The organism is Alteromonas sp. MTD1 (assembly GCF_042848195.1).
Taxonomy (GTDB): domain Bacteria; phylum Pseudomonadota; class Gammaproteobacteria; order Enterobacterales; family Alteromonadaceae; genus Alteromonas.
On the sequence record NZ_BTGG01000008.1, the window covers coordinates 230686 to 277495 of the forward strand.

A 46810-nucleotide genomic window follows, 5' to 3' on the forward strand; every position below is an offset into this window, starting at 1 on the left:
TAACTTCTTGATCAATGCACGTATCGCAGTAGATGAACACTCACCACCCGACTCGGTTGCTACGTGGCTCGAGAAGAAATACTTCAATTCGAATATACCGCGTGGCGTATGCATATACTTTTGCGTGGTGACGCGTGAAATAGTGGATTCGTGCATATCTACCATTTCTGCGACATCATTGAGAACCATTGGTTTCATCATTTCTGGGCCATGCTCAAAAAAGCCCATCTGTTGCTGCACAATACAATTAGCAACCTTCATTAAGGTGTCGTTACGCGACTCTAGGCTTTTGATAAACCATTTGGCTTCTTGCATGTGTGAGCGAATAAACTGCGAGTCGCTACTGTTTTTTGCACGACGACTCATTGCAGCATATTGTTGATTAACGCTAAGTTTTGGCAGGCTATCAGGGTTTAGCTCTACCACCCAGCGCCCGTTCTTTTTAGTAACCGATACGTCTGGAATAACGTACTCGGGTTCTTTAGTAACTAAAGCACTACCAGGGCGAGGATTCAAGGTTTGCAGCAAGCGCATTGCTTCGCGAAGCTGATCTTCTTTCAAACGGCTTTTACGCATGAGCGTACGGTAGTCTTTACTGCTAAGAAGGTCTGAATATTCTTCAATAAGCTGCTTGGCTTCAGCAAGCCACGGTGTGTCCTCAGAGAACTGACGTAGCTGCACCATAAGGCACTCTTGTGGAGAACGTGAGCCAGAACCAATGGGGTCGAACATTTGAATACGTTTTAACACGCACTCTACTTCATCCATTTCAATTAGCTCATCGCTGTCTTCGTCTAACACTTCCTCAGCGTTTACTGCTTCTAGAATATCTTCAAGTGACACGGTTAGATAACCCGACTCATCAATAGAGTCGATAATTGCCATGGCAATGGCTCTGTCTGTATCAGAGAAAGGGGTTAAACGCATCTGCCATAGTAGGTGTTCTTGGATATCTTCGGTAGTTTCGCCCTGAAAAATTTGTTCGTCATCACTGGCTGGGCCAGGCGCTGGCGCAGAAGAGGCCGAGTAGTATTCATCCCACGTGCTGTCTATAGGAAGTTCGTCTGGTAAATCGTTCTTTTCAAGCGCATCTCCGGCTTCTAACGTATCGCTTGAAGCCGTCGGTTGAACATCGCCACTGTCGTCGTTGTCGATGTTATTCTTTTCAACTTGAGGTTCGTCGTTGCCTTCTTCAACTTCTAAAAGCGGATTAGAGTCCAGCGCTTCTTGAATTTCCTGTTGAAGGTCAAGCGTAGAAAGCTGCAGCAGTTTGATAGCCTGCTGAAGCTGAGGTGTCATGGTAAGTTGTTGGCTAAATTTTAGCTGTAAAGATGGTTTCATCTACTTCTTATTTAAATGCTTTAAATTGAATACACCAAGAGCGAAACTGAAAAAATGACAATCCGGTTACATTAACTATAGCCTGAATTGTTCGCCTAGGTATACATCCCTAACTTTTTGATTACTTAAAACCTGTTCTGCGGTTCCCTGCGCAATTAATTCGCCATGACTCACAATGTACGCTTTCTCACAAACATCCAATGTTTCTCGTACGTTATGATCGGTGATAAGAATGCCTATGCCTCTATCACGAAGATGTTGGATGATCTTCTTTATATCATTAACTGATATAGGATCAACACCAGCAAATGGTTCGTCTAGCAAAATAAACTGTGGTTTTGCCGCCAGCGCTCGCGCTATTTCAACACGACGCCTTTCACCGCCCGACAAACTCATCCCCGCACTATTACGTATATGGTTAATATTAAATTCATCAAGTAGTGCGTCGGCTTCTTCTTCTTGTTGTTGTGAATTTAAATCTTTACGCGTTTGTAAAATAGCCATGATATTTTCATGCACAGTAAGCTTTCTAAAAATAGACGCTTCCTGCGGGAGGTAGCCAATTCCGCGGCGTGCACGTTCATGCATAGGTTGGTGAGTAAGCTCATTGTCGTCAATTTCAATTTTGCCTTTGTCTAGCGGAACAAGGCCGACAATCATATAAAATGTAGTGGTCTTACCAGCGCCATTCGGACCCAATAGCCCAACAATTTGCCCTGTTGATACCGATAAGCTAACGTCGCGCACGACTTGTCTTGCTTTATAGGCTTTTGCAAGGTTCTTTGCACTTAACGTCGCCATAACTATTCGTTACCTTCGTTGTCTTTTTTGTCGTCTTGAGACTTTGCTTTTCGAATGGTTTCAGGTGTAAATACGGTGGTTACTCTGCCATCACCATCGGTATCGTCACCGCCAGTTGCAAGCAATTGCTCTGTAATCATGTCGAAGGTAATGTTATCGCCTTGCACCATGCTGGTATCTTGCTTAAGTTCGGCTTTACCCGTTAGCGCAATAGTGCGGTTGACTACCTCATAACGAATTTCATTCGCCTTTGCCGAAACCGGCGTACCGTCTTCAAGCTGCTGAGAGTAGCTTGCAGGGTTTCCTCTCGCTACGAAAACTTCTCTTCCTTCGCCGTCAGTGGCGATAACTTCTACTTCGTCAGCATTAATCACTAACGAGCCCTGAGAGATTCGAACATCATCCTTAAATAATGATGTTTTATTTTTCCCATCGACAAACTGCGACTTTGAGTCCACCTTAATGGGCTTGTTAAAGTCGGCTTCGCTTGCAACAACACCGCTGCTTGCCAAGGCTAAAAGTAGGCTAGTTGCTAGGGGAATAAGTGGTTTGTACATGATCGATAAGCTCGTATTCTTGGGTGCGTAAGTTCGCGTTAAACCCATTGCTTTGAATAACATACTGTGACCCTAGTATTTCAACTGTTTGGTCTGATGTCATCTGCTTGTTGTCTAAATTTATTTGTATGTATTGCGTTGTGATGGTTTTTACAAAGTCATCACCGGTTTGATTTTCAATAACGACATTGTTTTCTAATTGAATAAGTTCGTTATTGTACAGGGTTCCTTCTACTGCCGAGACCACCCAAGGCGACGAATTGCTCTCGGTATATAGGGTGTACTTAGGCTGCTGAAATAGTACGAAACCAAGTTGGTCATAGTGCTCCATCGACGTGGCGAATACCTTATGGTTTAGCCGACCTTCTTGATTGTATAGGGTAGTAGTTAAGTTTTTAGCCTTGTAGGCAGGTTTTAGCGCGTCTGACTGTTGGCTGCCAGTGACTTCAGGCTCGTCTTCCATCCATGTCGGTAGGTACATCAACATGGCCAATATAAATAGCGCAGAAATACTTACGCCTAAACGGTTAAAGCCAAACAGGCTCATACGCTGGCTCCGAATATACCGTCAGTAACGCCTTTAGCCTGTAAAATGGTGTCAGAAATTTCTCTTACAGCACCAAAACCGCCTGGCAGGGTGGTTATCCAGTTTGCTTGTTTAGTTACAAAGGGGTGTGCATCAGCAACGGCAATCTTTATTGCTGCGTGAGTAAACATGCCGGTATCTGGCATATCATCACCTACCGTCGCTACCTCATCAGCGCTTAGTCCTAATGATTTCATTAACGATGCTAGCGCATCAGACTTATTCTCTTCGCCTTGAATAATATGCGCCACATTTAACGCCTTCATTCTGTTTTCAACAATGGAAGAGCGTCGGCCGGTGATAACGGCAACTGTTACACCGTGGCTAACCAATGCTTTTACACCGTAACCATCGCGAGTGTGAAACGCCTTAAGCTCTTCACCGTCGTTGCCTAGATAGATACGGCCATCTGAAAATACGCCGTCCACATCACAAACCAACAGCTTAATGTTTGCTAAACGTTCAAAAAAGTCGTTATCCAATTCTGCGTATAACGTGGCTACCACTTACAAAACTCCTGCTTTAAGCAACATGTGCATGTTAAACGCACCAATGGGTTTTCTATTCTCATCGACAACCATAAGCGCGCTTATTTTATGCGCTTCCATTAAGTTTAACGCCTCAACAGCTAACTGGTCGGCACGCGTGGTTTTTCCGCCTTTTGTCATTACATCGTTTACCACAGCATCGTGAAGGTCAACGCGCGCATCCAAAATACGGCGAAGGTCTCCATCGGTGAATACGCCCAATAACGTGCCGTCGTCTGCAACAATGCCCGTCATGCCTAAGCCTTTTTTCGATATTTCAAGCAACGCATCAGCCACTTTGTCGTTAGCACTGCTAAGTGGAATATCACGGCCGCTAAGCATAATGTCGTTAACTTTCAGAAGCAGCTTTTTACCGAGGCTACCGCCTGGGTGTGAAAGGGCGAAATCATCAGACGTAAACCCCTTGTGATCGAGCAGAGCAACGGCCAGTGCGTCACCCATTACCAGTGTTGCAGTGGTACTAGAGGTTGGTGCTAATCCCAAGGAGCACGCTTCTTTTTCTACGCTAATGTCTAATACTACGTCGGCGTGCTGGCCTAATGAGCTTTGCTCACTGTTTGTCATTGCTACAACTTTAATACCCAGCCGCTTTACTACTGGAAGCAAGTTCACAAGTTCGCTAGTTTCACCTGAGTTCGATATGGCTAGCAGCACATCGCCTTTGGTTAACATACCTAGGTCGCCGTGATTTGCTTCGCCAGGGTGCATGAAAAACGCGGGCGTACCCGTACTTGCGAGCGTGGCCGCAATTTTGTTGCCGATATGCCCTGATTTTCCCATACCGCACACAACCACTTTTCCTTCACAGGCAAGCAAAATGTTGCACGCTGTAACAAACTTTTCATCAAGTCTTGCGCTCAAGTTTTGTATTGCTTGAGCCTCAATATCAATGACACGTTGCGCCGATAAAATAAATTCAGCCTGTAGGTTTTTATTTGTCATTATCCAAACAGCCAAAATTGGTAGCCAATAAAGCAGGCTAAAAGTAAAAATCCGTTCGCTCGAGAAATGATGCGTTTACCAACAAGATCGAAGCTAAACAAAAACAATAACAGCGTTAATCCTAACATGACATACATGTCGCGGTTGTATACATCTGGGTCTAATAGCCCTGGCGCAATTAATCCTGGCATACCCAGTACCGCCAGCAGGTTAAAGATATTCGAGCCAATAATGTTGCCCAAGGCTAAGTCATCTTCACCTTTTAAGACACCCGCAATACTTGCTGCAAGTTCAGGTAAGCTGGTACCAAAAGCGATAATGGTTAACCCTATTATCAGGTCTGATACGCCCATATATCGTGCTATTTCTACCGCAGAGTTCACTAAGAAATGTGCACTCAAAGGCAAAATTACAAGGCCAATGCCAATCCAAACTAGCGCTGCGGTATTCGACACATTTTTAGGAATTTCTTCCGCGGTCTCAGCAGCGAGCGGGTCTCCTTTTTCGACTTGTAGCGATAACCACGCCATCATGGCTAATACAAAAATGAAGAGCCCTAGCAGAATTACACCTTCATACGACTTTAATTCGCCGTCAAACATAAAGGCAATGGCAATAAGTGAGATAATTAATAGCGCAGGAAGTTCACGCTTTAACGTGGTTGAAGATACAAGCAGGGGTTTTACCAGCGCAGTTATACCCAGTACCAAAGCAATATTGGTGATGTTCGAGCCAAGTGCATTGCCTACTGCGGTATTCATGTTTCCGTTTAAAGAAGCAATGGCTGACACCATTATCTCAGGTGCTGATGAACCCATGGCCACAATGGTTAACCCAATCATCATGGGTGATATGCCAATGTTCTTAGCAAGCGCCGAAGCACCATAGACAAATCTGTCTGCACTCCAGCTAAGCACCACTAGGCCGACGATGAAAATGACAATGTTTAAAAGCACAACAACCTGTAATAAAAAGTATTTCGTGAGATTGTCGCAAAATCGGTGCCATTTTCCTACGGCCTCAGTACTTTATTTTAGTAATCTATTAAATTAATCCCGTTAGATGCTTGCTTAGTAAAACCTTAATAAACTCGTCAACACGCTAAAAAATAAACAAAAAGTAGGGTTTGTTCAGTTTCAGTTAATGATTTTCAGCCTACGATTTAAACCGTTCGTCTACATCGAACATAAGTTGTAACTTTTTGACTTTGGCTGGGGTCTTGAAAAAGCGTACAATGAGCCTAATTTACAATGCCCCGCGACGTTTTTATATGTTACGGGGATATGGCAGCGGTTTTGCCATAGAGACATTACTTATTTTTGTGGCTGCAAGTTTGTAACAGCAGCGTTAAAAGCTGTGATTAGAAATTGTCAGCATTACTAGGTCAAGGGTCGACAACAAAGCGCTATGGAACATTTAGTTGAAATAGATAATCTTACCTTTAAGCGTGGTGAACGTACTATCTACGATGGTATTTCATTGAAAGTACCAAAAGGTAAGATAACGGCCGTAATGGGGCCAAGTGGGATAGGGAAGACCACATTGCTGCGCTTGATGGGCGGACAGCTATTACCTGATGAAGGCGATGTGAGGTTTGACGGCAAATCGATTGTATCGATGTCGCGTAAATCGCTGTATGAAACTCGCCGCCGAATGAGCATGCTGTTTCAAAGCGGTGCGTTATTCACCGACATGAGCGTTTTTGACAACGTTGCGTTTCCCTTGCGTGAACACACGTCACTTTCTGAAGATATTATTGCCACTATTGTTGCGCTAAAACTTCAGGCTGTTGGGCTTCGAGGCGCCGCTAAACTTATGCCGAGCGAGTTATCAGGCGGCATGGCGCGACGAGCGGCACTGGCGCGTGCCATTGCGTTAGACCCAGACCTCATTATGTTTGACGAGCCCTTTGCAGGCCAAGACCCTATTTCAATGGGCGTACTGGTTAAACTGATTCGCGAACTTAATGATGCCCTAAACTTAACCAGCGTGGTGGTCACCCACGATGTAACTGAAGTACTGACTATTGCAGACTACATTTATATTTTGGCCGACAAACGCATTATTGGCGAAGGCACTGCGCAGCAAATCAAGGACAGCGATTCTGAGCTTGTGCAGCAATTCTTAAAAGGGAAAGCCGATGGCCCAGTGCCATTCCACTATCCCGCTTCCGATTTGAAGGAGAGTTTTTTGGGAGCAGATAAGTAATGAAGTTCTTTCAATCGCTAGGTGCAAAAACCATAGGTAAGGTAACCGCCATCGGGCGCGCCGCGATTATGTTGTTTGGTGCACTAGTGGCTGTGCCGCGTCTTAAAAATATACCGCTTATTATTAAGCAACTTTATGTTGTGGGTGTGCAGTCGCTGCTTATCATTATGGTGTCGGGGCTGTTTATCGGCATGGTTATGGCGCTGCAAGGCTATACAATACTCGTAGACTACGGTGCAGAGGGAAGCCTTGGGCCAATGGTGGCGCTGTCGTTACTCCGTGAGTTGGGGCCAGTGGTAACTGCACTGCTGTTTGCAGGTCGTGCTGGCTCTGCACTTACTGCTGAAATTGGTTTAATGAAAGCTACAGAACAGCTAAGCAGTTTAGAAATGATGGCTGTTGACCCGTTGCGTCGTATTGTAGCGCCTCGTTTCTGGGCTGGCATGTTAGCCATGCCAATGTTAGCCATTATCTTCAGCGCTATTGGCATTTTAGGTGGCCATTTAGTGGGCGTTGACTGGCTAGGTGTTGATGCAGGTAGCTATTGGTCAATTATGCAGTCGACAGTAGATTGGAACCAAGATGTGATAAACGGTGTGATAAAAAGCCTTGTTTTCGCCTTGGTTGTGACCTGGATTGCCATATTTAAAGGTTATGATTCTATTCCTACGTCGGAAGGGATCAGCAAAGCAACAACTGAAACAGTTGTGTATTCTTCATTAGCAGTATTAGGGCTGGATTTCGTGCTAACCGCCCTTATGTTTGGTATCGAGTAGGGGACAAATATGAACAAGTATAAAACGGAAGTAATGGTTGGCGTGTTTGTCATGCTTACAATTGGGGCGCTACTCCTATTGGCGCTCAAAGTGGCTAATCAAACAGTAGCGACTGAAGGAGATACCTACACCCTGTATGCGAAATTCGACAACATCGGCGGGCTTAAACCACGCTCGGCGGTGAAAGTAGGCGGTGTAACGGTAGGCCGTGTGTCTTCTATCTCGTTAGACCAAGAGGACTACACGCCAGTAGTTACGCTATCTATATTAAACGATTACAAAGGTTTTCCAGAAACCAGCTCGGTATCTATTTTAACGTCTGGACTTCTTGGTGAGCAGTACGTTGGTTTTCAACCCGGTTTTTCGTTCGACGGTGTTGCAGACTTAAAAGATGGCGACTATCTGCAAGACACCAAGTCGGCGCTAGTACTTGAAGATCTTATAGGCCAATTTTTATTTAACCGAGGTAGCGAAGACGAATAAGTCGTCGCACTTAGACACGATTAAACGCAGATTAGATGAAACTTTTCAGTGGTTTATCTGGTCTGCTCTAAAGAATGATTTGTTAGGAGAGATACTTTGAAAAAGTTTATAGCGGCGATGGGCATTTTTATGATGTCAGTTGTGGGGATGGCGAATGCACAGGACGTGAATGAGCAAAACCCGTACGCATTGGTTCAGGATGTGGCGAATCGCACGTTTGAGCGTATTAAAGCAAACCAAGAGTCGATTAAGGCCGACCCAGAAATGCTGCGCACCATTATGGAAGAAGAGCTTGTGCCGCACATCGATTATAAATTCGCTGCTTTCATGGTGTTAGGTAAACATTTTAAGTCTGTTCCTCAAGAGAAAATGGGCGAATACATTAGCGTATTCCGCCAATACCTTATTACCACTTACGCGGTTGCAATGGGATATTACGACAACCAAACCGTTGTGTTCGAGCCAGAATCTAGCTTTGATGACAAAAAGTCAGTAACTGTACGCGCTGTGGTTCAAGACCCTAACCGTCCAGAAATTAAAATTGCATTTAAGGTTCGTAAAGACAGTAAAACCAACGAGTGGAAAGCTTATGACATGGTGGCTGAAGGTATAAGCTTACTAAACAGTAAGCGCAGCGAGTTCGAATCTATTTTGCGTCAAGACGGCATCGACTCAGTTATTGCCCTGATGCGTGAAAAAATTGGCAAGCCAGTAGAACTTAAAACTGGCGAGCCTATTGAAGTTGAGGGAGAGGCTGAGTGAGCCTGTTCGAGGTAAACAATAAAGGTAATATCATTGTTCACGGTCACCTAGACCGTGACACCCTATCTACCAATTTCTGGCAAGGCTTAAGTAGCAGTGAGCGAAGCGCTTTAATAAATGCCGAGCAAAGTGCTATTGATTTAAGCGATGTTGAGCGAGCAGATAGTGCTGGTTTAGCATGGTTAATAAATGCGGTTAGGGATGCAAAGCAAAATGGTGTTAGCATTACGCTATTAAACATGCCTGAAAAACTCCACAAGCTAGCAAAACTCAGCAGTGCCGATAGTTTTTTACCGGTAAAAAGTGACCAATCAGCAAATTAAGAAGTAAGTTATGGAACTGTCAGAAATCGAAAAAATCTTGAAAGACGCGTTAGATCTTCACGATGTTGTTGTGAAAGGCGAAGGCTCTCATTACAACATTGTCGCGGTAAGCGATGCTTTCAGCGAGATGAGCCGTGTAAAGCGCCAACAGGCAGTGTATGCACCTTTGGCCGATAAAATTGCTGATGGAAGCATGCATGCTATCACTATCAAGACTTTTTCAGTGAAAGACTGGGAGCGCGAGCGCCAGTTTCATATTCCTCAGTAATAGGCGACTTTCGTGGATAAACTTGTAATAAAGAAGAGCCCAGCCCTTCAGGGTGAAGTGCGTATTTCTGGCGCGAAAAACGCAGCACTTCCGCTGTTAATGACAAGCCTGTTAACAGATGCTCCTTGCCGCTACACCAATGTGCCGCGTCTTCGTGACATTAACACCACTACCGCATTGCTGCGTGAGCTAGGTGTTGAAGTAGCGCAACCTGCGCCAAACGATGTGCTAATTGATGCAAGCACTCTTAAAAGTGTGACGGCGTCGTATGAACTTGTGCGAACCATGCGTGCATCAATTTTAGTGCTCGGCCCGCTGCTTGCCAAACAGGGAAAAGCTAACGTGTCGTTGCCAGGTGGCTGTGCCATTGGTGCAAGACCTGTAAACCTTCATTTGTCTGGCCTCGAAAAAATGGGTGCGCAAATAGAAGTAGACGAAGGCTATATTCGCGCAAAAGTCGACGGCCGCCTAAAAGGCGCTCGTATCTTTATGGATATGGTAAGCGTAGGGGCTACTGAAAACCTATTAATGGCGGCTGCACTAGCAGACGGTACAACGGTACTTGAAAATGCCGCGCGTGAACCTGAAATTGTTGACCTTGCCAACTGCCTAATTCAAATGGGCGCGAAAATTACTGGTGCAGGTACCGATAAAATTACTGTAGATGGCGTTGAAAGTCTGAACGGCTGCGATTACTCAGTGTTACCAGACCGCATCGAAACAGGAACATTCCTCGTTGCTGCTGCGGTAACTGGCGGTAAAATTCGCTGTACCCATGCTGCACCTGACACGCTTGACGCGGTACTTGATAAGCTTGAACAAGCGGGTGCCAACATCACCACTGGTGACGACTGGATAGAGCTTGATATGCAAGGGCGGAAGCCAAAAGCGGTACGCGTTAAAACAGCGCCACACCCAGCATTTCCTACCGATATGCAAGCGCAGTTCGTTACCCTTAACTGCGTTGCCGAAGGTACGGGCGTAATTACTGAAACCATTTTTGAAAACCGTTTTATGCACGTCCCAGAGCTACAGCGCATGGGCGCTGAAATTGCACTAGAAGCAAACTCTGCAGTGTCGAAGGGCAGTTCAGTGTTAAAAGGCGCACCAGTAATGGCGACCGACCTTCGCGCATCGGCAAGCTTAGTGATTGCTGGCCTATTGGCAGAGGGTGAAACTCATGTAAACCGCATATATCATCTAGATCGTGGTTACGAGGCCATTGAAGAGAAGCTAGGCGGTTTAGGTGCAATTATCGAGCGCGTAAAAGACGTATAGCGCGCTTAGTGATAGAAACACGCATTAAAAACAGCTAATAAAAAAGCGCGTTGTGCAATACATACGCGCTTTTTTTATCCCTGCTTATAACCTAGGGATTAGTTCGAAGCTCGGCGACGGTGGCTTTAATTGTTAGGGGCTGTCCGTCGCGACTAAGCTCAATGGTTAACGTTGTGCCAGGCTCGGTTTCAGCAATCATATCGAGGGTTTTCGATGCACTCTCAAGGCGCACACCATCAATAGCGACAATAATGTCGCCAGGCTGAAGGCCGGCGATGGCGGCAGGACTACCTTTCGCTACCGCCGTTACGTCTATACCAGGACGATTGCGAATTTCACTGCCAATAAAGCCCAGCTGACCGCGTATAACGCGCCCGTTACTGATTATTTCGTCCATTACCCGTTTGGCTAGCGCATAGGGTACGGCAAAATTAATGCCGTCTACGTTTCTTACGCGGTTACGTGAATCTCGTACTTGGAAGTTGGCATTAGTAATACCTACTAAAATACCGTTACTATCAACCAATGCACCGCCAGAATTACCTTGGTTAAGCACCGCGTCGGTTTGAATAAAGTCGACATAGTTAGATAATCCGTTACGACCAGCACGACTGACAATACCTTGCGTGATGGTTTGGCCTAAATCAAATGGATTACCAATTGCCATAACAACGTCGCCAACATGGGTATCTGGGTCGGCAACCTGAGGGATAATGCTAAGGTTATCTGCTGTTACTTTTAAAACTGCAAGGTCGGTAAGCGGATCGGTGCCGGCAATTTGGGCTTCTAGTATGCGACCATCCTGTACCGCAACATAAATACTGTCTGCATTTTCAACCACGTGGTGGCACGTAAGAATATAGCCGTTTTCGGTCATAATAACGCCCGAACCTAAGCTTGCGCGCTCTCGTGGTTGATTTCTAAATAGGCCGCTGTCATTTTCTATACTTACACTGTAAATATTTACCACTGCTGGGGCCGAGCGACTTAAGGCGTTAAAGTAGCTTTCGCGATTTGCTCTTACCGAAGGCTCAGAAAACCAGCTTTGCGTAAAGCCGTTTCCCTGACGTAAATCAGGTAAAAACAGCAACAGCAATACCGCTACGGTAGTGCCAAGTAAAACAGACTTAATAACAAAGCTTAAAATTGAACGGCCAATCACGGTTTACACTTATTTGTTGAGTATGTTGTTGTGCATGCTGTAAGACGTTGTCACTGAAATATTCTTCGTTAGGCAAATTAGATATCCCAAGAAGCGTAGCCAACATCTACACCATTACGCAGCGTATTTGTACGAATAATGAATAAAGGATATCACTTTATTCATTAAACTACCGTAACGAAACAAAAATTTTGCATGTGTGCTAATCCGAGTTGAGGCAACATATGGCGTATAAAAAGAAAGGGCGCTAAAGAGCGCCCTTAACCATACAGTTTGTAAAGCGTAAAAGTATTACTGGCGGATAACCAAGTATAAAGTAGAGTTACCGCGTTTAACATTTAACGCAATCACGCCTTTTGCTTCATCTAATGCGTTTCTGAATTCAGCCACGCTTGATGTGCGCACGCGGTTTACGCCAATAATAACGTCTTCAGCTTGTAAGCCAATGCGTGCAGCTGGTGCGCCGCGTTCAATCTCAGATACCATTACACCTGCATTGCCGTCGGCATCTTCACCGTTGGCAAGTGTAGCGCCTTCCAATGCTGGATGAATTTGCGCAGCAGTAACCGTTGTATCGGTTGCGTCATCAAGCACTACATCCACATTCATTGTTTTGCCTTTACGCATAACCGTTAGCTCAACTTCAGCACCTGCGCCCATGCTAGCAATTTTGGCGCGCAGCTCTTGGAAGCTACTTAACTGACGACCGTTAATGGCAGTAATAATATCACCCGCTTGTAGGCCGCCTTTATCAGCTGCTGAGTCTGGCTGAACTTCGCTAACAAAAGCGCCAATGTTAACTTCGGCATTCATTGCTTCGGCAAGACCCGCGTCGATGTCGCTACCCAATATGCCTAGTAAGCCACGGCGTACTTCGCCGTATTCAGCAATTTGGTCTACAAGGTTTTTCATCATGTTTGCAGGAATAGCGAAGCCGATACCCACATTGCCACCATTAGGACCGAATATGGCGGTATTGATACCAACAAGCTCACCGTGGAGGTTAACCAGTGCGCCACCTGAGTTCCCTCGGTTAATGGCAGCATCGGTTTGAATGAAGTCTTCGTAGCCGCCGATATTAAGGCCTGAGCGGCCTAGTGCACTAACAATACCCGAGGTTACGGTTTGAGACAGGCCAAATGGGTTACCAATAGCCACGACAAAATCGCCAACGCGCAATGCGTCAGAGTCGGCAAGCGGTAGTGCTTTTAAATCGTCGGGTTCAATTTTAAGTAGTGCAATATCGCTTTGCTCATCAGAACCTAGCTTTTTAGCCTTGAATTCACGGCCATCGGTGAGTTTTACTGTAATTTCGTCTGCATTATCAACCACGTGGTTGTTGGTAACCACATAGCCGTTTTCCGCGTCAATAATTACGCCCGAGCCTAAACCGCGAAATGGGCGCTCTTGCACTTGTTCTTGTGGGGCGCCAAAGAAGTAGCGGAACATCTCTGGTACGCGCTGGCGGGAGGTTTGTGTTCCCTCTACCGCAATACTCACTACCGCAGGGGTAGCTTCTTCAAGCATAGGGGCTAAAGAGGGAACTTCATCTTTCTTATCTGAAAAAAACGGTAACGCCGCCTGTGTGCTAGCAGTAAAGCCCAATGAACTTACAACAACGGCAGACGCCAATAAACAATGGCGGAAAGACATTTTCATGTTCGCTTACACTCCTTCATGTTAAATGCGACATAGCATGATTTAAATAAAAGAGCCTGAGGGCAGTGAAAAGTTCCCGATGTTACTGTTTTTCTGCGTTATTCTGCTCGGTTCTGCCGACGAATAACCCAGAGCCAGCGTTAGCAAAGTCTTTTGGTTGCGTATCAGAAACGCGCTTCACTCGTGCCTTATCAGACTGTTTAAGATTATTGCGTAAATAAGTTGTGGCTTGTTCGCCGTAAAAAGGTACTTTGTTGCCTTCTTCTTCGCTGCCTTGTTCAAGCAACAATTCATATTCTTCAATTTGCTGTTTTAGCACTTCGCATTGGTTTTCAATGCTTTCTAGGCTTTGACGGGTTTGATGAATATGGTGCTGTGCCTGCTGCGCAAGAATTTCTTTAACTTGCTTTTCAGTTTGCGCTGCATTGCCTACACCTTGTTTTTGCTGGAAAAAACGGCCTACAAAAAAACCAATAACCAAGCCAACAATTAACAAAGCAAGAGATACTAACAATTCCATTAAATTCTCCGAATCAATCTACATCTTGCAGCGCGTTAAATTATTACGGCAATCGCACTGCTTTCGACCATACTTTGAATATAGCAAGGTCGAACCCGAAAAGCGCATACAACATGACGTTTTTTCAATGTTCATGATATAGCACAATTAACTGAGTGCGATTCTACCGTGATTTCCAGTAAAATTAAGGTCATAATTGAGAAATTCAAGCAGGTCGGTGCAGCATGCGCCGCTATTGACTTTTGTACGGAGTGGTTTAGGCGATGACGCCATGGGAAAAATATCAGCTAGATCTTCAGTCGTCTGATTTTCATTATGACGCGGCACAAGAAAACGCAGTAAAAGAGCTTCAGCGTTTATACGACGAACTCACTCAGCCAAAGAAAAAAGTAACATGGCGAGTAAAGTTGAAAGCCGCGTTTGGAAAAGGTTATTCGAAACCGGGTATTCAAGGCATCTACTTTTATGGCGGCGTCGGGCGAGGAAAAACCTATTTAGTTGATACCTTTTATGACTGCTTGCCGTTTGAGAAAAAAATGCGCGTGCACTTTCACCGTTTTATGTACCGCGTACACGATGAATTAAAGCTGCTTAAAAGTGCCCAAGACCCTCTTAAAATAGTCGCGGCTAAGCTAGCTAAAGAAGCTCGCGTAATATGCTTTGACGAGTTTTTTGTGTCTGATATTACCGATGCCATGATTCTAGGAACATTAATGGAAGAGTTGTTCGGACACGGTATTGTGCTGGTGGCCACATCGAACATTGTGCCAGACGACTTGTACAAGAATGGACTGCAGCGCGCACGTTTCCGGCCTGCTATCGATTTGTTAAACCAAAATACCCGTGTTGTGAATGTAGACAGCGGCATTGACTACAGGTTACGCACGTTAGAGCAGGCTGAAATTTATCATTATCCGCTTGATGAACAAGCCACAGATAACCTGCATAGCTACTTTACACAGCTTGCTCCAGAAGAAGGTACGAGCGGCGAGGATATTGATGTAAATAACCGCAAAATTACCACACTTCGAAATGCAGATGGCGTGTTAATGATTGATTTTAAAGACCTGTGTGGCGGCCCGCGCAGTCAAAGCGATTACATTGAGCTAAGCCGTTGTTATCACTCGGTGTTGCTGGCAAATGTAAAACAAATGGGACAGCACAACGATGATGTTGCACGACGTTTTATTGCCATGGTAGATGAGTTTTATGAGCGCAACGTAAAGCTTATTATTTCTGCAGAGGTGGCCCTCGAAGATTTGTATACAGAAGGCTTGCTAAACTTTGAATTTAGGCGCTGCCTTAGTCGATTAAAGGAAATGCAATCGCACGATTATCTGGCAACGGAGCATTTACCTTAAACCTACTGAAATCTAGCGTTTGCTATAAAGCGAGTGCTGTAGCCAACTAAAACGCCATTAAGGCTGTATTGTTGGGTATAAAATAGGGTAGAATTTTGCCACTTTTTTCTGTGTGTTTGCTACAACGTCGCTAATCTTGCGATACATGAGTATTGCATAGCCAAGTATCAAAGCTTAGGTAGCAGAGTTTAGCCAGTAAAGCTTAACTAGCCACACAGCAGTCTATATAACCGCAACGCAGCGTTCCAATTGCGAGAAAGAGAATTTTAAGATGGGAAGAGCATTCGAAGTACGTAAAAACGCCATGGCAAAAACTGCCGGCCAAAAAACGAAAGTATATTCTAAGTACGGTAAAGAAATTTACGTGTGTGCGAAAAACGGTGGTGCCGATCCAGACACTAACCTATCGCTTCGTCGTTTGATGGAAAAAGCAAAGAAAGACCAGGTGCCAAGCCACGTAATTGAAAAAGCGATCGATAAAGCAGCTGGTGGTGCAGGTGAAGACTTCCAGCCTATGCGCTACGAAGGCTTTGGCCCAGGTAACTGCATGGTAATTGTTGATTGCCTATCTGATAACGCTAACCGTACTATTACAGAAGTACGTAACTGCTTTACAAAGACAAACGCAAAACTGGGTGCACAAGGTGCGGTATCGCACATGTTCGATCATCAAGCGGTATTCCAGTTTGAAGGCGACGATGAAGACGCTATTCTTGAAGTACTAATGGAAGCGGACGTAGACGTAACTGACGTTGAAGTAGAAGACGGCAAGGTAACGGTTTACGCTCCTCACACAGAGTTCTATCAAGTGAAGACTGCGCTTACAGAAGCCTATCCAGACATTAATTTCATTGCAGAAGAAATGAGTTGGATGCCGCAAACTGAAACAGAGATTAGTGAAGACGATATGCCGATGTTCGAAAAATTCATGGATATGCTAAACGACTGTGACGACGTACAAGACGTTTACCACAATGCGGTCACACCTAACTAAACACCGAATTAAAAATAGGTAATCGCAAAACCAAAAATATAAAAAAGCCCTCAAAATGAGGGCTTTTTTGCCTCTGTAATGCAAAAGTGCTTCGAACTACGTTCTGTTGCGGATGCTACATCGATTATCGTGATAGTTTTTTGTGCTTTAGGAAACTATGTCATCTTTATTGCTCCTCAAATGTAACATTTTCTTGTCATTACGACTCGAAAGTATAATGTTAAAACACTAACTTCGTATGCTACTTTTATTTAAATAGTGTTTTCTGCTATTTGGGATTTGCTCTGACCGACTGAACCGTCTAGACAAATATTATTTCACCTAAATGGATTTGATTTTTGAGAACAATTCAATCGGACATTGCAGTAAATACATCAGCATCCCTTGCTGTTGTTTGCGCATTGATAATCACTCTTTCCATTTATGTCTACGAAGACTTGTATGTTGACTTTTTGTCCGAAGAATTGGACGCAATAGCAGGGAATCTCACCGTTGGTTTAATGCGCAGTGACTTTCAAAATAGCTCTTTCAAACAAACTGAAGTTCTGCTCGGACTAGATGAATATGACTATATTGAAAGGGCGTTAGTATTTGATAACGAAGGTTCTTTGCTTACACGTTATGAAGGACAATTGCAGTACCCAGGGGGCAGTGATAAGAAACGTATATTGCACTCCGACAATCTCGCGGGCTTAAAGGAAGGAATACATCACTTCGAAACTTCACTGATCGTTGTGAAATACATCGGAGATGAAGAATACAGGTTGGGAAAGCTAGCTATTGAACTCGACATGAAAAATGAACTAAGGGCGAGTCGATGGCAATTTATTGTATCAACCGTACCTGTTGTAATGATTTTGATACTGGCGTGCGTGTCGATTACAACATTACTACAGAAGCGTTCCTTAAGGCCTTTGTCACTTCTTATTGAAACGATGGACAGTGTCGTAAAAGAAAGAAATTTTAATGTTGAGGTCAAAATTTTTAGGAGAAAAGAAACAGCGGCACTGTCGAACGCGTTTAATAATATGATGTCAACGATACGTGAACAAGCTACTCGTGACAGAGAAAAAAATGAGCAGTTGGAGTTAAATCAAATTGATATGGAGCGACTCGTTAACATAGATTTACTAACGCAGCTCCCGAATAGACAAAGTTTGATGAGTAAGCTAAGTAACTTACTCTCTGAGGCACAACGAAAAAACAGCGACGTAGGGCTGTTGTTTCTCGATATGGACCGTTTCAAATCTATCAATGACTCATTCGGACACAGAGTTGGAGATAAGTTTTTACAGGAAGTGAGTAATCTTATCGTTAGGTCATTACCTCAAGATACGGTTTTCGGTAGATTTGGTGGTGATGAGTTTTTGATATTAGTCGAAAATATTAATTCAGTTGAAACGTTATCGTCGCTTGCAAAAGAGTTGAAGAACGCAATATCAGAGCCGCTAATCATAGAAGGGATTAGGCTCCATATTTTGCTAAGCATTGGAATGGCAAACGCTAGAGATGCAAACTACGATAGTTCTAGACTTATTAGTAATGCCGATGCGGCTATGTATAAAGCCAAAGAGAGTGGAAAAGGGGAGTGCGTATTGTTCACCCCTGCAATGTTTGCTGAAATGCAGCGCCAAAATAATATTTCGTCAAAGATAGCGGAAGGTCTGTTAACTGGCGCATTCTATGTACTGTATCAAGCTAAGATAGATAAAAGAAAATGTGTTGTAGGTTTTGAAGCATTACTGCGTTGGGAAGACGAGGAATTGGGGTTTATATCACCCGCTGAGTTTATTCCCATAGCCGAAAAAAATGATAAAGTTTCTGCATTAACGCGCTTCGTAATTGAAAAAGTTTGCGATGACCTCCCAACAATAAAAAGAGACTTTGGTGATGATATCGTTGTGTCCGTCAATCTGAGTCCTCAAGACCTCAATCATGTTGAAATAACAGAGTTTATTATAAACGATATGGAGTCTGGCCGTATCCCCTCAAAAAACATAGAATTTGAAATTACTGAAACTGCGTTAATGGACAATTTTAAAACTGCAAATGATTTTTTTGACGCATTAAAATTGCAAGGGGCTCGTATTGCACTCGACGATTTTGGTACTGGCTATTCCTCATTAGGTTATTTAAGCAAACTGAGTATCGATACGTTGAAAATTGATCGTCAATTTGTCAGTCAAATAGGCTGTTCAAGCGTGTCTGAAACAATAACAAAAACGATAATTGAAATGGCAAAAGCGCTAAATTGTGAGGTATGCGCGGAGGGAATAGAAACATTAGTACAGGCCAGCTTCTTGCTAGAGCACGATTGTAACATGTTACAAGGCTTTCTTTTTAGCAAGCCGACTGCTGTTGCTGGATTAAAGGGTGATCTTTACCATTTGATTGAGTCGCCACTACTAACCTAGATTCGTCCCATGTCGATGGACATGGCGTTTTCAAATTCTACTGTATACATTTCTTTGAGCCTTTCTCGCCTCAGAAACGACAAGAAGCTTTATGCAACTGCCTTATTATGAAAGAAATTACGACTGCTCATATTACCCTTTAGATCACTCGCTTTCAGGAATGCCTGCAGGCTGTGGCTGGTATATTAGCTTCCTTGATCTAAGTATACCGCCACCTTTTGCTTTGGATTCCGACGCTATACCTTCATCAACAGCGCGTTGAGAACAGTACCCTCAGATAAATCATTGTGTTTCTTGGCATCAGCTGCAAACTTCCGAATGCAAGCATTTGAGTTGTCGTTTGTTTTGCAGCATCAGCTACAAACTGGCCGCGACCAACGAAGTGTTTGACCGCTTCAATTTTGAATTCTTTAGGGTAGCGTTTTCCGCCAATACGCCCCTCTGTTATTTTATTTGATAGAGGGGCGTTTAGGAAAACGTTGGCGACTCAGCTAGTTTAAAAGGGGGGATGCACCCTCACCAACCCACTAGGAATTGGGATAGTGGTAGGTAGGTAACCAATTGTACCTTTGGTGTTCTTAAGTCTTTCTATCATTGTGGATACATCATCTACTTCCATCGGCGGTTGATATCGGCCGCTAAATTGCATTTGAGCCCAGTAAGATTGAATCCTGGATTCTGGCAATCCAATTACATGTGTATTAAAAACAACTCTAGATTTGTTACCCGGTGCAAGAGCAATTGGTTTAAGGGTCATATCAGCTGCTATTGAAGCTGAGCTCCCTGTCATAAATATTTCTCTTATTTGAGACTTCGACAGTGAGATTTGATTTAAGTTATCGTTTAGAGCGATGTTAGCAACAACAATGATTTTTTGTTCGGCAAAGCAATGAAAACTAAATAGTAAACCACCTACTATAGACAATACTGTACGCATTAGAACACCCACTCTAGCGAAACTTGTGATAGCGTAGCATTGCGGCCATCAGAGTTAGAGTTTGGATTAGTTGTCAAAAATGATGAACTACCAGATTCTCCCAGAAGCAATGAAACCTCGGCCTTTAATGCCATTTTAGTTTTGAAGTCCCAGCGCACGCCCAGCGTAAAGGAATCCAATGTGTTTTTCGGAACAAAGTCATTTAAACGTAGAACTTGCATGTAAAGCGCGTCAGATTGTTCTGATTCACCAAGTGGAATACTATTATTTATTAGTGGCGCTGATTGTTTTGATGATGCGAATGTTGCGTGAAATAAAAGAGCATCCACATACACGCCTGCGGAAAAATAGTAGCCCTCTACCGTATCGAGAAAACCGATGTCACTCGAAATTCTCATCCATTCTGAACTGGCATACCACGAAATGGTGTTATAGCTAATTCCCCAAAGAAGCGCATGTGCCGATGAACCACTGTCAAATTGGGTTGCAACTTCTCCAAATCCAGCATCCTGCAGCGCAACTATCAGAGAATCCAGTGATTCCGATCGTGCTTTTATTCTATTTCCTCTTATTAAAGCGCTTCTAAATTGAAATTCACGCTTATTTATTTGAAATACAAATCCATGTAAATCATCTACTCTTAAACTGTAATTTCCCAATGAAGAAGTTATTTCATCGTCATAGCTACCATAATACGCTTCCAACATTACTGTTGATTCGTTAAATTTTTTTCTGTAGCGAGCACTAACACCGTCATATTGAGTGAACAAATAACTGCTGTAAAGTTGGCTTGGGGGGGTGATCCACGGATACGCAAATCCAACGTCGATGACGTCTGAATATTTTAAAAATGGTGTACGGAGGCGGCCTGCATTAATTTGTAAGCCATGACTTGAATTATACGTGAGATAGCCCCACTCTAACCCCGAGTTACGATCTGCTCCACTATGCATAAGCAGCTGCAATGATGTAGAAAAATAATTATTCAAGCGGTAATCAAGCTGAACACCAAGTAGTGAATCTTCTTGAAAACTCAGTTCGTCGACATACCCTTGATATTCTGATTGTTTTGAACTGAAATATCCACCTACTGCCCTCGCAAATCCTGAAATATTTAGGTCATTCTGTTCACTCGCTAATGCTGTCGCATTAGATTGTAATACAAGTATAGCGTAGATAATGTAGCGCATTTAGGTTTCAGCCTTGATAAGGTTAAGCGTTAGACGGTAGTAGTTCATAGTTATAAGTTAAATAATTCTTTAGTTGCTATTTAACATGCTTTCATTTTTTGCAATGTGTTGCCTTAGATATTGGCAAGACAATACAGAGGCATAATTTCGTCCACTGTCTTGTGTAAATGAAGCTATTTCGAGCTCGCGGTCTTCTTTTTCATGGCTAATGCAGTCTTTGCTTTTTTTTTGCATGGGCACGTAGTCGACGATATCGAGAAGTTTGTTTACAAGACAACCAAAAAGGCCATTACAATCTTGTAGTAGTAAGATGGTTGTAAAGCTGCATCTTGAAGTGTGGCTATCAGTCCCCGGGTCAGTGTTTTCAAGGTCGACGTTTTTCTTGAGCAGGGTCCTGACATCATAAATTGGAACAGCTTGTTCATCGACACCGATGACTCCCTTAAATATCCCATTATCAGAAAAACGTATCATTGGATAATCTGAATTCAATATCTGACGCACTGCTGAAAACTCAATCAACACGGTAATACCTATATCCATATACAGACCTTTTTTCTTATTTGAATGTTTGCATACCTGTCCTTGCATGGGGATAGCGTCGTCTCGATATAGGTTTAACATTCCTTTTATTCCCTCAAGACTGTTCTTTGAGTAGGTCAGCAACGTCATAAATTGTTGATTACATGTAACGAGTCTCATATCACGGTCAAATAATGCACGGGCTGTAACGCCAAAATCATTTTCAAAACTTTTGCAGTTTTGATGGACACTGGTCTCGAATGTTTTACAAGTTTCTTTGATAAGTTCTGTTTGCTGAGGCATCTATTCAAATCCTTCTAAAAACAACGTTGCTGTTGCAACCAACGTAAATTCTAGGTAGTCAAGCGTTAGGTGTTTTTAAGCCCAACCGATAAAGTTATTGTCAGTGTTCAGAGTTCTTTCTATTCTATTTTTGTACTTTTAAGGCGCTGACGTACATCTGATATGTGAGTTTTGATGTCACCTGAACTAAGGGTTAGTACCAGCAAATCATAAGGAGAAAGGTGAAGTACGTTTGAAAGAAATGAGCGAAGCGCGTAGTGGCATCTTTCCATAAGGGCTTTTTCGAATGAAAGCATTTGTTCTGCAGTCTTCTGACCATATAGTAGTAAGCCTTTTGCTTTTAAGTTTTCAATGAATTTTGTTGATAAAATATGTTTCAGTAGTCGCTGAAACTTTTTGTCCAAATCAACGAGCTGTTCATTTGATAGAGTGTCTCGAAGAGGATGTGAAAATAATGCAAAGAAGTCTGCATAACAGAAAAGGTCATAAGCACTACGAAACAGAGCATCGATAATGGGATCTGAACTAACAGCTGCGAAATTTTCGTCACCGTAGCAATATGCGTTAAATCCGCGAGAGAGTCGTGACAAGATATCACTGCTTAATGGCGTGCCGGACCGCACAATAGCGTGGCTCATTATATTAGCTAGAAATATAGCAGCGCTTCTATTCGATCTTAATTTGTCTGAGTCGTAGTAAACGTGTAGGTGCAACAGCATTTTAGATTCAACGAATTTTATGAAAGAGACGCATGTTTCAACGTCTCCAAATACAGCATTACTGAGTGGGTCGATTTGTTCTATCCACGGAATGTTTATCTTAGGAACGTCGATTGCATTATCATTGCATTCAATTATCTCGGTTCGTTTTGTATTGCTGTTAAAATTGTTATTGTTTTCCATAACCACTACCTACTTCGCTCTGTGTTGAGAAACGTTATTCGTCTTGCTTGACTACGTTTGCAAATGCGAAGCAATGCCCTTAAATGATTAAGAGTGATGCTCTGATGCAACACGCAGACATACGACTAGCTTTGTAATGTGAAACTGTTGAGCAAACGTTGGCACGCCAAGTAAAACTTATCCGCGTAACTTTTGATGCGACTAAAAAATAAAGCTTGCGCTCCAGCAAACCTATTTTTTCCTATTGGAATGCCAAAATTTTCTATGTGGTAGGGTTTTTAGTGTCGTTATACTACCTTGTACTCTCCACCAATTGATGTTGGTTTTGCTATCGGAGAAACTCCGGTTGCAGGAATTTCGTCCAATTTCGTTACGTCGTCTAATAATTTATAAGAATATAAATATGCAATAAAGTAATATTTATATTATTCTTAATTGATTAAGTTTCTTATCTTTTTGTTTTAATAAATTTAATGATTTTTAATAAAAATTAATCTTAAATGGTATCTAGACTAAAGTAGTAGTTAAAAATCGAGAATTAATTGATTCAATATCTGTAGAGGATAAAGATAAATGTTCGTGAGCAAGTCTATTTTGTTGTGATGAGCTACTTCTTAATTGGTATTTGACACCTTACATGAACGGGTAAAATACATTATGAATTGTGAATTGTGAATTGTGAATTGTGAATCGTGAGTGAGAGAACTTTGATTTGAATTCGCGACGTGACAATTATGATTACCAATGTGCGATAAAAATATAATTCGCTGCAGACTAGGCAAGTATGATTATGAACAATTCTTTTTTTAAAATTTGAGAGAGATGTGAATAAAGCATTTACTTCTCCACTGCGCCTTTTGTTTGTAATACATCATCTGCTTGTCGCTATTAATCACGACATCATGTAACATACGCCGCGGAGTTGGCCAGGCAATCGCCGCTTTCGTAAGAAAGGGGAGGAAAGTCCGGGCTCCAAAGGGCAGGGTGCCAGATAACGTCTGGGCGGCGCGAGCCGACGACAAGTGCAGCAGAGAGAATACCGCCTAAGCATGTTTACATGCCGGTAAGGGTGAAAGGGTGCGGTAAGAGCGCACCGCACCTCTGGTAACAGAGTGTGGCAAGGTAAACTCCACCCGGAGCAAGACCAAATAGGATCCCTCAACGTGTGGCCCGCATGGGGATCGGGTAGGTTGCTTGAATCAGTGAGCGATTGCTGATCTAGAGGAATGGTTGCCCACGACAGAACCCGGCTTATCGGCCAACTCCATCCTTCCTATTATTTTTAAATAAAATACTCGCTTAAAAACTAACTCCATATACTCAGACCACACAAAATGGATGGTAATGAAGCGTTAGAAAGTAGCTTCATTACCGCTGCTATAATGTCATCGATAATGCAAATCACCGCTAAAAGCATCGAATTTTTCCGTAAAGCTATATCCCAAATAAATACTGACAAAAGACTGGCAGACAATATTAAATGTCTTTCCATTTTGGTAAAAAATTAACTTTTTGTCACAAATGTCACCAAAGTGCTTAATGTATTCAAAAGTATAATTGTCGGAGTTGAGAATTAGACCATACTCAAGTTGTTTGTTAATCGGGCGTTAATACGATGGCGTCAAATAAGGTGGTCTTGTGTCAATACCAACAGCGAAAGGCTTTTATAATTTTCTGTTCAGCAAGAGTAGTGCATTCGTTGTTTCGTTCTTTATTATGCTGGTGAGTTGGAGCTTATCTTTCACGTCAACGGCTCAGATCAGTGTTTCTGTCAGTTCGATTTGTGTGCTGTTTTTGCTGTTTGCTTTATCAAAAGCGTCGACTGAAAACGCTGTTGATAATAACGTTAACGAACATAGCGTTGAAAACCACCCATCTTCAAATTGGGCTTTGAAAGGTCAAGGCTCGTTAGTGTCTGCAGTATCTGAAGCAAATAATATTTTATCGGTTACTTCATCAAATATTATGGATGTTTTTTCTACGCAAAACGATGCGGTTTCTACACTGAGCGAGTCCTTCATATCACTGCAAGGCTTGTTAGGTCAGCAAGAGACAAGCATTAATAATTTGCTGAAAGATGACGACAGTAGCGACGGTGCTTATGCCGACAAAATGCGTTCATTTGCTTCTGACACTGATGCTACGCTTACGCAGTTTATTGATTCAACAAAAGAAATGACCAAGTCTACGCAAGCGTTGGAAAACCAAGTGCAAACCATTCAAGAGGCAATGCCTACTGTTATCGAAGCTTTAAGCGGGATTGATGATATTTCTTCTCAAACTAACCTTTTGGCACTGAACGCTGCCATCGAGGCTGCTCGCGCTGGAGAGGCAGGTCGAGGATTCGCAGTTGTTGCTGATGAAGTGCGTGCGCTATCAACCCGCTCTACGCAGTTTAGCGATGTAATAAAAACCCAAATAGAAAATATTAAGTCGCTTATCGACAAACTTACGAAAACAGCGGAGGTTGTTGCGTCACAGGACATTTCTCATGTAGTCAACGCGAAAGATGAAATAAGCGAACAGCTTAGAGGCATCATTAAAAAAGCAGAGTCCGATATTCGGGGAGCAAGCGAACTCGAAGCCATCAGGCAACAGTTGGCAGACTCAACTGCAGCGGCCATTCGAGGTTTACAATTTGGTGATATTAACGGACAAAATCTCAATTACACCCGCGAAACAATCGATTTTGTGGTTGAGCAGCTTTCATTGTTAAGTACTGAAGGCGCTAGCCAAGTAAGAGAAAGCCTGAAGAATTACCAAGTCTCGTTAACTGAAAAAGGACAAGCGGACCACAATCCGGTTTCTGCTACTTCAATGGACGCGGGTGATGTCGAGCTTTTTTAGCATCAAGAAACTTATTTCCAAAGTAATGTTAAAGCAACGTTGATGAAACAAAGGTGGTTGAATTATGAGTAAAAGCATACTGATTGTTGATGACTCTGTGTCTATACGCCAAATGGTTGAAATGACCCTAAAGTCAGCAAATTACAATGTAACGACTGCCCAAGACGGACAAGATGCATTGGATAAGTGCCAAGGTGCCCGTTTTGATTTTGTGCTTACCGATCAAAACATGCCTCGCATGGACGGCCTCACGCTCATTAAGTCTTTAAGAGGGCTGGCCAACTTTCGTTCTACACCAATAGTTATGCTAACAACGGAAGCTGGTGATGACATGAAAGCAAAGGGAAAAGCCGCCGGAGCTACCGGATGGATGGTGAAACCTTTTGACCCAAATAAACTGCTGGATGTAATGAAGCGAGTTTTGGGTTAATTAAACGTTGGTGTTAATTGGGCGAGTGGGAGTTAATCATGACCATTGATGTAAACCAGTTTCACGGTGTGTTTTTTGATGAGAGTGATGAACACCTCCAAGACATGGAGCAGTTGCTCATGACCTTGGACGTCGATGCTCCCGACCCCGAAGAGTTGAACAGTATCTTTAGGGCAGCACATTCCATAAAAGGCGGCAGCGGTATCTTCGGCTTCGATGCGTTAATGAATCTTACCCATGTCATGGAAAATCTACTCGACAAGGCGCGTAACCAAGAAATCCAGGTTACGTCTGATATTGTCGATATTTTTCTTCAAACTCTCGATGTACTCAAAGACACCCTAACAGCTTATAAAGAGCAAACCGAACTGCCTCAAGAGCAAATAGATGCCAGTATTAAAGTACTTGAAGAAACGCTTGCGAATGCATCAGGGCAGGTGGTGGCAGGTGCTCATGACTCTCCCGAACAAAACGCAGAAGATGAAACCAACGAAATTGAGGGTTTTGGTTTCTTTGATGAAGAAGAGACCGAAGCGCAAGTGCAAAGTGAAAATAGCGCAGACGACATAGAAGGTTTCGGGCTCTTCGACGAAGAAGCGACTCCTACCGAGGCAACGAGTGACGCAGAAAAAAAACGTGACACCAGTAAGGCCGATGAAGGTTTCGGTTTCTTCGAACCAGAAAACCTTCCCGTAAAAACAGAGAGCACCCAGCCAGCAGCCCCTAAACAGCCGATAGTGAAACCGGTAAAAACTCAGCCAAAGGCGGCAGCAAAAGAAGCCGCATCAATTCGGGTAGACACTACCAAAATTGATGCAATGGTTAACCTAGTCGGTGAGCTCGTTATTACGCAGTCTATGCTTTCTAATGTAGGACAAGAAGTTGAAGGACAGGTAGGTGAACGCCTTCAACTTGCTATAGATGAGCTGCAGCGCAATACCCGTGAAATTCAAGAATCGGTGATGTCTATGCGTATGCTGCCGGTGAATATGACATTTAATCGGTTCCCTCGAGTAGTGCGAGACCTGTCGTCAAAGCTAGGTAAGAAAGTCGACTTAGTTATTCAAGGTGGCAACACTGAAATTGACAAGAGCCTTATCGAAAAATTAGTCGACCCACTTACTCATTTAGTTAGAAACAGTATTGACCACGGTATCGAAAGCCCTGAAAAGCGCCTTGAAGCGGGCAAGTCTGAAAACGGTACAGTTATTTTAAGTGCAGAGCAGAAAGGCAGCAGCATCATTATCGGCATTATTGACGATGGGGCAGGCTTAAACAAAGCTCGTATTCTAGAGAAAGCCACACAAAACGGGTTGGCGGTTACGCCTGACATGCCAGACAGTGAAATTTGGCAGCTTATATTCCAAGCGGGTTTTTCTACCGCAGCAGAGGTTACCGATGTATCAGGCCGTGGCGTAGGTATGGATGTGGTTCGCAGAAACATAGAATCGATTGGCGGGCGCATCGAAATAGAATCGTCACAGGGAGAGGGCTCAGCCTTTTACATCCACTTACCCCTTACGCTTGCCATTGTAGACGGCATGTGTGTGTCGGTGGGTGACCAAATTTTTGTTATTCCGCTGCTTAATGTTATTGAATCCTTTCAGCCTACCGTTTCTCAAGTAAAAACACTTGGCAATGACAAAGTGCTTTGGATTAGAGATCAATATTGGCCTTTAGTGTCGCTTACTCAGCTTATGCAAGTTGATGACGGCATTACTGAACCAACTCAAGGCATAGTGGTGCTTCTGGAAAGCAGTAAAAAGCGCTACGGCGTGTTGGTGGACTCTTTAGTTGGTCAGCAGCAGGTCGTGATTAAAAGCTTAGAGCAACATTACAAAAAGGTCGCAGGGATTGCCGGTGCCACCATTATGGGGGATGGCAAGGTAGCCATGATTTTGGATGCCGACTCTGTAGCGGCAAATTGTACCACTATTCCGAATGAAGAGGTTTCACTATGAGCGAAGCAGCCCTGCAGCAAGCCGTAAGTGCGTCGAAAGAGAATGAATTCTTAAGTTTCGTGTTGGGCGAGGAACACTATGCCCTAGACATCACGACGGTCAAAGAAATTCGCGGCTATGAGCAAGTCACCAAGATAGCTAACGCACCAAGCTTTATTAAAGGTGTAATTAATCTGCGTGGCGACATTGTGCCTATTGTGGATTTGCGCATTAAGTTCAACGTCGGTGAAGCCACCTACAACGACTTTACTATCGTCATCATGCTAAACGTTCACGATCGTATCGTTGGCATTGTCGTTGACGGGGTGTCTGACGTAATTCGCTTATCAGAAGAAGACATGTTGCCACCACCAGAATTCGGTGTGGCGTTTGACAGCAAGTATCTTCATGGTTTGGCTGATATTGAAGAGCACATGGTTATTTTAGTGAATATTGAGAGCTTAATTACAAGTAACGAATTGGGCTTAGTTGAAACAAAAACACAAGTAGTTGAGGGTTGAAGCAATGGGAATCATGACGTGGTTAGAAGACTTCACGAAGGCAACGGATGTTAACCAAGCATTGAGAAACAAACAGGCCCTTGATGCCACAACGTGTTGCATCATGATGGCCGATGCAGACAGAAATATTATTTATGCCAATCAGTCGGTAAAAACACTGCTTAAAGAAAATGAGAAGAAATTACAGGCTGTTCTTCCCAGTTTTTCTGCTGATAATTTGGAAGGTCAGAACATCGACCAATTTCATCGAAATCCTTCACACCAGCGCAACATCCTTGCTGAACTAAAATCGACAATGACTTCTACAATTAGTATTGGCGATTTGAACTTCAAACTCACGCTTACGCCTTTTTTCGACCAAGACAGCAAAAATATAGGCACTATGGTTGAGTGGGTCGACCAGTCTGAGTTGCTCATCAAAAGCACTATGTTAAATGTATTAAACGATGCGCAAGCGGTTATAGAGTTTAATGCAGACGGTGTTATTCAAAACGCCAATGATAACTTCCTAAATGCCCTTGGCTATAGTCTTAACGAAATTGTGGGTAATCATCACAAAATGTTCTGCGATAACCAGTACATTCGCACTGAAAAGTACGCGCAGTTTTGGCGTGACCTTAAAGAAGGCAAGCCTCAAAACGGTGAGTTTTGTCGCTTTAATAAAATGGGTAAAGAGATTTGGATCCAAGCCACTTACAATCCGGTCTTCGATGGTGATGGTAAGGTAATACGCGTGGTGAAGTTTGCCACTGACATTACTGCATCAAAATTACGTAACGCATATTTTGAAGGGCAAATTGAAGCAATCAACAAGGCCCAGGCGGTTATTGAATTTGACCTTGAAGGAAAAATTCTGAACGCCAACGAAAACTTCACCAACACAGTTGGCTATAGCTTAGATGAAATCGTCGGCAAACATCACAGCATGTTTGTAGATGATGAGTACAAGCGCAGCGTTGAATACAGCCAGTTTTGGGAGCAGCTACGCCGAGGCGTACTGTTTACTAATGAGTTTAAGCGCATCGGCAAGGGCGGTAAAGAAATTTGGATCCAGGCATCTTATAACCCCATTTTGGACCAAAATGGCAGGCCGCACCGGGTAGTTAAATACGCTATTGATATCACAGGCAGGAAGCAAGCCATAAGTGATATCAAAACCGCCATGAATGAGTTGGTACAGGGTAATTTAGATTGCCGTATTGAGCATGAGTTTGACGGTGAGTTTAAAGAGCTTGGCACATCAATCAACCGCTTTATAGATGATATGCGCCGTATCATAGGGTCTATCAGCGATGTAATGACCCGTTTATCTGGTGGTGACTTAACTGCTGAACTTGATGAACAATTTGAAGGCGAATTCCAAGTGTTGGGCGATGCTATAAATCAGTTCGTCGGCGAGATGTCTGGCACTATTGGCTCCATCTACCAAGCGGTAGAGACCATTAATACTGCTTCAGCTGAAATAGCCACAGGAAATTCTGATCTTTCAAGTCGTACTGAACAGCAAGCGTCAAGCCTTGAAGAAACGGCTTCAAGCATGGAAGAGCTTACCGGTACGGTAAAACTTAACGCTGAAAATGCGGAACAAGCCAACAGTTTAGCGTCCCAGAGCTGCGAAATCGCAACTCGTGGCGGCGAGCTTATTCGTCAGGTTGTCGACACTATGTCGTCAATCAACGAGTCGGCTCAAGAGATTTCAGACATTATCGGTGTAATTGACGGCATTGCATTTCAAACCAATATACTAGCTTTGAATGCTGCTGTTGAGGCAGCTCGAGCAGGTGAGCAGGGCCGTGGTTTTGCGGTGGTTGCGTCAGAAGTTAGAAGCTTAGCCCAGCGCTCTGCTGAGGCGGCAAAAGAGATCAAAGAGCTTATTTCAGACTCGGTGAACAAAATTGATGGGGGCAATAAACTCGTCAATCAGTCTGGAGAGACAATGGAAGAGGTGGTGACGTCTATAAAACGGGTCAACGACATTATGTCGGAAATTGCCGCGGCGAGCTCTGAACAGGCTTCGGGTATTGAGGAGGTCAGTAAGGCGGTGGTGCAGATGGATGAAATGACGCAACAAAACGCGGCGCTGGTAGAAGAAGCGGCGGCAGCTGCTGAAAGTTTACAACAGCAGGCGGGTAATTTATCTGAGCGTGTATCTACATTCAATATTGGCGATAAAGCTTCTATTGAAGAAGTTAAACCGCAAAGAAAGCCTCAAGCATTAACAGATAAAAAAGTGGCTTCAGTGTCCATGCTAAAAACAAATAAGAAGTTAGCTCCGAAAGTGCCAAACAACGATGAATGGGAGTCTTTTTAGTTAACGAAGGCGAATTCTTTAATAGGGAATTCGCCTTTTTTATTACTTGACGTTTTATTCAGCGCTTCAGCACGTAGCGCTACAAATTTGATAGGTGATGCTATGGGTGTTTTTAATATATTTCATAATGAAGAGTTGGTGGCTGCTCAAAGCCTTTCTCGTTTTCAAGAGCAGGCGTTGAGTGAGAGTACGGCGTGTTTGATGCTAGTGGACGCATCGGGAACAATAACCTTTGCCAATAAAGCATTTAGAAAGCTTGCAGAAGAGCACATGGCGCAGTTCTCAAGCGCGCTCCCTAATATCAATTTTGAAGAATTAACCGGCACCTCAATCGCAGGCTTTTTTGCTAGTAGCAGAGAATTAAGCCAGCGATATAGTACCTGTAATAGTAGCGACACTCTTTTACTGCCGGTAGACAACCTATTGTTTACTTTAAGGCTTACCACAATCAAAAGTGTTGAGGGCGATAAACTTGGCACTATGGTGGAATGGATAAATGACCAAGAGTTGCAGCATAAATCAGGCTTACTAGAGGGCCTCGATCGATGTCAGGCTATTATTTCATTTACACCGGCGGGTATTGTCGAAGATGCCAACGACAATTTTCTTAAAGTAACGGGTTATTTAAAAGAGGATATTGTAGGAAAGCATCACCGCCTATTCGTATTGCCAGATTATGGCGTGTCTGACGAATACAACCAGTTTTGGGAAGGGCTGAGAAATGGCGAACGCAGTAGCGGTGAATATTGCCGCGTAGCAAAAAACGGCGACAAAATTTGGATCCAAGCTTCTTACAACCCTATCTATGACAAATTAGGCAATATTGTACGCGTTGTTAAATTTGCTACCGACATCACAGCGCAAAAGCGTAAGAGCGCAGATTATGAAGGTCAGATTAACGCCATCGATAAATCGTTAGCTGTCATCGAGTTTGACTTAGATGGAGTGATTCAACACGCTAACGAAAATTTTTGTGCTACTACAGGCTATGACTTAAGTGAAATCCAAGGTCAACATCACAGTATGTTTGTTGAGCCTAACTACAAAATGAGCCCTGAATATTCGGCATTTTGGCGCGACTTGAAAAAAGGAGAGTTTAAGTCAGGCGAATTCAAACGGGTGAAAAAAGATGGCAGTGAGCTTTGGATCCAAGCGTCCTATAACCCTATTTTTGACGAGTTCGGTCAGCCAATAAAAGTGGTGAAATATGCATCTGACGTCACTGAACAAAAGCTGCAAAACGCTTTTAACACCGGGCAGATAGACGCAATAAGCAAATCGCAAGCAGTTATTGAGTTTGACCCGAACGGTAACATTGTGACCGCAAACGATAATTTTTTGGCCACGGTCGGGTATGCACTAGACGAGATCCAAGGAAAGCACCACAGAATTTTTGTCACTAAACAGGAACGTGAATCTGAAGAATATCGCACCTTTTGGAAGAAGTTGTCAGAAGGCCAGTTTTATTCTGGTGAATTTCATCGTATTGCTAAAGATGGTTCAGACGTATGGATTCAAGCAACCTACAACCCCATTTTAGATATGAGTGGCAATGTAGTAAAAGTGGTGAAATACGCCAGCAACATTACCGAACAAAAAGTAAGAAATGCTTATTTTGAAGGGCAGTTAGCCGCCATTGGTAAGTCACAAGCGGTCATAGAATTCAATATGGACGGCATTATTCAGGATGCCAATGAAAACTTTTTGAATACGGTGGGCTACACCCTAGAAGAAATTAAAGGTAAGCACCACAGCATGTTTGTCGACCCAGCTTACCGCGCAAGCCCAGAATACGCCGCATTTTGGGATGCGCTGCGTAGCGGCACTTATTCATCTGGTGAGTATCGTAGAGTCGGTAAAAACGGTAAAGAAATCTTTATTCAAGCTACCTACAACCCTATCTTGGACCACAATGGCAAGCCCTTCCGCGTAGTCAAGTTCGCTACCGATATTACTGGCCGAACTCTTGCAGTAGAGGAAATCAAGCATGTAATGACTAAGCTTACAGAGGGCGATCTTACCGTTAATATCGACCATGCATTAGACGGAGATTTTGCTGTCTTAGGTGAAGCAATAAACCAATTTATTAACGAAATGCGCAGTACAATCACCAGCATTAATGAAGCGGTAGAAACCATCAATGTTGCATCGGGAGAGATTGCAACTGGTAACGCCGACTTGTCAAGCCGTACAGAGCAACAAGCGTCAAGTCTTGAAGAAACAGCGTCGAGCATGGAAGAGCTAACCGGAACTGTTAAGCTCAATGCTGAGAATGCCGAGCAAGCCAACGGTCTTGCAGCGCAAGCAAGTCAAATCGCTTCTCAAGGTGGTGAGGTTATCAGTGAAGTTGTGGATACCATGACACAGATAAATGACTCTGCTCAGGAAATATCAGACATTATCGGTGTAATCGACGGCATTGCTTTCCAAACTAACATCCTAGCTTTAAATGCAGCAGTAGAAGCAGCACGCGCTGGTGAGCAAGGGCGAGGATTCGCGGTTGTTGCCTCTGAAGTGCGTAACCTAGCTCAGCGCTCTGCCGAAGCTGCGAAAGACATTAAAGAGCTTATTTCTGACTCAGTTAATAAAATCGCAAGCGGCAACGAACTAGTGGTGAAATCTGGTGAAACGATGGCCGAGGTTGTGACGTCAATTAAACGAGTCAATGACATAATGTCTGAAATTGCAGCTGCGTCAGCAGAGCAAGCATCAGGTATCGAAGAAGTGAGCAAAGCCGTCATCCAAATGGATGAAATGACCCAGCAAAACGCCGCACTGGTAGAAGAGGCTGCAGCTGCGGCTGATAGCCTTAAACAGCAATCACTTCAGCTAAACGAACGAGTTTCTGTGTTCGAAGTAGGTAAAGGACTAAGCAGAGACCAGCAGCATGTGGCAGCGCTTACACATAATGACTTTGGTCAAACACAGCGCGCGCGTGCAGCAACAATGCAACGAGTACCAGATACAAAGGTATTAACCCCCGCTATGCCTGACGATACTGAGTGGGAGTCATTCTAATGACTGCGACGGTTTCAACACGAGAAAGCACAAGGGAGTTCGCCTTTGAGAAGGCGGACTTCAAAAACGTGCAGCAAATGTTGTTCAAAAAAGCAGGAATAAATTTATCTGATGCAAAAGAGGCAATGGTCTACAGTAGGTTGGCGCGAAGAATAAGAGCGAGTAATTTACGTAGCTTCAATGAGTATCTTGCTTTAGTTAACAAATCTGAATCAGAATTAGAGCAATTTATTAATGCGCTTACCACGAACTTAACCTCTTTCTTTAGAGAGCCACACCACTTTACTGCGCTGGCAGATTATTTACGCCAGCACAACGTTACCAATATCTGGTGTGCTGCGAGCTCTACTGGTGAGGAACCCTATTCAATTGCGATGGTAATAGCTGAGGCTTTTGGCAGTTTTAAGACGCCAGTAAAGATCATTGCGTCTGATATAGATAGTAAAGTTTTGGCTAAAGCCAGGACAGGTATTTACCCCTTAGCGTCTATTGCGAAAATACCTCAATATCGACAAAAACAGTTCTTTCATAAAGGCAAAGGTGCTAACGAAGGAAAGGTAAAAGTGGTCGACGAGCTTCGAAATATGGTGCAGTTCAAAAAGCTGAACCTTACCGATGCCAAGTGGGATATCAATGGTCCTTTGGACGTTATATTTTGTCGAAATGTAATGATTTATTTTGACAAACCCACACAGCTTAAAGTGCTGCAGAAAATGGTTGGTATGCTAAAGCCTGCTGGGTTGTATATGGCCGGACATTCTGAAAACTTCAACATGTACACAAACCTAGTGAGACCGGTGGGGAAAACTATTTATCGTCCTGTTGATTAGGAGATACTGTGGCTACCCCTAATTTTGAATTACCCATAAATTACTATGACAAGCGGTTTTCTAGGGAAGCGGTAAAACTGTTACCTGGGCAGTATTTTGCGACGTCTCAGGACAAAATGTTAGTTACGGTACTAGGCTCTTGTGTCGCGGCATGTTTGTTCGACCCTCATACGGGAGTGGGTGGTATGAATCACTTTATGCTGCCCACAGTGAATAAATTGGCGGGTGAATTTGAACAAGTTCAAGGGATGGCGGCCAAGTATGGCGTCCATGCCATGGAAATCCTTATCAATGAGCTAGTGAAACTGGGAGCAAAAAAAGAACGGCTAAATGCAAAAGTATTTGGCGGGGGGAAGGTTGTGCCTACCTTTGTGCAAAACGATGTGGGGAAGTTCAATGCAGAATTTGTGATGCAGTTTCTTGAAATTGAGGGAATACCAATTGTTGCGAGTGACTTGTGTGATATTTATGCTCGAAAAGTGTACTTTTTTCCAAGGAACGGTAACGTGCTAATGAAGCGCATATACGAGCTTAATAATGCGACGATTATTGAACGTGAAAGCCAGCACCGCTGGGAATTATCAAATCAAGCGCCAAGCGGCAGTATCGATTTATTTGAGGATTAGTCATGACAATAAAAGTGTTGGTAGTTGATGATTCAGCGCTTATCCGCCAAATACTGAGCGAAATCATTAAAAGTGAGTCAGATATGATGCTGGTTGGTGCAGCTCCAGATGCGTTTGTGGCCAAAAAGCTGGTGCTTGTGAAGTCTCCCGATGTCATAACGCTAGATATTGAGATGCCGAAAGTGGATGGCTTGCGTTTTCTCGAAGTACTTATGAATGCCAAGCCAACGCCAGTAGTGATGATTTCTACCCTGACAGAAAAAGGGGCAGAGGCGACATTACGCTCACTGGAGTTAGGAGCGATTGATTTTGTTGCCAAACCCAAAATTGGTGTAGCACAAGGTATGGCGGAATATCACGAATTAATCGTTGATAAAATTCGAACGGCGGCCCGTTCTAACGTAAAGAAAGCGAAACCTGCTAAAGTATCATCTGTTAGTAAGGTTAGTTATTCAGGTACGGAAAAACTTATCGCAATCGGTGCCTCGACAGGCGGCACCGAAGCTATAAAAGAAGTATTACAAACATTCCCCGCAAATGCTCCTGCAACAGTAATTACTCAGCATATGCCAGCAGGCTTCACCTCTACTTATGCACGACGATTAGACTCTGTATGTCAAATGCAGGTAAAAGAAGCGAAAGGAGGCGAGCGTTTACTTCCCGGTCAGGCTTACCTGGCACCGGGCGATAAGCACATGGAAATTGAAAGGAGCGGAGCTGACTATCGCATCAGACTTAGTGATGGCCCACGTGTATCGGGTCACAAACCCTCTGTTGACGTGTTGTTCAACTCACTTTGTAAAAGCGCTGGTAGCAACGCGATAGGTGTTTTATTAACAGGAATGGGGAATGACGGTGCAAATGGACTTCTGGAATTGTTTAACGCCGGATGTGAGACATTTTGTCAAGATGAAGCGAGTTGCATTGTGTTTGGTATGCCGAAAGTGGCCATTGAAAAAGGCGCTGCGAAGCGTGTACTAAGTTTGGATGATATGGGTCAAGCCATTATGCAAACTGTAGAAAAACTCTCCGCAGGTAGTCGCTTATAATGAAATCAATACTTTTTGTATCATAATTATTTTAGCAATGTGTTAGGTCTGTGGTTACAAAGTGCTGTTGGGCATAAAATTAATAGATGCACAAATTTGTGGCATTTTTTCCGGCGTCATCCCTGGCTGTAAAAAGGGCTCCGATGAGCTAATTTTAGCCCTCTGAGTTTCGTTAGCGGCCATTACACTATCAACACAGTCGGCGTGAACCGAAACCCTTGTATAAAGCTCTTTCATGCCATATTCGCCAACGTCTTTAAACCAAGAGTCCGCTCTTGATCTTACGCCCATTAAATAAAACTCGCCTTCGTGCTTAATGAACGCGGGCCCACCGCTATCACCATTGCCAGAAACGCCCTCAAGTTCAAGGCCTTTGTTGCCTTTATCAAATATAAAGCGCAGGTCTGACTTCGTAACTTAATCAACGCTAAATCATTCTTTTCACCAAGCTCAATTGTGGAGGCAGTGAGAAAGGAATGTACTAATAAATACTTTTAAGTTTAACTTCGCCTAATCTGCAAAGAATGACGCCTCAGGTGTTAAGTGCATTACGCGCTCATCTTGTATAGTCGGAAAATACAAACAGCTCAGCGGCAGTGAAGCGCCTGAATAAAGAATTTACTGTATGAATAAAATATCTTTGCACAAACATTCATCCTTTTTTGTCAACGCTAATGCCAAGACGCATAACACTTCACAATTTGGCGTGCTAGCTATTGTTGTTGCTAGTTTCTTATGGGGAACTACTGGCACTGCCGCGCAATTTGCGCCCAGCATTAGCCCTTTAGCCATTGGTGCGTTCGCCATGGGCACTGCAGGAGTATTGTTGTGTATGTTTGCCTACAAACAGCTAATGCGCGACCTTCATTTATTAAAGCGCAACCCCATCGTTTTTCTGCTTGGTGCGCTGTGCGTGAGCATCTATCCACTTGCCTTTTACTCATCAATGCGGCTCTCGGGTGTTGCCATAGGTACCGTAGTGTCAATTGCTAGTGCGCCGTTGTTTGCTGCTGTGTTGGAGTTTGTCATTGGGAAAAAGCCAGTATCTAAGACATGGGTGATTAGCTTTTGTTTTGGCGCAACAGGTGTGGTGTTCTTATCCATGGGAAAAAGTGAACTATTAAATTCAGCGCCTAGTGTGGCTTCAACAAATATAGCTTTTTCTAGTATAACGTCTTACACAAATGAAAGAGTGTGGGGAATAGTGCTGGGGTTAATCGCAGGACTTACGTATGCGGGCTACTCGTTTGCAGCAAAATACTTTATCAACAATGGCGTTAATTCCAAGTCTGCCATGGCTTCACTTTTTGGTGCTGCGTCTTTACTGCTATTGCCGTCTCTTCTTTTTACTGGTGACAAGCTGTTTACATCCCCAACGAATGTGGCGGTTTCAGTATATATGGCCATTATTCCTATGTTTTTAGGCTATATGCTGTTTGGCTACGGCCTTAAAACAGTAGAGGCGAGCAGGGCTACGCTAATAACGTTAATTGAACCTCTAGTGGCTACGCTGTTTGCGATATTGCTAATAGGTGAAACATTTAAGCTCATCGGTTGGCTTGGTATGTTCTTTGTGTGTGTATGTTTGTTCATTCAAACCGTGCGCTGGCCGCTAGCTAGGCCATTCAGTAACAACTAAGGTTAGACGTCAGAACATTACAACGAGAAGTCGCTGTATTTTTTCAGTATTGCCTGAATTTGTCCTGTAGCTTTCAAATGAGCAATGGCTTCATTGATACGAGGAAGTTTATCTTTGTGACGATTATGCACGCGCAGTGCTAGTTCGCCTTGCGTGTGTATTGGTCCTAACGCTATGCCAATATCATACTTTGACGACCAGTATCGTGAAGAGGCTTCTTCCATAGTCATGACGTCAATCCGTTTTCTGCCTAATGCGAGTAAAAGCGAGCTTTCAGAATCAAAGTCGAGACGCTCGAACTGGTCTTCATCAAAATAAACATAGCCCGAAACCGTGCCTACTGGATTGCCATAAATAACGTTGACGTCGGCGTATTTTTCTTGGTTTTCAGGCATAGTGATGAAGTATTCTTTCACCGTTAGAATGGCGTCAGAAAAAGAAAAGTTTCCAACGGGGGCATCAGGTGGTAGCCAACTTTGACTAAAAAAGTCGAAGTCTAGTTTACCTGTATTAAAAGCAATCATGGCGCGCTTAGTTGAAAGCATAACCTTTTCGGTTTTAATACCCGCGCGCTGCATAATTAACGGTAGAATTTCAACTAAAATGCCGGCACGTTTTTCATCGACAGCGTTTTCGTAGGGAACCGAACTGCCCGACGTACCTAAGTTATATTTAAGGACAGTATCTGTGCAATTACCCGTTATGGGCAAAAGGCTAAGTACGCAAAAAAATAACCACGCTCGTTTGTTCATAAATACACTATATCAGTACAGCTTATAAATGCGGTTAGGTGGACACTTTGCTCTTTGCCCAGTACTCTACTTTTTTAAGCAAGTCTTCTACCTCGAAGGGTTTACTTAAATAATCATCCATTCCGGCATCAACACATCGCTCTTTGTCACCTTTCATAGCATTCGCAGTAAGCGCAATGATAGGTACGTCAACATACCTGTCGCCGGCTTCTCCCTTTCTGATACGTTTGGTGGCTTCGAAACCGTCCATTTGAGGCATTTGGCAATCCATTAAAATGACATCAAATGTCACTTTCATCTTGCTTAGTGCTTCTAAGGCCTCAACACCCGACTTAGCGCTAAGTGTGGTGTGCTGCGACAAATGCTGCTTAACAATAATTTGGTTAATATCATTATCTTCAACAACCAGAATTTTCAGCTTTTTAGTCTCGGTGCTTTGTTTTTGCTCGTTCAGCAGAATAGGGGCTATCAATGCTTCGTCGGTATATTCCATATTTACCGTGAAATAAAATGTACTGCCTTCACCTTTTTTACTTTCAAGTGAAATGCTGCCACCCATTAATTCACATAGTTGTTTTGAAATTGATAAACCAAGTCCAGTACCACCGAATTCGCGCGTAGTAGATAAATCTTCTTGGGTGAATACATCAAAAATAGTCGACTGTTTATCTTCAGCAATACCAATACCGGTATCAATAACCTTGCAGTGAATTTGAATATCATTGCTGTGCAGCGTTTCTAGCTTGGTGTGTACTTCAATTGAACCGGTGTCGGTAAATTTAATAGCGTTTCCAATAAGGTTTGAAAGAATTTGCCCAAAGCGAACTTCATCACCTAGTACAACGTTGATGTTATTAAGCTCGTTGTTAAACTGAAGGGTTAAGCCCTTGTCATCACACAGCAGTGCAAACTGGTTTTCTATGGCGTGCAAAGACTGAGCGATATCAAACGGTGCATTTTCAATTTGGAGTTGGCCTGCTTCAATTTTAGAAAAGTCTAAGATATCGTTTACGATATGAAGCAGGCCTTGAATACTGAATTTAGCGAGTGATAAATAATGGCGCTGATCGTCGTCTAATTTCGACGCTTCTAACAACTGAAGCACGCCAGAAATACCATGGATAGGTGTGCGTATCTCGTGGCTCATGCTAGCAAGAAAACTAGACTTTGACCTTGCAGAATCTTCTGCTTTTTCTCGCGCGTCTTGCAGATATTGTTCGGTAAGACGCTGTTGTGTGACATCTTGTTGGAACCCTATGTAATGAGTTACCTCGCCGTTTGTTTTTACCGGCGTTAGGTTTAATCTGTTATAAAATTCACTACCGTCTTTACGGTAGTTCAGTAGCGTTATGTCTATGGGCTCGCGCCGAGCTATGGCTTGTCTTACTTTATCTATCGACTTTGTATCTGTTGAATTGCCCTGCATTGCTCTGCAGTTATGCCCAATTATTTCTTCACGTTTGTAGCCGGTAAGGGCCTCAAATGCACTATTAACGTATATTACTGGCTGACCCACTCGAGTTATATCTGAAATGATGATGGAAACCGTAGCCTCATCCATAGCGTGTGTAAGTATCTGCACATTGCTTTCAAGTGAGCGTCGCTCTGTCTCATCACTTCCTATATACATAGTGCCACGTTCGTCGCCAAACGAGTCGGTTAACGTAGCTTTTGTCCAGCGAATAAATCTATCTTTACCTGTGGTAAGAGAAAAGTGGGTAAGCTCGTTAGAGGTGTCATTAGATAAGCGTTGAACGATAAACTTAACGATGTCTGACATCTCGACATATTGATCTTCACAAAACTGATCAAAGCGTTTGTTCGACAGCAAGACAGCATTGTTTTTGTCGACTACTAACAGCATATCGCCCATCGATTCTAAAACATTCGAAAATTGTTCATTTGATAGCGAGGCTTCCGCGAGCTCGTGCATAAGCTTGTCAAATGCATTTCTAATATCTGCCAGTTCTTGTGCTTCTTCGCTATTTGAGGAGGGAAGCGCACACTGTCCGTCGCGGGTTTTGTGTTTAATATCGTTGTATAAGTTAGACAGTGTGTTTTCCGCCAGCGCGCCGGTTTTTCTTACCATGTGTAAAATAATTAACACAAAGCCAATAATCATAGCCACGAGCACAACGCCAATCCAAGCTACGCTTTTATACGCTGCGAAGGTAGGCTCAATGCTGTAAAGCGTAAGGTTTTGCCATGGCACACTTTCAAATGAGTAACCCGAATCATTGAACTCAGACAATAACGTGTTAGGGGCAATCAGCGTTGGCTGACTACTGAAAAGTACAAGGCCTTGTGAGTCTGAAACCAGCTGATTGGTGAGTCGAGGATAAGAAGTTAGCAACGATTGCAGACTATCTACATACATCACTAATGCACCTTCAGCCACACCGCCAAGTAACACAGGTACACTGATTAATACACCGTGTTTAGATACAGATGAAAACGTCGCTGACTCGCCTAATGTAAGTTGTCGCCATGTTTTTTCTAAATTATCGGGCAGCTTGGCTTGCCAATTTTTGTCAATGATTTGGTTTCCCGCAAAATCGAATAAGGCAAATTCAACGTGAGGGGCTTGGGTAAGGTTAAGTGAGCGGAAAAACATGGGTAAATAGTTTCCGCGTTGTTCCATATCAACTAGCGAATTAATGATGATATCGTTGGCAGCAAGGTCAGCTAACTGGCGGGTGGTGTCATCCACTATATAGCTTAGGTCTTGCTGTAAGCCTTCAACTGACTGCTGTTGCAAAACTTGCGTTTGCTGAGATACGAAATGAAACGCCGCTGCAAACAAGGTGATAGAAAGCACCACGACCAACGCAATGAGTCGCGGCAACATATTTGTAAGTAATAGCTTCCTAAGTCTTGGAGGCGTTTTTTGCATTAACGGTCGTCCGTAGTGACTAATTGACCTTTATCATTGAATTTAGTCATAAAATAGTCATTTGACCACAACGCATCGTGCCTTTCTTTTGTAAACGGTGGAGAATATTGTTTCACAGCTCCGTCGAAAGTGGCCATTGTTTCTAATTTTTCGCGAACTGCACTTACCTGAACGCTATTTGCATCATTGGCCGCTTGCGCAACCATATGAGTAAGGTCGTATGCGTGCGCTAAACCCGTCACACCCTTGATAGTAAGCGGGTCGTTTACACCATACCTATTTTGATACGACGCCAGTAACTGTTTTGCATTCTCGTTTTTTTGATGATTAAAATGAAATGTCTGAAGCACTGAAATGTCGAATTCACCAATTGGCTTATCTAGAAGAGAGGTAAATTCACCCGATGCTATACCCCAGTGTGAAACAACCGGTGTCGATGTCATCCCCTGGGCTGCGAGTTCATTCATGACAACTGCGCCTTCAGGTACGTTAGTGACTAATATTATTGCATCAACGCTTTCATCTTTTATGGAAGAAATGTCTTCTGAAAAATCGGTTTGTTGCCAGTTTATCCAATGTACTGACGAAATTATTATGCCCTGTTGCGAGACTGCTTCAGTTAATGAGGCTAAATTTGAACGCCCCCATCCAGTTCGCTCTAAGACTAATGCAACACGTTTTATGGCACGTTTTTTCGCATAACCCACTAAAACGGTTGCGGCTTCAGAGTCTCGAACCGATACTCTAAATACATTGTTGGGGGTACGGTTGTTGTCTACTATTGGTGTACCTGCTGCCCAAGGCACTAGCATTAGCAGGTTTTTTTCGTGAATTACGTCTATTTCAGCTAACAGTACTGGCGTATGGACGCCACCTACGACTGCTAGTAGGTCAGGGTTCTCGCTATATTGCTTTAAGTTGTATATACCTCTTGCGGGGTTGCCTCTGTGGTCTTTTGTAACCAGTTTAAGCGGGCGGCCTAACACGCCTCCTTGTGCATTTATTTCTTCAACTGCAAGTTCTACTCCACGAGAAATAGCTACACCGCCATCAACGGCTACCGCTGATAAGTCAGCATCAACACCAATAACAAGCGGAGGTTGAGCACAATAAACGCTGTGGCTTGTACAAAGCGTAAAGAGCAATAAAACACAAATTCGTAATCGCATAGTAACCGCTATCCATAACACAACACTGTAAGTGTATAGCATTGACGCATTTCTGTTAGTTTACCTACGTACTCCTTTAGTATAGCGCCAAGCTCCTTTGTCCTATCATGCGATAACAATAATTAGTTGTGCAAGGCCGAACTGGCACGATTCTCTCATACTTAAGTATAAACTATGCATACGGTAGGAGTATGTCAGCAGTAGAAGATGGCGTGAAATGTGCGGTACACAGTTACCTATGAAGTGTTAACTCTGTAGTCCATGACCCTCCGTTATTACTGTATGTGAACATAGGTTATCTCTTGGAGTTAGGGTGCAACAAAAAACCTTGCCAACGATCATTGATGTTGAAGCCAGTGGGTTTGGCGCACAAAGCTACCCGATAGAAATAGGCATTGTGCGCTATGATGGTGCAAAATGGTGCAAGCTAATAAGGCCGTTTGATTCTTGGATGCATTGGGACAAGAACGCACAGGCGCTTCACGGAATTACTCGTGCAATGCTGCATGCTCGGGGGGCAGAGCCCGTTAGCGTGTGTAATGAACTGAATGCGTTTTTAGGCAATACTATGGTATACAGCGACGGGTGGGTGGTAGACAATCCATGGTTAATAAAGCTTTTCGCAGCTGCACAGGTAGAAATGACCTTTACCTGCCGAGCCCTAGAATATATTTTGTCGGAAGGGCAGATGAATGTGTGGCACGAAGTTAAAGCACAGCAGCTAGCACAATTAGATGTAAAACGTCATCGAGCTAGTGCAGACGCGTTGGTTATTCAACAAACCTATGCGCAAACTATGGGCTTGTAGTGCAATTTCATTAGAATAAATAGTGTACTCCAAGCGATAATGCCATATTCTCTTCCTCTCCAATTTGCCTGTGTTCTAGCTCTACCGCCATATTTAAGCCGTTACTGTCACCTAAAAGCCAACCTAAACGCGTAAAGGTGCCCACATCATCAGGAATGTATAACCACTCTGCGTAATGTTGATACGCGGTTATGTTTGCATTGTAAATGGCATACACTTTTTGAGGAAGCGATGTATCGAATTGGCGGCTAGCACTAATATAGCTTTGAGAGCCTGTAGGGTAGGTGAAGCTATTGTCGTAATAATGGGTTTCAGTTGTAGAGTGCAGTCTATAGCGGCTTTGTAAGTGCCAATTGGAAATCTTTTTACTTTTAAACTGAATAGGATTGTTGTGTGTTGTAAACCAAGAGCCACTTGCAAAAGTAATGTCGCCGTCAGCGAAAACCGCTTTCGGAGATAGAAATACAGCGAAAATAAGTATTAAGCTAAAAGGAATGCTCGTTCTCATTATTGCAGCCCAAGTGTTTAGTGTGTTTCTTTCGCTTCAACCATCCCTGTTTCGATTTCCCACTTACGGTAAGTGCAAAGTGGTTTTATTATTTGAATAACGTGTAATGCGTGACGAATGCCTGCTACAACAAACCTGTATCCTTATAAAGCATAGCCCTAAAAAACAAATAGTGGCAAAAACTTCTCAAAACTTGTGGGACGTACGGAAGTATGGTGAGTGTTGGCTGCTATTGTGGTGCTAAAAAAACAAAAAAGCTGCCATAAGGCAGCTTTTTTTACAACGTAATTTGTATCTAGACCGACGCTTTTAACGCAGCAGCTTTATCTGTGGCTTCCCACGGGAATTCATCGCGGCCAAAGTGGCCGTATGCTGCAGTAGGACGATAGATAGGACGTTCAAGATCAAGCATCTGAATAAGACCATATGGACGTAGGTCGAAGTGCTCACGCACTAGCGCAACCAGTGTTTTCTCATCTACTACACCAGTTCCGAAAGTATCGATACTAATTGACGTAGGCTCTGCTACACCAATAGCGTAAGACACCTGAATTTCACAGCGCTTAGCTAGACCTGCTGCAACGATATTCTTTGCAACATAGCGGCCTGCGTATGCTGCGCTGCGGTCAACTTTTGAAGGATCTTTACCAGAGAACGCACCACCACCATGACGTGCCATACCGCCATAAGTATCCACAATGATTTTACGACCTGTTAAACCGCAGTCTCCCATTGGGCCACCGATAACAAAACGGCCAGTTGGGTTAATGTGGAAACGCGTGTTGCTATCAATCCATTCGCTTGGAAGCACGGGCTTGATGATTTCTTCCATTACAGCTTCACGTACTGTTTCAGTGCTTACTGAATCGCAGTGCTGTGTTGAAAGTACTACTGCGTCGATACCAATCGGCTTGTCGTTTTCATATTTAAACGTAATTTGGCTTTTCGCGTCTGGACGTAAAAAGTCTAATTTGCCTGACTTACGCACCTCAGCTTGCTTTTGAACAAGGCGATGAGAATACGTAATTGGCGCAGGCATTAGTACATCAGTTTCGTCGCTAGCATAACCAAACATAAGGCCTTGGTCGCCAGCACCTTGTTCTTCCAAACTCTCGCGGTCAACACCTTGATTAATATCAGGTGACTGTTTACCAATAGCGTTAAGTACAGCACACGAGTCTGCATCAAAACCCATATCTGAATGAGTGTAGCCAATTTCCTTTACTGTATTTCGGGTCAATTCTTCAATATCAACCCAAGCAGAGGTAGTAACTTCACCACCTACTAAAACCATGCCGGTTTTAACATACGTTTCGCAGGCCACCCGAGCGCGCGGATCTTGCTCTAGAATTGCGTCAAGAACCGCATCTGAGATTTGATCAGCAATCTTGTCCGGATGCCCTTCAGACACTGACTCGGATGTGAATAAATGCGTGGCCATAAATGCTCCGTAAGCGTTAATTTTTCAAAATAGTCGTATATTGTACTAAAACAAGTTATAAATACCAGTCTTTACTTCTAGACGTCTAAAAGTCTCTTCGTTACGAATAGTTGACGAAACCCGTGATCAAAGTCATATAATCTGGGAAATCTTTCAACTGTGGGAATTAAATTAAAAACAATAAGATAGCACAAAAATAACAAATACGGTTGTTCAAAAAATCTCAATTAGTTGGGAATTTGGTATTAATTGAACTTGTTTAGAGTTCAAGTATTTTCGTTATCTCATCGTTTGTTAGCACTTTTGGGCAATTTTTTAGTTAAAACCCCTTAAAGGAATACTTGTTATTCTGTATCGTTTTTTTAAGGTTTCTGGCGATCAATCCCAATAAAATTTGATCTTAGTTCCCGCTTCATGGTGCTTGATTGCCTTGATAATTCGCTCATAGATGTAACTTTTCTTCATGTTGAGATCTCCATTGTCTTCAGTTGATTAGAGACCTCATGAATGTTGTGGTGTTATTTGGGACAAGGTGGGATTTGGGGCCGATTCATTATTGTGATTTTGTAACCATAAAAACGACCCAAGGCCTTCCATCCAAAGAAATAGAGCACTGGGCCATTTATACTGTGTTTTAGAAGGGATGGTTAAACTTCAGGACAAGAAGTATTTGGCCTTGTCTGCTTTTTCGTAAGATAACAAACTGTTTGGTTAACCTTTTCCAAATAATAAACGATTAAACAAAGTCTTTTATCCGAGAACCTTTCGACATAAAGTGTGGCCCTCACAATATCGAGTGAGGGCAATGCTTAAATGCTTGTTTACTCGATTTGCCCGCGTATTTCACCGTTTACGAAGGCTGGCGTATGAACATTGACGTAGTGCCCAGCGCTTAGAAATGCAGCCAACGTGTCATTGCTCAGCGTAAAGTCAAAAGGTGTAAACCATACGTTACTCTCATCGGTGTCCTGTAAAAGTGCTACTAAAACCGAACCATTTTCACCCCTTACGCCGCTGTGGATATGTGCCGCTACCGCATCGTCCACTTCACGCGTGAATATCGTCAGCTCAGTATTCAGCGTGGCTCTATCGACCAGTGCATATCCATCGCCAGAAGCGGTTGACGAATTCGACGGTACTTGTTGAGTTCCATCCAACCCAAAGGTAATTAGCGTATAATTGTTAGTAACA

The 46810-nt window shown here is 43.3% G+C and carries 42 protein-coding genes and 1 other RNA gene (1 of these 43 cut by a window edge); 22 read left to right on the forward strand and 21 right to left on the reverse strand.

What is annotated here, in order from left to right:
* The 7 genes from ACGHAV_RS12660 to ACGHAV_RS12690 form a co-directional block, all read right to left on the reverse strand.
* Positions 1–1341: the 5' portion of an RNA polymerase factor sigma-54 gene (locus ACGHAV_RS12660; RefSeq protein ID WP_390381159.1), read on the reverse strand. It extends 153 nt beyond the left edge of the window; the window shows 1341 of its 1494 coding nt (coding positions 1–1341); it begins with the start codon at positions 1339–1341; its stop codon lies off the left edge, out of view.
* A 75-nt stretch (positions 1342–1416) separates the two neighbouring features.
* Entirely contained in the window at positions 1417–2142 is a 726-nt protein-coding gene (lptB, locus tag ACGHAV_RS12665) for an LPS export ABC transporter ATP-binding protein (RefSeq protein WP_334015477.1), read from the reverse strand.
* A gap of 2 nt (positions 2143–2144) precedes the next feature.
* Positions 2145–2699, reverse strand: coding sequence for a lipopolysaccharide transport periplasmic protein LptA (gene lptA / locus ACGHAV_RS12670; RefSeq protein WP_334015478.1), 555 nt, complete (start codon positions 2697–2699; stop codon positions 2145–2147).
* Positions 2668–3246, reverse strand: coding sequence for an LPS export ABC transporter periplasmic protein LptC (gene lptC, locus ACGHAV_RS12675; RefSeq protein WP_390381162.1), 579 nt, complete (start codon positions 3244–3246; stop codon positions 2668–2670). Before lptC ends, lptA begins: the two co-directional genes overlap by 32 nt.
* A complete protein-coding gene (gene kdsC / locus ACGHAV_RS12680) occupies positions 3243–3791 on the reverse strand; it encodes a 3-deoxy-manno-octulosonate-8-phosphatase KdsC (RefSeq protein WP_390381165.1) in 549 nt (182 codons plus the stop codon). Before kdsC ends, lptC begins: the two co-directional genes overlap by 4 nt.
* Positions 3792–4775: an SIS domain-containing protein gene (locus ACGHAV_RS12685; RefSeq protein ID WP_390381168.1), complete on the reverse strand. Its 984-nt coding sequence runs from the start codon at positions 4773–4775 to the stop codon at positions 3792–3794.
* Positions 4775–5731, reverse strand: a complete 957-nt coding sequence (locus tag ACGHAV_RS12690; RefSeq protein WP_390381170.1) for a calcium/sodium antiporter — start codon at positions 5729–5731, stop codon at positions 4775–4777. The genes ACGHAV_RS12685 and ACGHAV_RS12690 overlap by 1 nt, the downstream gene beginning before the upstream one ends.
* Positions 5732–6182: 451 nt before the next feature.
* Here ACGHAV_RS12690 and mlaF point away from each other — a divergent pair, with 451 nt between their 5' ends.
* The 7 genes from mlaF to murA all read left to right on the forward strand — a co-directional run bounded on the left by mlaF (position 6183) and on the right by murA (position 10873).
* A complete protein-coding gene (mlaF, locus tag ACGHAV_RS12695; protein ID WP_390381173.1) occupies positions 6183–6983 on the forward strand; it encodes a phospholipid ABC transporter ATP-binding protein MlaF in 801 nt (266 codons plus the stop codon).
* Positions 6983–7759 carry a lipid asymmetry maintenance ABC transporter permease subunit MlaE gene (mlaE, locus tag ACGHAV_RS12700; protein WP_390381176.1) on the forward strand — a complete coding sequence of 259 codons (777 nt, stop codon included), beginning with the start codon at positions 6983–6985 and terminating at the stop codon, positions 7757–7759. Before mlaF ends, mlaE begins: the two co-directional genes overlap by 1 nt.
* A 9-nt stretch (positions 7760–7768) precedes the next feature.
* Positions 7769–8242, forward strand: coding sequence for an outer membrane lipid asymmetry maintenance protein MlaD (gene mlaD, locus ACGHAV_RS12705; protein ID WP_390381179.1), 474 nt, complete (start codon positions 7769–7771; stop codon positions 8240–8242).
* A gap of 96 nt (positions 8243–8338) precedes the next feature.
* Positions 8339–9004, forward strand: a complete 666-nt coding sequence (locus ACGHAV_RS12710) for an ABC transporter substrate-binding protein (RefSeq protein WP_334015488.1) — start codon at positions 8339–8341, stop codon at positions 9002–9004.
* Positions 9001–9327, forward strand: coding sequence for a lipid asymmetry maintenance protein MlaB (locus ACGHAV_RS12715; protein ID WP_390381183.1), 327 nt, complete (start codon positions 9001–9003; stop codon positions 9325–9327). The genes ACGHAV_RS12710 and ACGHAV_RS12715 overlap by 4 nt, the downstream gene beginning before the upstream one ends.
* 10 nt (positions 9328–9337) lie before the next feature.
* Positions 9338–9595 (forward strand): BolA family protein, encoded by a 258-nt coding sequence (locus tag ACGHAV_RS12720; RefSeq protein WP_334015490.1) that lies wholly within the window; start codon positions 9338–9340, stop codon positions 9593–9595.
* Between the two features lie 12 nt (positions 9596–9607).
* Positions 9608–10873, forward strand: a complete 1266-nt coding sequence (gene murA, locus ACGHAV_RS12725) for a UDP-N-acetylglucosamine 1-carboxyvinyltransferase (protein WP_390381186.1) — start codon at positions 9608–9610, stop codon at positions 10871–10873.
* A gap of 91 nt (positions 10874–10964) precedes the next feature.
* Here the strand turns inward: murA and ACGHAV_RS12730 are convergent, their stop codons facing one another.
* From ACGHAV_RS12730 to ACGHAV_RS12740, 3 genes are all read right to left on the reverse strand, one after another.
* Positions 10965–12035, reverse strand: a complete 1071-nt coding sequence (locus ACGHAV_RS12730; protein ID WP_390381189.1) for a trypsin-like peptidase domain-containing protein — start codon at positions 12033–12035, stop codon at positions 10965–10967.
* 291 nt (positions 12036–12326) lie between these two features.
* Positions 12327–13688, reverse strand: a complete 1362-nt coding sequence (locus ACGHAV_RS12735; protein WP_390381294.1) for a DegQ family serine endoprotease — start codon at positions 13686–13688, stop codon at positions 12327–12329.
* Positions 13689–13776: 88 nt separating this feature from the next.
* Positions 13777–14214, reverse strand: coding sequence for a ZapG family protein (locus tag ACGHAV_RS12740; RefSeq protein WP_390381192.1), 438 nt, complete (start codon positions 14212–14214; stop codon positions 13777–13779).
* Between the two features lie 263 nt (positions 14215–14477).
* Here ACGHAV_RS12740 and zapE point away from each other — a divergent pair, with 263 nt between their 5' ends.
* The 3 genes from zapE to ACGHAV_RS12755 all read left to right on the forward strand — a co-directional run bounded on the left by zapE (position 14478) and on the right by ACGHAV_RS12755 (position 18983).
* Positions 14478–15575: a cell division protein ZapE gene (gene zapE / locus ACGHAV_RS12745; RefSeq protein WP_390381195.1), complete on the forward strand. Its 1098-nt coding sequence runs from the start codon at positions 14478–14480 to the stop codon at positions 15573–15575.
* 271 nt (positions 15576–15846) lie between these two features.
* Positions 15847–16569, forward strand: coding sequence for a YebC/PmpR family DNA-binding transcriptional regulator (locus ACGHAV_RS12750; RefSeq protein ID WP_390381197.1), 723 nt, complete (start codon positions 15847–15849; stop codon positions 16567–16569).
* Between the two features lie 338 nt (positions 16570–16907).
* Entirely contained in the window at positions 16908–18983 is a 2076-nt protein-coding gene (locus ACGHAV_RS12755) for an EAL domain-containing protein (protein WP_390381200.1), read from the forward strand.
* Positions 18984–19479: 496 nt separating this feature from the next.
* Here the strand turns inward: ACGHAV_RS12755 and ACGHAV_RS12760 are convergent, their stop codons facing one another.
* From ACGHAV_RS12760 to ACGHAV_RS12775, 4 genes are all read right to left on the reverse strand, one after another.
* Entirely contained in the window at positions 19480–19920 is a 441-nt protein-coding gene (locus ACGHAV_RS12760; RefSeq protein ID WP_390381202.1) for a hypothetical protein, read from the reverse strand.
* Complete coding sequence (locus tag ACGHAV_RS12765) at positions 19920–21110, reverse strand: hypothetical protein (protein WP_390381205.1); 1191 nt, start codon at positions 21108–21110, stop codon at positions 19920–19922. Before ACGHAV_RS12765 ends, ACGHAV_RS12760 begins: the two co-directional genes overlap by 1 nt.
* 69 nt (positions 21111–21179) lie before the next feature.
* Entirely contained in the window at positions 21180–21935 is a 756-nt protein-coding gene (locus ACGHAV_RS12770) for a hypothetical protein (protein WP_390381208.1), read from the reverse strand.
* A 119-nt stretch (positions 21936–22054) separates the two neighbouring features.
* The gene (locus ACGHAV_RS12775; RefSeq protein ID WP_390381210.1) at positions 22055–22837 is read right to left on the reverse strand and encodes a hypothetical protein; all 783 of its coding nucleotides are present in this window, start codon (positions 22835–22837) and stop codon (positions 22055–22057) included.
* A gap of 918 nt (positions 22838–23755) precedes the next feature.
* On the opposite strand from ACGHAV_RS12775, the gene rnpB reads away from it, so the two are divergent.
* The 10 genes from rnpB (at position 23756) to ACGHAV_RS12825 (ending at position 36409) form a co-directional block, all read left to right on the forward strand.
* Positions 23756–24107: RNase P RNA component class A (gene rnpB, locus ACGHAV_RS12780), an RNA gene on the forward strand.
* Positions 24108–24475: 368 nt separating this feature from the next.
* Positions 24476–25684: a methyl-accepting chemotaxis protein gene (locus ACGHAV_RS12785; protein ID WP_390381213.1), complete on the forward strand. Its 1209-nt coding sequence runs from the start codon at positions 24476–24478 to the stop codon at positions 25682–25684.
* A 64-nt stretch (positions 25685–25748) separates the two neighbouring features.
* Positions 25749–26114, forward strand: a complete 366-nt coding sequence (locus ACGHAV_RS12790; protein WP_039217225.1) for a response regulator — start codon at positions 25749–25751, stop codon at positions 26112–26114.
* A 38-nt stretch (positions 26115–26152) separates the two neighbouring features.
* Positions 26153–28075 carry a chemotaxis protein CheA gene (locus tag ACGHAV_RS12795; RefSeq protein WP_390381216.1) on the forward strand — a complete coding sequence of 641 codons (1923 nt, stop codon included), beginning with the start codon at positions 26153–26155 and terminating at the stop codon, positions 28073–28075.
* Positions 28072–28575 (forward strand): chemotaxis protein CheW, encoded by a 504-nt coding sequence (locus ACGHAV_RS12800; protein WP_390381219.1) that lies wholly within the window; start codon positions 28072–28074, stop codon positions 28573–28575. The genes ACGHAV_RS12795 and ACGHAV_RS12800 overlap by 4 nt, the downstream gene beginning before the upstream one ends.
* Before the next feature lie 4 nt (positions 28576–28579).
* Complete coding sequence (locus ACGHAV_RS12805) at positions 28580–30886, forward strand: methyl-accepting chemotaxis protein (protein WP_390381222.1); 2307 nt, start codon at positions 28580–28582, stop codon at positions 30884–30886.
* A gap of 102 nt (positions 30887–30988) precedes the next feature.
* Entirely contained in the window at positions 30989–33904 is a 2916-nt protein-coding gene (locus tag ACGHAV_RS12810; RefSeq protein ID WP_390381225.1) for a PAS domain-containing protein, read from the forward strand.
* Positions 33904–34734, forward strand: a complete 831-nt coding sequence (locus ACGHAV_RS12815) for a CheR family methyltransferase (protein ID WP_390381228.1) — start codon at positions 33904–33906, stop codon at positions 34732–34734. Before ACGHAV_RS12810 ends, ACGHAV_RS12815 begins: the two co-directional genes overlap by 1 nt.
* Before the next feature lie 8 nt (positions 34735–34742).
* On the forward strand, positions 34743–35360 hold the full coding sequence (gene cheD / locus ACGHAV_RS12820) for a chemoreceptor glutamine deamidase CheD (protein WP_390381230.1): 618 nt from the start codon (positions 34743–34745) through the stop codon (positions 35358–35360).
* Positions 35361–35362: 2 nt separating this feature from the next.
* Positions 35363–36409, forward strand: a complete 1047-nt coding sequence (locus ACGHAV_RS12825) for a chemotaxis response regulator protein-glutamate methylesterase (protein ID WP_390381233.1) — start codon at positions 35363–35365, stop codon at positions 36407–36409.
* 54 nt (positions 36410–36463) lie between these two features.
* Here the strand turns inward: ACGHAV_RS12825 and ACGHAV_RS12830 are convergent, their stop codons facing one another.
* Complete coding sequence (locus ACGHAV_RS12830) at positions 36464–36700, reverse strand: hypothetical protein (protein WP_390381236.1); 237 nt, start codon at positions 36698–36700, stop codon at positions 36464–36466.
* 334 nt (positions 36701–37034) lie between these two features.
* Between ACGHAV_RS12830 and ACGHAV_RS12835 the strand changes: the two genes are divergently transcribed.
* Positions 37035–38048, forward strand: a complete 1014-nt coding sequence (locus tag ACGHAV_RS12835) for a DMT family transporter (protein ID WP_390381239.1) — start codon at positions 37035–37037, stop codon at positions 38046–38048.
* 17 nt (positions 38049–38065) lie between these two features.
* On the opposite strand, the gene ACGHAV_RS12840 is transcribed toward ACGHAV_RS12835, so the two are convergent.
* The 3 genes from ACGHAV_RS12840 to ACGHAV_RS12850 are packed head-to-tail and all read right to left on the reverse strand — an operon-like array spanning position 38066 to position 42862.
* Positions 38066–38800, reverse strand: coding sequence for a substrate-binding periplasmic protein (locus ACGHAV_RS12840; protein ID WP_390381242.1), 735 nt, complete (start codon positions 38798–38800; stop codon positions 38066–38068).
* 34 nt (positions 38801–38834) lie between these two features.
* Positions 38835–41693, reverse strand: coding sequence for an ATP-binding protein (locus ACGHAV_RS12845; RefSeq protein ID WP_390381245.1), 2859 nt, complete (start codon positions 41691–41693; stop codon positions 38835–38837).
* Positions 41693–42862 (reverse strand): ABC transporter substrate-binding protein, encoded by a 1170-nt coding sequence (locus ACGHAV_RS12850; protein WP_390381248.1) that lies wholly within the window; start codon positions 42860–42862, stop codon positions 41693–41695. The genes ACGHAV_RS12845 and ACGHAV_RS12850 overlap by 1 nt, the downstream gene beginning before the upstream one ends.
* Before the next feature lie 313 nt (positions 42863–43175).
* Between ACGHAV_RS12850 and ACGHAV_RS12855 the strand changes: the two genes are divergently transcribed.
* Positions 43176–43670, forward strand: coding sequence for an exonuclease domain-containing protein (locus ACGHAV_RS12855; RefSeq protein ID WP_390381251.1), 495 nt, complete (start codon positions 43176–43178; stop codon positions 43668–43670).
* Positions 43671–43680: 10 nt separating this feature from the next.
* Here the strand turns inward: ACGHAV_RS12855 and ACGHAV_RS12860 are convergent, their stop codons facing one another.
* The 3 genes from ACGHAV_RS12860 to ACGHAV_RS12870 all read right to left on the reverse strand — a co-directional run.
* Complete coding sequence (locus tag ACGHAV_RS12860; protein WP_390381254.1) at positions 43681–44178, reverse strand: hypothetical protein; 498 nt, start codon at positions 44176–44178, stop codon at positions 43681–43683.
* Between the two features lie 295 nt (positions 44179–44473).
* Positions 44474–45619 carry a methionine adenosyltransferase gene (gene metK, locus ACGHAV_RS12865; protein ID WP_390381257.1) on the reverse strand — a complete coding sequence of 382 codons (1146 nt, stop codon included), beginning with the start codon at positions 45617–45619 and terminating at the stop codon, positions 44474–44476.
* A gap of 821 nt (positions 45620–46440) precedes the next feature.
* A partial coding sequence (locus ACGHAV_RS12870) for a CHRD domain-containing protein (protein ID WP_390381260.1) occupies positions 46441–46810 on the reverse strand: 370 nt, incomplete at its 5' end.

Bases quoted from the DNA above. Each gene is read 5' to 3' on its own strand.
- mlaE (WP_390381176.1), top strand. From the start codon at position 6,983: ATGAAGTTCTTTCAATCGCTAGGTGCAAAAACCATAGGTAAGGTAACC.
- ACGHAV_RS12810 (WP_390381225.1), top strand. From the start codon at position 30,989: ATGGGTGTTTTTAATATATTTCATAATGAAGAGTTGGTGGCTGCTCAA.
- ACGHAV_RS12800 (WP_390381219.1), top strand. From the start codon at position 28,072: ATGAGCGAAGCAGCCCTGCAGCAAGCCGTAAGTGCGTCGAAAGAGAAT.
- ACGHAV_RS12805 (WP_390381222.1), top strand. From the start codon at position 28,580: ATGGGAATCATGACGTGGTTAGAAGACTTCACGAAGGCAACGGATGTT.
- ACGHAV_RS12850 (WP_390381248.1), bottom strand. From the start codon at position 42,862: ATGCGATTACGAATTTGTGTTTTATTGCTCTTTACGCTTTGTACAAGC.
- lptB (WP_334015477.1), bottom strand. From the start codon at position 2,142: ATGGCGACGTTAAGTGCAAAGAACCTTGCAAAAGCCTATAAAGCAAGA.
- ACGHAV_RS12835 (WP_390381239.1), top strand. From the start codon at position 37,035: ATGAATAAAATATCTTTGCACAAACATTCATCCTTTTTTGTCAACGCT.
- ACGHAV_RS12760 (WP_390381202.1), bottom strand. From the start codon at position 19,920: ATGCGTACAGTATTGTCTATAGTAGGTGGTTTACTATTTAGTTTTCAT.
- ACGHAV_RS12860 (WP_390381254.1), bottom strand. From the start codon at position 44,178: ATGAGAACGAGCATTCCTTTTAGCTTAATACTTATTTTCGCTGTATTT.
- ACGHAV_RS12735 (WP_390381294.1), bottom strand. From the start codon at position 13,688: ATGTCTTTCCGCCATTGTTTATTGGCGTCTGCCGTTGTTGTAAGTTCA.
- ACGHAV_RS12845 (WP_390381245.1), bottom strand. From the start codon at position 41,693: ATGCAAAAAACGCCTCCAAGACTTAGGAAGCTATTACTTACAAATATG.
- ACGHAV_RS12750 (WP_390381197.1), top strand. From the start codon at position 15,847: ATGGGAAGAGCATTCGAAGTACGTAAAAACGCCATGGCAAAAACTGCC.
- mlaD (WP_390381179.1), top strand. From the start codon at position 7,769: ATGAACAAGTATAAAACGGAAGTAATGGTTGGCGTGTTTGTCATGCTT.
- ACGHAV_RS12795 (WP_390381216.1), top strand. From the start codon at position 26,153: ATGACCATTGATGTAAACCAGTTTCACGGTGTGTTTTTTGATGAGAGT.
- ACGHAV_RS12770 (WP_390381208.1), bottom strand. From the start codon at position 21,935: ATGCCTCAGCAAACAGAACTTATCAAAGAAACTTGTAAAACATTCGAG.
- mlaF (WP_390381173.1), top strand. From the start codon at position 6,183: ATGGAACATTTAGTTGAAATAGATAATCTTACCTTTAAGCGTGGTGAA.
- ACGHAV_RS12685 (WP_390381168.1), bottom strand. From the start codon at position 4,775: ATGACAAATAAAAACCTACAGGCTGAATTTATTTTATCGGCGCAACGT.
- metK (WP_390381257.1), bottom strand. From the start codon at position 45,619: ATGGCCACGCATTTATTCACATCCGAGTCAGTGTCTGAAGGGCATCCG.
- ACGHAV_RS12740 (WP_390381192.1), bottom strand. From the start codon at position 14,214: ATGGAATTGTTAGTATCTCTTGCTTTGTTAATTGTTGGCTTGGTTATT.
- ACGHAV_RS12830 (WP_390381236.1), bottom strand. From the start codon at position 36,700: ATGGGCGTAAGATCAAGAGCGGACTCTTGGTTTAAAGACGTTGGCGAA.
- ACGHAV_RS12720 (WP_334015490.1), top strand. From the start codon at position 9,338: ATGGAACTGTCAGAAATCGAAAAAATCTTGAAAGACGCGTTAGATCTT.
- lptA (WP_334015478.1), bottom strand. From the start codon at position 2,699: ATGTACAAACCACTTATTCCCCTAGCAACTAGCCTACTTTTAGCCTTG.
- zapE (WP_390381195.1), top strand. From the start codon at position 14,478: ATGACGCCATGGGAAAAATATCAGCTAGATCTTCAGTCGTCTGATTTT.
- ACGHAV_RS12815 (WP_390381228.1), top strand. From the start codon at position 33,904: ATGACTGCGACGGTTTCAACACGAGAAAGCACAAGGGAGTTCGCCTTT.
- lptC (WP_390381162.1), bottom strand. From the start codon at position 3,246: ATGAGCCTGTTTGGCTTTAACCGTTTAGGCGTAAGTATTTCTGCGCTA.
- ACGHAV_RS12840 (WP_390381242.1), bottom strand. From the start codon at position 38,800: ATGAACAAACGAGCGTGGTTATTTTTTTGCGTACTTAGCCTTTTGCCC.
- ACGHAV_RS12790 (WP_039217225.1), top strand. From the start codon at position 25,749: ATGAGTAAAAGCATACTGATTGTTGATGACTCTGTGTCTATACGCCAA.
- ACGHAV_RS12765 (WP_390381205.1), bottom strand. From the start codon at position 21,110: ATGCGCTACATTATCTACGCTATACTTGTATTACAATCTAATGCGACA.
- ACGHAV_RS12825 (WP_390381233.1), top strand. From the start codon at position 35,363: ATGACAATAAAAGTGTTGGTAGTTGATGATTCAGCGCTTATCCGCCAA.
- ACGHAV_RS12775 (WP_390381210.1), bottom strand. From the start codon at position 22,837: ATGGAAAACAATAACAATTTTAACAGCAATACAAAACGAACCGAGATA.